Source organism: Enterobacter sp. HMSC16D10 (genome assembly GCF_001807145.1).
Lineage (GTDB): Bacteria > Pseudomonadota > Gammaproteobacteria > Enterobacterales > Enterobacteriaceae > Enterobacter > Enterobacter roggenkampii.
The window spans coordinates 102,384-152,008 of record NZ_KV787892.1 but is presented as its reverse complement, the minus strand read 5'-3'; the positions used below and the strand labels follow the sequence as shown (position 1 = coordinate 152,008).

The 49,625-nt window shown below is 55.5% G+C and carries 51 protein-coding genes and 1 tRNA gene (1 of these 52 only partly in view); 23 read left to right on the top strand and 29 right to left on the bottom strand.

Translation table 11 applies throughout. From position 1 onward, the window contains the following. A partial coding sequence (locus tag HMPREF3143_RS26115) for a hypothetical protein (RefSeq protein WP_217628555.1) occupies positions 1-251 on the bottom strand: 251 nt, incomplete at its 3' end. A gap of 160 nt (positions 252-411) precedes the next feature. On the opposite strand from HMPREF3143_RS26115, the gene HMPREF3143_RS15905 reads away from it, so the two are divergent. Beyond that, the gene (locus tag HMPREF3143_RS15905) at positions 412-987 is read left to right on the top strand and encodes a recombinase family protein (RefSeq protein WP_045334781.1); all 576 of its coding nucleotides are present in this window, start codon (positions 412-414) and stop codon (positions 985-987) included. Here the strand turns inward: HMPREF3143_RS15905 and HMPREF3143_RS26480 are convergent. Further along, positions 984-1,091: a YnaM/YnfT family protein gene (locus tag HMPREF3143_RS26480; protein WP_350223618.1), complete on the bottom strand. Its 108-nt coding sequence runs from the start codon at positions 1,089-1,091 to the stop codon at positions 984-986. The two genes, HMPREF3143_RS15905 and HMPREF3143_RS26480, sit on opposite strands and share 4 nt — an antisense overlap. 226 nt (positions 1,092-1,317) lie before the next feature. On the opposite strand from HMPREF3143_RS26480, the gene HMPREF3143_RS15900 reads away from it, so the two are divergent. After that, entirely contained in the window at positions 1,318-1,743 is a 426-nt protein-coding gene (locus HMPREF3143_RS15900; protein WP_139145872.1) for a site-specific integrase, read from the top strand. Positions 1,744-1,829: 86 nt separating this feature from the next. Here the strand turns inward: HMPREF3143_RS15900 and HMPREF3143_RS15895 are convergent, their stop codons facing one another. Then, positions 1,830-2,069, bottom strand: coding sequence for a DinI family protein (locus tag HMPREF3143_RS15895; protein WP_070533605.1), 240 nt, complete (start codon positions 2,067-2,069; stop codon positions 1,830-1,832). A gap of 424 nt (positions 2,070-2,493) precedes the next feature. Between HMPREF3143_RS15895 and pepN the strand changes: the two genes are divergently transcribed. Beyond that, positions 2,494-5,106 (top strand): aminopeptidase N, encoded by a 2,613-nt coding sequence (gene pepN / locus HMPREF3143_RS15890; protein WP_032651183.1) that lies wholly within the window; start codon positions 2,494-2,496, stop codon positions 5,104-5,106. A 50-nt stretch (positions 5,107-5,156) separates the two neighbouring features. Here pepN and ssuB read toward each other — a convergent pair whose 3' ends face one another. From ssuB to ssuE, 5 genes are read right to left on the bottom strand one after another with little or no spacing between them, the layout of a single operon-like run. Then, a complete protein-coding gene (gene ssuB / locus HMPREF3143_RS15885) occupies positions 5,157-5,927 on the bottom strand; it encodes an aliphatic sulfonates ABC transporter ATP-binding protein (RefSeq protein ID WP_045334779.1) in 771 nt (256 codons plus the stop codon). Continuing rightward, a complete protein-coding gene (gene ssuC, locus HMPREF3143_RS15880; protein ID WP_008499943.1) occupies positions 5,924-6,715 on the bottom strand; it encodes an aliphatic sulfonate ABC transporter permease SsuC in 792 nt (263 codons plus the stop codon). Before ssuC ends, ssuB begins: the two co-directional genes overlap by 4 nt. 9 nt (positions 6,716-6,724) lie before the next feature. Beyond that, positions 6,725-7,870: an FMNH2-dependent alkanesulfonate monooxygenase gene (gene ssuD, locus HMPREF3143_RS15875; RefSeq protein WP_023327036.1), complete on the bottom strand. Its 1,146-nt coding sequence runs from the start codon at positions 7,868-7,870 to the stop codon at positions 6,725-6,727. Next, the gene (locus tag HMPREF3143_RS15870; RefSeq protein ID WP_070533597.1) at positions 7,867-8,829 is read right to left on the bottom strand and encodes a sulfonate ABC transporter substrate-binding protein; all 963 of its coding nucleotides are present in this window, start codon (positions 8,827-8,829) and stop codon (positions 7,867-7,869) included. Before HMPREF3143_RS15870 ends, ssuD begins: the two co-directional genes overlap by 4 nt. Continuing rightward, complete coding sequence (gene ssuE, locus HMPREF3143_RS15865; RefSeq protein WP_045406753.1) at positions 8,822-9,397, bottom strand: NADPH-dependent FMN reductase; 576 nt, start codon at positions 9,395-9,397, stop codon at positions 8,822-8,824. The genes HMPREF3143_RS15870 and ssuE overlap by 8 nt, the downstream gene beginning before the upstream one ends. Positions 9,398-9,645: 248 nt before the next feature. On the opposite strand from ssuE, the gene pyrD reads away from it, so the two are divergent. Together pyrD and zapC are read left to right on the top strand one after the other, a co-directional pair. Continuing rightward, a complete protein-coding gene (pyrD, locus tag HMPREF3143_RS15860) occupies positions 9,646-10,656 on the top strand; it encodes a quinone-dependent dihydroorotate dehydrogenase (protein ID WP_008499939.1) in 1,011 nt (336 codons plus the stop codon). Positions 10,657-10,823: 167 nt separating this feature from the next. Beyond that, complete coding sequence (gene zapC / locus HMPREF3143_RS15855; protein ID WP_021240861.1) at positions 10,824-11,366, top strand: cell division protein ZapC; 543 nt, start codon at positions 10,824-10,826, stop codon at positions 11,364-11,366. Here the strand turns inward: zapC and HMPREF3143_RS15850 are convergent. Then, a complete protein-coding gene (locus HMPREF3143_RS15850) occupies positions 11,363-12,472 on the bottom strand; it encodes a YcbX family protein (protein ID WP_021240860.1) in 1,110 nt (369 codons plus the stop codon). The genes zapC and HMPREF3143_RS15850 overlap by 4 nt on opposite strands. A gap of 98 nt (positions 12,473-12,570) precedes the next feature. Between HMPREF3143_RS15850 and rlmKL the strand changes: the two genes are divergently transcribed. The 6 genes from rlmKL (at position 12,571) to rmf (ending at position 20,497) form a co-directional block, all read left to right on the top strand. Next, positions 12,571-14,679: a bifunctional 23S rRNA (guanine(2069)-N(7))-methyltransferase RlmK/23S rRNA (guanine(2445)-N(2))-methyltransferase RlmL gene (gene rlmKL / locus HMPREF3143_RS15845; protein ID WP_070533595.1), complete on the top strand. Its 2,109-nt coding sequence runs from the start codon at positions 12,571-12,573 to the stop codon at positions 14,677-14,679. A 12-nt stretch (positions 14,680-14,691) separates the two neighbouring features. Then, positions 14,692-16,599, top strand: a complete 1,908-nt coding sequence (locus tag HMPREF3143_RS15840) for an ABC transporter ATP-binding protein (RefSeq protein WP_008499935.1) — start codon at positions 14,692-14,694, stop codon at positions 16,597-16,599. A 13-nt stretch (positions 16,600-16,612) separates the two neighbouring features. Next, complete coding sequence (gene pqiA / locus HMPREF3143_RS15835; protein WP_008499934.1) at positions 16,613-17,866, top strand: membrane integrity-associated transporter subunit PqiA; 1,254 nt, start codon at positions 16,613-16,615, stop codon at positions 17,864-17,866. 4 nt (positions 17,867-17,870) lie between these two features. Then, positions 17,871-19,511 (top strand): intermembrane transport protein PqiB, encoded by a 1,641-nt coding sequence (pqiB, locus tag HMPREF3143_RS15830; protein WP_008499933.1) that lies wholly within the window; start codon positions 17,871-17,873, stop codon positions 19,509-19,511. Then, the gene (pqiC, locus tag HMPREF3143_RS15825; RefSeq protein WP_008499932.1) at positions 19,508-20,074 is read left to right on the top strand and encodes a membrane integrity-associated transporter subunit PqiC; all 567 of its coding nucleotides are present in this window, start codon (positions 19,508-19,510) and stop codon (positions 20,072-20,074) included. Before pqiB ends, pqiC begins: the two co-directional genes overlap by 4 nt. 255 nt (positions 20,075-20,329) lie before the next feature. After that, a complete protein-coding gene (gene rmf, locus HMPREF3143_RS15820) occupies positions 20,330-20,497 on the top strand; it encodes a ribosome modulation factor (RefSeq protein WP_013097261.1) in 168 nt (55 codons plus the stop codon). Between the two features lie 70 nt (positions 20,498-20,567). Here rmf and fabA read toward each other — a convergent pair whose 3' ends face one another. Together fabA and HMPREF3143_RS15810 are read right to left on the bottom strand one after the other, a co-directional pair. Next, positions 20,568-21,086, bottom strand: a complete 519-nt coding sequence (gene fabA, locus HMPREF3143_RS15815) for a 3-hydroxyacyl-[acyl-carrier-protein] dehydratase FabA (protein WP_070533593.1) — start codon at positions 21,084-21,086, stop codon at positions 20,568-20,570. 68 nt (positions 21,087-21,154) lie between these two features. After that, positions 21,155-22,915, bottom strand: coding sequence for an AAA family ATPase (locus HMPREF3143_RS15810; protein WP_070533591.1), 1,761 nt, complete (start codon positions 22,913-22,915; stop codon positions 21,155-21,157). A gap of 186 nt (positions 22,916-23,101) precedes the next feature. Here HMPREF3143_RS15810 and matP point away from each other — a divergent pair, with 186 nt between their 5' ends. Then, positions 23,102-23,554 (top strand): macrodomain Ter protein MatP, encoded by a 453-nt coding sequence (matP, locus tag HMPREF3143_RS15805; protein ID WP_070533589.1) that lies wholly within the window; start codon positions 23,102-23,104, stop codon positions 23,552-23,554. Between the two features lie 65 nt (positions 23,555-23,619). On the opposite strand, the gene ompA is transcribed toward matP, so the two are convergent. Both ompA and sulA read right to left on the bottom strand, forming a co-directional pair. Next, a complete protein-coding gene (gene ompA / locus HMPREF3143_RS15800) occupies positions 23,620-24,675 on the bottom strand; it encodes a porin OmpA (RefSeq protein ID WP_139145871.1) in 1,056 nt (351 codons plus the stop codon). A 354-nt stretch (positions 24,676-25,029) separates the two neighbouring features. Beyond that, entirely contained in the window at positions 25,030-25,539 is a 510-nt protein-coding gene (gene sulA, locus HMPREF3143_RS15795) for an SOS-induced cell division inhibitor SulA (RefSeq protein WP_070533585.1), read from the bottom strand. A gap of 217 nt (positions 25,540-25,756) precedes the next feature. Here sulA and HMPREF3143_RS15790 point away from each other — a divergent pair, with 217 nt between their 5' ends. Beyond that, the gene (locus HMPREF3143_RS15790) at positions 25,757-26,383 is read left to right on the top strand and encodes a TfoX/Sxy family DNA transformation protein (protein WP_008499926.1); all 627 of its coding nucleotides are present in this window, start codon (positions 25,757-25,759) and stop codon (positions 26,381-26,383) included. Here the strand turns inward: HMPREF3143_RS15790 and yccS are convergent. Together yccS and HMPREF3143_RS15780 are read right to left on the bottom strand one after the other, a co-directional pair. Then, complete coding sequence (gene yccS, locus HMPREF3143_RS15785; protein WP_023343700.1) at positions 26,340-28,502, bottom strand: YccS family putative transporter; 2,163 nt, start codon at positions 28,500-28,502, stop codon at positions 26,340-26,342. The genes HMPREF3143_RS15790 and yccS overlap by 44 nt on opposite strands. Before the next feature lie 19 nt (positions 28,503-28,521). Beyond that, on the bottom strand, positions 28,522-28,968 hold the full coding sequence (locus HMPREF3143_RS15780; RefSeq protein ID WP_008499924.1) for a YccF domain-containing protein: 447 nt from the start codon (positions 28,966-28,968) through the stop codon (positions 28,522-28,524). A 123-nt stretch (positions 28,969-29,091) separates the two neighbouring features. On the opposite strand from HMPREF3143_RS15780, the gene helD reads away from it, so the two are divergent. Then, positions 29,092-31,146: a DNA helicase IV gene (gene helD, locus HMPREF3143_RS15775; protein WP_070533583.1), complete on the top strand. Its 2,055-nt coding sequence runs from the start codon at positions 29,092-29,094 to the stop codon at positions 31,144-31,146. A 59-nt stretch (positions 31,147-31,205) separates the two neighbouring features. On the opposite strand, the gene mgsA is transcribed toward helD, so the two are convergent. Together mgsA and HMPREF3143_RS15765 are read right to left on the bottom strand one after the other, a co-directional pair. Continuing rightward, positions 31,206-31,664, bottom strand: coding sequence for a methylglyoxal synthase (mgsA, locus tag HMPREF3143_RS15770; RefSeq protein ID WP_008499922.1), 459 nt, complete (start codon positions 31,662-31,664; stop codon positions 31,206-31,208). Positions 31,665-31,744: 80 nt separating this feature from the next. Further along, positions 31,745-32,407, bottom strand: a complete 663-nt coding sequence (locus tag HMPREF3143_RS15765; RefSeq protein ID WP_008499921.1) for a curli synthesis inhibitor — start codon at positions 32,405-32,407, stop codon at positions 31,745-31,747. Positions 32,408-32,580: 173 nt separating this feature from the next. On the opposite strand from HMPREF3143_RS15765, the gene HMPREF3143_RS15760 reads away from it, so the two are divergent. Then, complete coding sequence (locus tag HMPREF3143_RS15760; protein WP_008499920.1) at positions 32,581-32,994, top strand: CoA-binding protein; 414 nt, start codon at positions 32,581-32,583, stop codon at positions 32,992-32,994. A 37-nt stretch (positions 32,995-33,031) separates the two neighbouring features. Here HMPREF3143_RS15760 and hspQ read toward each other — a convergent pair whose 3' ends face one another. Both hspQ and rlmI read right to left on the bottom strand, forming a co-directional pair. After that, complete coding sequence (hspQ, locus tag HMPREF3143_RS15755; protein WP_008499919.1) at positions 33,032-33,349, bottom strand: heat shock protein HspQ; 318 nt, start codon at positions 33,347-33,349, stop codon at positions 33,032-33,034. Between the two features lie 60 nt (positions 33,350-33,409). Next, positions 33,410-34,600 carry a 23S rRNA (cytosine(1962)-C(5))-methyltransferase RlmI gene (gene rlmI / locus HMPREF3143_RS15750; protein WP_070533581.1) on the bottom strand — a complete coding sequence of 397 codons (1,191 nt, stop codon included), beginning with the start codon at positions 34,598-34,600 and terminating at the stop codon, positions 33,410-33,412. 174 nt (positions 34,601-34,774) lie between these two features. Between rlmI and HMPREF3143_RS15745 the strand changes: the two genes are divergently transcribed. The 3 genes from HMPREF3143_RS15745 to yccX are packed head-to-tail and all read left to right on the top strand — an operon-like array spanning position 34,775 to position 36,424. Continuing rightward, positions 34,775-35,332 carry a kinase inhibitor gene (locus HMPREF3143_RS15745; RefSeq protein WP_070533579.1) on the top strand — a complete coding sequence of 186 codons (558 nt, stop codon included), beginning with the start codon at positions 34,775-34,777 and terminating at the stop codon, positions 35,330-35,332. Positions 35,333-35,342: 10 nt separating this feature from the next. Further along, positions 35,343-36,131, top strand: a complete 789-nt coding sequence (locus HMPREF3143_RS15740) for an AraC family transcriptional regulator (RefSeq protein WP_008499915.1) — start codon at positions 35,343-35,345, stop codon at positions 36,129-36,131. 11 nt (positions 36,132-36,142) lie between these two features. Next, on the top strand, positions 36,143-36,424 hold the full coding sequence (gene yccX / locus HMPREF3143_RS15735) for an acylphosphatase (RefSeq protein ID WP_023617863.1): 282 nt from the start codon (positions 36,143-36,145) through the stop codon (positions 36,422-36,424). Here the strand turns inward: yccX and tusE are convergent. The 6 genes from tusE to HMPREF3143_RS15705 form a co-directional block, all read right to left on the bottom strand. Further along, on the bottom strand, positions 36,421-36,750 hold the full coding sequence (tusE, locus tag HMPREF3143_RS15730; RefSeq protein WP_008499913.1) for a sulfurtransferase TusE: 330 nt from the start codon (positions 36,748-36,750) through the stop codon (positions 36,421-36,423). The two genes, yccX and tusE, sit on opposite strands and share 4 nt — an antisense overlap. Positions 36,751-36,818: 68 nt before the next feature. Beyond that, a complete protein-coding gene (locus HMPREF3143_RS15725; protein ID WP_008499912.1) occupies positions 36,819-37,370 on the bottom strand; it encodes a LuxR C-terminal-related transcriptional regulator in 552 nt (183 codons plus the stop codon). 10 nt (positions 37,371-37,380) lie between these two features. Next, the gene (locus HMPREF3143_RS15720) at positions 37,381-38,538 is read right to left on the bottom strand and encodes a CfaE/CblD family pilus tip adhesin (protein WP_048962072.1); all 1,158 of its coding nucleotides are present in this window, start codon (positions 38,536-38,538) and stop codon (positions 37,381-37,383) included. Position 38,539: 1 nt separating this feature from the next. Then, complete coding sequence (locus HMPREF3143_RS15715) at positions 38,540-41,257, bottom strand: TcfC E-set like domain-containing protein (RefSeq protein WP_070533577.1); 2,718 nt, start codon at positions 41,255-41,257, stop codon at positions 38,540-38,542. A gap of 72 nt (positions 41,258-41,329) precedes the next feature. Beyond that, positions 41,330-41,836 carry a CS1 type fimbrial major subunit gene (locus HMPREF3143_RS15710; protein WP_021240847.1) on the bottom strand — a complete coding sequence of 169 codons (507 nt, stop codon included), beginning with the start codon at positions 41,834-41,836 and terminating at the stop codon, positions 41,330-41,332. A gap of 75 nt (positions 41,837-41,911) precedes the next feature. Next, positions 41,912-42,655: a fimbrial protein gene (locus HMPREF3143_RS15705; protein ID WP_070533575.1), complete on the bottom strand. Its 744-nt coding sequence runs from the start codon at positions 42,653-42,655 to the stop codon at positions 41,912-41,914. A 308-nt stretch (positions 42,656-42,963) separates the two neighbouring features. Between HMPREF3143_RS15705 and HMPREF3143_RS15700 the strand changes: the two genes are divergently transcribed. Together HMPREF3143_RS15700 and HMPREF3143_RS15695 are read left to right on the top strand one after the other, a co-directional pair. Beyond that, positions 42,964-43,716 carry a winged helix-turn-helix domain-containing protein gene (locus tag HMPREF3143_RS15700; RefSeq protein WP_008499907.1) on the top strand — a complete coding sequence of 251 codons (753 nt, stop codon included), beginning with the start codon at positions 42,964-42,966 and terminating at the stop codon, positions 43,714-43,716. Then, positions 43,713-44,189 carry a hypothetical protein gene (locus HMPREF3143_RS15695; RefSeq protein WP_008499906.1) on the top strand — a complete coding sequence of 159 codons (477 nt, stop codon included), beginning with the start codon at positions 43,713-43,715 and terminating at the stop codon, positions 44,187-44,189. The genes HMPREF3143_RS15700 and HMPREF3143_RS15695 overlap by 4 nt, the downstream gene beginning before the upstream one ends. Before the next feature lie 56 nt (positions 44,190-44,245). Here the strand turns inward: HMPREF3143_RS15695 and yccA are convergent, their stop codons facing one another. After that, positions 44,246-44,905, bottom strand: coding sequence for an FtsH protease modulator YccA (yccA, locus tag HMPREF3143_RS15690; protein ID WP_008499905.1), 660 nt, complete (start codon positions 44,903-44,905; stop codon positions 44,246-44,248). Positions 44,906-45,175: 270 nt separating this feature from the next. Between yccA and HMPREF3143_RS15680 the strand changes: the two genes are divergently transcribed. The 3 genes from HMPREF3143_RS15680 (at position 45,176) to HMPREF3143_RS15670 (ending at position 47,570) form a co-directional block, all read left to right on the top strand. Next, positions 45,176-46,804, top strand: a complete 1,629-nt coding sequence (locus HMPREF3143_RS15680) for an ABC transporter substrate-binding protein (RefSeq protein WP_008499904.1) — start codon at positions 45,176-45,178, stop codon at positions 46,802-46,804. 130 nt (positions 46,805-46,934) lie between these two features. After that, positions 46,935-47,022, top strand: a tRNA-Ser gene (locus HMPREF3143_RS15675). 290 nt (positions 47,023-47,312) lie between these two features. After that, a complete protein-coding gene (locus HMPREF3143_RS15670) occupies positions 47,313-47,570 on the top strand; it encodes a YjhX family toxin (RefSeq protein WP_008499869.1) in 258 nt (85 codons plus the stop codon). A 101-nt stretch (positions 47,571-47,671) separates the two neighbouring features. On the opposite strand, the gene HMPREF3143_RS15665 is transcribed toward HMPREF3143_RS15670, so the two are convergent. From HMPREF3143_RS15665 to HMPREF3143_RS15655, 3 genes are all read right to left on the bottom strand, one after another. Next, a complete protein-coding gene (locus HMPREF3143_RS15665) occupies positions 47,672-48,508 on the bottom strand; it encodes an alpha/beta fold hydrolase (protein WP_008499868.1) in 837 nt (278 codons plus the stop codon). A 155-nt stretch (positions 48,509-48,663) separates the two neighbouring features. Then, positions 48,664-48,882, bottom strand: coding sequence for an acyl carrier protein (locus HMPREF3143_RS15660; protein ID WP_008499867.1), 219 nt, complete (start codon positions 48,880-48,882; stop codon positions 48,664-48,666). Between the two features lie 17 nt (positions 48,883-48,899). Further along, positions 48,900-49,625, bottom strand: partial view of an AMP-binding protein gene (locus HMPREF3143_RS15655; RefSeq protein WP_008499866.1) — the 3' portion only. 708 nt of this gene lie beyond the right edge of the window; 726 of the gene's 1,434 nt are visible here — the last part of the coding sequence; its start codon lies off the right edge, out of view; its stop codon occupies positions 48,900-48,902.

Sequence of the window (49,625 nt, the reverse complement as noted above, 5' to 3'; positions counted from 1 at the left end):
CTCACATAGTTGCCAGAGCCGTCTAAAAGAGCTACGTCAAGCTGACCATATCCGTTTGATTCACCCCATTTGTATCTACCTGACAATCCTGTAAGAACCCGTGTAACACCGTTAACTATATAATTTGATGAGAACGCACTACCTGACACTTCAGTGCCTGAGGCTGGATCTGAGGCCGATTTATTAATTGCATAAACATTTCCAGACACTGAAATCTGAGTGGAAATATCACCACCAGTTTTGCCATTCACAGTGACAAATCTCGAATCATCTCCGGCGGCTACCGTGCTGGCAGTCGTTCCAACATTTCTGGTTGCGCTGTTTCCCAGACCGAGGTTTTATAGATTGCTCTTGAGCGGCCTGGCCGATAACTTCACCTGATTTTTTTGCAGAAATAACTGGGTGAAAAATATGCAAATTGGCTACGTAAGGGTGTCAACAAATGACCAAAATACGGATCTTCAGCGACAAGCGCTCGAACGCGCAGGATGTGAGCAGATTTTCGAAGAAAAAATGAGCGGAACAGTGGCGAACCGGCCAGCGTTGAAAAAGCTTCTTAAGGCGCTGAATGAGGGGGATACGCTGGTAGTCTGGAAGCTGGATCGCCTTGGGCGTAGCATGCGGAATCTGGTGCTGCTGGTGGACGAACTCCGGCAGCGCGGCATCCACTTTAAAAGCCTCACTGACAGCATCGACACATCAAGCCCGATGGGCCGCTTCATCTTTCATATCATGTCAGCGCTGGCAGAAATGGAGAGGGAGTTGATAGTGGAGCGCACCCAGGCAGGGTTGGCCGCAGCTCGTGAGAAAGGGCGAATCGGTGGGAGGCGGCCAAAATTGACACCTGAGCAATGGGCTCAGGCTGGCAGGTTGATCGCAAACGGAGTGGATCGGAAGCAGGTGGCGATCATTTACGATGTGGCCGTTTGTACTCTATATAAAAAATTCCCAGTAAATAAAGACGTTACACGAACTTCAACACATTAAAATTCATCCGGGTTATTCGATGTGCTTATGCCAATTTTGATCAGGCTCAATACTATCAAGCCAAGAGCAACAACTACGGTACTTGCGATTATAAACGTTGCCATGTTGAACCTTTTTTATGAACTTTTCATTTAGACAATACGGAACTGCAAACGTTCAGAACAAAAAATTCTTAGTATGAGAGCAGGATGTTTGATGTTTCGGACAGCCATATGTAAAAATGAGCTACGGTTGCTGGGCACTGTTCGGTAATTCGAATATTGAATGTTACAACCATGAAGATTCTGTTTGTACATAAGCTTCATGTAACAAGAGGATCTACTGAAAGGAATGATGAGAGATGTGTGGGGGCTTACCGTAGTTGAATTTATTGCTATCAAGCGGAATCTTGAGAATATTTCTGATACATGGTCAGATCTCTGGGCAATGTTGTATCTGAGTCAGGCTAAGCCCGGACAGCTTCTTGGGGCAAAGTTTGATGATGTGAGCCATGATATTCTTGTTCTTTCAGCCACAAAAGGACTGAGGGAAAGATGCATTGCTCTTAAGCCAGGAGTTAAAAGAATTCTCCACTCCCGCAGGGAGAAGTATCCTGAAGATGTGTTTTTGTTTCAGAGCCATTCACATCGTACCAAGACAACTCCAAGACCGGTAACGTTAGTTGCATTTAATGCGGCACTGAAAAGGGCATCTATTGGAATGACCGCAAAAACAGTGAGTAGTAAAAGTGCTTATTATTTAACGCCACTAAGATGAAGTGCCGTTCAATATCGGAAAAGTACGATGGGTAGTGGTGCATGTCTGCGTAGTTGAAGGTATGCACGAAGCGAACACGGGCTTTGCTAATCATTCACCAGCCACATATTTGCGTCTTCAAACATCTCCTCCAGCATGCGGTTCAGCTTTTCCCGATCGCTTTTGCTTGCATCGCTATTCAAGCCGTTTGCCTGCATTGGCTTCACCTTCACTTCGGCATTAGGGAAAATCTGGTGCACCCGCTTCGTCAGCTCGGCCAGAATGATCTCTCTGGCCCCTTCGAGCCCCTCAACATTTCGCTTGTCATAAACCAGTTCTACGAACATACGTGCTCCGCTAATCACTGTTTGAATATACAGTATTTTTGCTTTGAAGGTTTTGTCTGTCAAGGCATGAACCACTTGTTTTTTAATTTTGGGGAACATACTGCTGGCTTGTTTGTTATCGATTTGCCCTACAGGGCTGATGTGGTCTGGCGCTGACTAGAATTATGCGTGGGGCATGGATGGGGCAAAAGTGGTCTGTGAAGTTCGTAAAAGTTCGTTAATCAAGCTTTATCTCGATCTCGCTCATCCCTTGTTTAAAGCGCTCCTGGACGATCTTTATCGATTTTAAAAACTATGAGTTCATATTATACAAATGTAGCAAAAAAAGGTGTTGACCCTGAAAAGATGAACATTCTGCATAGCGCGTTTTGCGCAACAGGAATATATTGAAACGTTACTCGACAAACGATGCATAAGGTTTTCTATGACACAACAGCCACAAGCCAAATACCGCCACGACTACCGTGCGCCGGATTATCTGATTAGCGAAATCGATCTGACTTTTGACCTGGATGCCACTAAAACCGTTGTCACGGCGGTGAGTCAGGTGACGCGCCACAGCGCAACTGCTGTGCCGCTGCGTCTGGATGGCGAAGACCTGACGCTGGTCTCCCTGCATATTAATGATGAAGCCTGGTCAGACTATAAAGAAGAAAACAACCAGCTGGTCATCGACAACCTGCCGGAACAGTTTACGCTGCGCATCGTGAATGAAATCAGCCCGGCCGCCAACACCGCGCTGGAAGGGCTTTACCAGTCAGGCGTGGCGCTGTGTACCCAGTGTGAAGCGGAAGGGTTCCGCCACATTACCTGGTATCTCGACCGCCCGGACGTCCTCGCGCGCTTCACCACCAAAATCATCGCCGATAAAACCCTGTATCCCTTCCTGCTCTCCAACGGCAACCGCGTAGGCGAAGGCGAGCTGGAGAATGGCCGTCACTGGGTTCAGTGGCAGGATCCGTTCCCGAAACCGTGTTACCTGTTTGCGCTGGTGGCGGGGGACTTCGACGTGCTGCGCGATACCTTCAAAACGCGCTCAGGCCGCGAAGTGGCGCTGGAGCTGTTTGTTGACCGTGGTAACCTGGACCGCGCGCCGTGGGCGATGACCTCGCTCATCAACTCCATGAAGTGGGACGAAGAGCGCTTTGGCCTCGAATATGACCTCGACATCTATATGATCGTTGCCGTTGATTTCTTCAACATGGGCGCAATGGAGAACAAAGGCCTGAACGTCTTTAACTCCAAATACGTGCTGGCGCGCACCGATACCGCCACCGATAAAGATTATCTCGATATCGAACGCGTCATCGGCCACGAATATTTCCACAACTGGACCGGTAACCGCGTCACCTGCCGCGACTGGTTCCAGCTGAGCCTGAAAGAGGGCCTGACCGTCTTCCGTGACCAGGAGTTCAGCTCCGATCTGGGTTCACGCGCGGTGAACCGCATCAACAACGTGCGAACCATGCGCGGCCTGCAGTTTGCGGAAGATGCCAGCCCAATGGCGCACCCGATCCGTCCGGATAAAGTCATCGAAATGAATAACTTCTACACCCTGACGGTGTATGAGAAAGGCGCTGAAATTATCCGCATGATCCACACCCTGCTGGGGGAAGAGAACTTCCAGAAAGGGATGCAGCTGTACTTCGAGCGTCATGACGGCAGCGCGGCCACCTGCGACGATTTTGTGCAGGCGATGGAAGATGCTTCTAATGTCGATCTTTCCCACTTCCGCCGCTGGTACAGCCAGGCCGGTACGCCAGTTGTTACCGTCAAAGACGACTACAATCCGGAAACCGAGCAGTACACGCTGACCATCAGCCAGCGCACGCCGCCGACGGCAGAGCAGGAAGAGAAATACCCGCTGCATATTCCGTTCAGCATCGAGCTGTACGATAACGAGGGCAAAGTCATTCCATTGCAGAAGGGCGGCCACCCGGTACACCACGTGCTGAACGTGACCCAGGCCGAGCAGACCTTTATCTTCGATAACGTCTACTTCCAGCCGGTGCCTGCGCTGCTGTGTGAATTCTCCGCGCCGGTGAAGCTGGAGTACAAGTGGAGCGATCAGCAGCTGACGTTCCTGATGCGTCACGCCCGCAACGACTTCTCCCGCTGGGATGCGGCGCAAAGCCTGCTGGCGACCTACATCAAGATCAACGTAAACCGTCACCAGCAGGGTCAGCCGCTGTCGCTGCCTGTTCACGTGGCTGACGCGTTCCGCGCGATCCTGCTGGATGAGAAGATTGACCCGGCGCTGGCCGCTGAAATTCTGACCCTGCCGTCAGCAACGGAAATCGCGGAGTTGTTCGAGATTATCGATCCGATCGCGATCGTGGCGGTGCGTGAAGCGCTGACCCGTACGCTGGCTGCTGAACTGGCGGACGAGTTCCTCGCCATTTATAACGCCAACAAGCTTGACGCTTATCGCGTTGAGCACGCGGACATTGGTAAACGTTCTCTGCGTAACACTTGCCTGCGCTATCTGGCGTTTGGTGAAACCGAGCTGGCGAACACCCTGGTGAGCAAGCAGTATCACGAGGCGGATAACATGACCGACGCGCTGGCCGCGCTGGGCGCAAGCGTTGCCGCCGAACTGCCGTGCCGCGATGCGCTGATGCAGGAGTATGACGACAAGTGGCATCAGGATGGTCTGGTAATGGATAAGTGGTTCATCCTGCAGGCGACTAGCCCGGCGGCCGATGCGCTCAGCAAGGTGCGCAGCCTGCTGAAGCATCGTTCCTTTACCCTGAGCAACCCAAACCGCGTGCGCTCGCTGATTGGCGCGTTTGCCAGCAGCAACCCGGCCGCATTCCACGCCGAAGACGGCAGCGGTTATCAGTTCATGGTGGAAATGCTGACCGAGCTGAACAGCCGTAACCCGCAGGTGGCGTCGCGTCTGATAGAGCCGCTGATCCGTCTGAAACGCTACGATGAGAAGCGTCAGGCGAAGATGCGTGCCGCGCTTGAGCAGCTGAAAGGGCTGGAAAACCTGTCTGGCGATCTGTACGAGAAGATTGCTAAAGCGTTAGCGTAATAAAAGTTTACCCTCCCTCTCCCTGTGGGAGAGGGCCGGGGGTGAGGGCATCAGGCATTAGCCTTAGCTCGCTGTAACTCCGTGCTCCCGCGTTTCATCACCCGATCCAGCACTTCTGCCTCCAGCTCCGCCAGTCTTGCCGAGCCCACGCGACGAGGCCGTGGAAGATCCACCGTCAAATCCAGACCGATTTTTCCTTCCTCTATTAACAGCACCCGGTCGGCCATTGCGACGGCTTCGCTCACGTCATGCGTCACCAGCAGTACCGTAAAGCCGTGCGTCTGCCAGAGGGAACCAATCAAATCCTGCATTTCGATTCGCGTCAGGGCGTCGAGCGCGCCCAGTGGTTCATCGAGCAACAGCAGGCCCGGACGGTGAATCAACGCCCGCGCCAGCGCCACGCGCTGCTTCTGTCCACCCGAGAGTGCGGCAGGCCATTCATCGGCGCGATTTTCCAGCCCAACGGCGGCCAGCGCCTGGCGGGCTTCATCCCGCCAGTTACCCTTAAGACCGAGCCCGACATTGTCGATAACCGATTTCCACGGCAGCAGGCGTGCATCCTGGAACATCATGCGGGTATCGTCCTGAATATTCGAAAGCGGCGTCGTTCCTGCCAGAATGTCGCCGCCGTTGGGGGCTTCCAGTCCGGCCAGCAGCCGTAGCAGCGTACTCTTGCCGCCGCCGCTGCGCCCGACTACGGCCACAAACTGTCCGGCGGGAATATGCAGATCCAGCCCGTTAAGAATGGTGTTATCGCCGTAGCGTTTGGTGACACCGTTCAGCAGTAACGGGGTCCCCTGATTCAGTCGTGCAGTATTCATGCTTTCGCCTCCTGAAGGGTATAGGCCGGATTCCAGCGCAGCCAGCTGCGCTCCAGCCACTGGGCGCTGACGTCGGCGAGTTTGCCGAGCAGGGCGTAAAGGATAATGGCAACTACCACCACGTCCGTTTGCAGGAATTCGCGGGCGTTCATTGCCAGATAACCAATCCCGGAGTTGGCTGAGATGGTTTCCGCCACAATCAGCGTCAGCCACATCAGGCCGAGCGCGAAACGCACCCCGACCATAATGGAGGGTAGGGCGCCCGGCAGAATCACGTGAACAAAGAGGGAAAAACCCGATAAGCCGTAGCTGCGCGCCATCTCCACCAGACCACGATCGATATTGCGGATGCCGTGCCAGGTGTTGATGTAAATCGGGAACAGCGTGCCCAGCGCCACGAGGAAGATCTTGGCGCTCTCATCAATCCCAAACCACAGAATGACCAGCGGGATCAGCGCCAGATGCGGCACGTTGCGCAGCATCTGGATGGAGGTATCGAGCAGCCGCTCGCCCCAGCGTGAAAGGCCGCTCACCAGACCCAGAACCAGCCCGATACTGCCGCCGATGGAAAACCCGATCGCGGCGCGCCAGGAGCTGATCGCCAGATGCTGCCACAGCTCTCCGCTGACGCTCAGCGACCAGAACGCTTCAACAACGCCCTCCGGAGAGGGCAGAATGCGGCTCGACAGCCAGCCGGTGGACGATGCGAGCTGCCAGAGCGCCACGATGCCGACGGGTAAAAACCACGGCGCGGCGCGCAGCAGCCATTTTTGTGAGGTGGCAGACATGGTCCCTCCTTAGCTCTGTGCGGCTTTGCGTGGAATAAATTCGTTTGCCACGGCTTCGCCCTGCAGCTGGAGCTGCTGCGGCTGCGGAACCTCCGGAATGGCGACATCAAGATGCGGGAACAGCAGCTCGCCGACCTTGTACGCCTCTTCCAGGTGCGGATAACCGGAGAGAATAAAGCTGTCGATACCCAGTTCGGCGTATTCATTAATGCGCGCGGCCACGGTCGGGCCGTCGCCGACCAGCGCCGTACCCGCACCGCCGCGCACCAGACCGACGCCCGCCCACAGGTTCGGGCTGATCTCCAGATTCTCGCGCTTGCCGTTGTGCAGGGACGCCATCCGGTGCTGCCCGACGGAGTCGGTTTTGGCAAACGCGGCCTGCGCTTTGGCGATGGTCTCGTCGTCCAGATGAGAAATCAGACGGTCCGCCGCCCGCCAGGCCTCATCATTGGTTTCACGCACAATCACGTGCAGGCGAATACCGAAGCGCACCTTGCGGCCATGGGCGGCCGCTTTCGCGCGAACCTGAGCGATTTTTTCTTTCACCAGCTCAGGCGGTTCGCCCCAGGTCAGATAGAGGTCGACCTGCTCCGCCGCCAGATCCTGGGCCACATCCGACGACCCGCCAAAATAGAGCGGCGGGCGCGGCTGCTGCACCGGCGGGAAGTAGAGTTTCGCATCGCGAACGTGAATATGTTTGCCTTCAAAGGTGACGGTTTCTCCTTCCAGCAGACGTCGCCAGACGCGGGTGAACTCGGCGGAGGCTTCATAGCGCTCGGTATGGTCGAGGAACACGCCGTCGCCCGCCAGCTCCTGCGGATCGCTGCCCGTCACCAGGTTAAACAGGGCGCGGCCGTTGGACAGCCTGTCCAGCGTGGCCGCCTGACGTGCCGCCACGGTAGGGGAGACGACGCTCGGGCGTAACGCGACAAGGAACTTCAGACGCTGGGTGACCGGGATCATCGACGCGGCGACCAGCCAGGCATCTTCACATGATCGTCCGGTCGGGATCAGCACCCCGGTGAAACCGATTCGGTCCGCCGCCTGTGCAATCTGCTGCAGGTAGCCATGGTCAACCGGGCGTGAACCCTCTTCTGTACCAAGATAGTGTCCATCACCGTGGGTGGGTAAAAACCAGAAAAGATTCAGACTCATGATTTAGCTCCTTCTTTGCCTGCGGGTTGCCAGATGCGTTCGCGAATAGTGACCTGTTTTGGAACCAGGCGGTTTTGATAGAAGAGGTCAGCCGTTTGTTGCTGAAGTGCGGCGACGTGTGCGTCCACCGGCGTAATGGTGGTCGGCGGACGGTGGTTGAGATAGCTCGCGATCACCGGCTCAGGTAAGCCCATGGTTTTCGCCAGCAGGGCAATGCTCTCCTGACGCTGGCTCTGGGTCAAAGCATCGGCCTGGGTAAAGGTATCCAGCACGCCCTGAAGAAACGCGCCGTTCTTTTCAGCGTAAGGGCGCGCGGCCAGGTAGAACGAACCGGTCTGCTTCAGCGTGGTACCGTCTTTCAGCACGCGAACGCCACCCTGCAGCAATGCGGCGGAGTAGTACGGGTCCCAGATGGCCCAGGCATCAACGTTCTTCTGCTGAAACGCGGCGCGCGCGTCGGCAGGCGTCAGGTAGACGGGCTGAATGTCGGTGAACTTAAGCCCGGCCTCTTGCAGAGCGCGTAGCAAAAGGTTGTGTGAGCTGGAACCTTTCTGGAAAGCGACCTTATGGCCTTTAAGATCGGCGACGCTTTTAATGTCGCTGTTTTCAGGCACCAGAATGACTTCGGCCTTCGGTTTGGGCGGCTCAACGCCAACGTAGACGAGGTCCGCTCCCGCCGCCTGGGCAAATATTGGCGGAATATCGCCCGTGCTGCCGAGATCGATACTGCCCACGTTAAGGGCCTCCAGCATCTGCGGGCCGGCAGGGAACTCCACCCAGGAGAATTTGGTGTCCGGGAAGCGTTTTTCCAGAAGCTGGTGGCTTTTTGCCAGCACCATGCTGACGCTGCCTTTCTGATAGCCGATACGTAAGCTTTCCGGAGCCGTTTCTGCGGCATGGGCCAGCGAGGTAAATGCCATCAAACCGGCCAGTCCGATGCGGGTTAAGATTTTAAACATGGGCGACTCCTTGAGGCCGACTAAACGCCGGGGCCTGGATATCCCGGCGATGCAGGGCATGCCAGAACGTTTCCAGAGCGTTATCGAGGCGGGTTTGCAGGTTGGGCGTAAAGTGGGGTTTGTGTTGATAGTCGATGACCTGCGAGTCATCGGCGAAAACGCCGTGGAGGATCTCCTGCGCTTTCAACGCGTTCAGCACCGGCTTCAGGGCATAATCCACGGCCAGTAAATGGGCAACCGTACCGCCCGTTGCCAGCGGCAGCACCACCTTGCCGTCCAGCGCGCGTTCCGGAAGCAGATCGAGCAGGGTTTTCAGGGCCCCGGAAAAGGAGGCCTTATAGATGGGCGTTGCTACGATCAGGCCGTCCGCGCCGTTAAGTTGCTCAATGAGGGTTTTCAGCGCGGGGCTGTCGAAACGGGCGTAGAGCAAATCTTCAGGTTCGAAGTTATGCAGGTTCCAGTGGCACACTTCCACATCCAGAGCATTCAGTTTTTCACGGGCATATTCCAGCAGGGCGCTGGAGCGCGAAGGGAATCGTGGACTTCCGGCCAGGGTAATGACGCGCATACTTCCTCCTTATAACTAATTGTTTGCTTTTATCTAACATTCATAACAATTTTAAGGAGTGTGACACCGCGCGTTTATTCCACTAAATGATTTATCTGCAATTAAAATGCAAAAAAGTGCATAAGAAATGGACGGGGAGGTAAACGATTGCGTTTTACGCGGGTTTTTTGCCGCAGGTCAATTCCCTTTCGCGACGGGATCGCCCATAATCCCCTCCCGGTTTGCACACCGGGAATCCAGGAGAGTTCATGTACTACCCCTTCGTTCGTAAAGCCCTTTTCCAGCTCGACCCTGAGCGCGCTCATGAATTTACATTCCAGCAATTACGTCGTATTACCGGCACGCCTCTGGCCGCGCTGGTGCGCCAGCATGTGCCGGTAAAACCTGTGCAGTGCATGGGGCTGACTTTTAAAAATCCGCTGGGTCTGGCGGCCGGTCTGGACAAAAATGGCGAGTGCATTGATGCCCTGGGCGCGATGGGCTTTGGCTCCATTGAAATCGGTACCGTCACCCCGCGCCCGCAGCCGGGAAATGACAAACCGCGCCTGTTCCGACTGGTGGAAGCCGAAGGGCTGATCAACCGCATGGGCTTCAACAACCACGGTGTTGATCACCTGGTCGAGAACGTAAAAAAAGCCCACTTTGACGGAATACTGGGCATCAATATCGGCAAAAATAAAGACACGCCGGTCGAGCAGGGTAAAGATGACTATCTGATTTGTATGGAAAAAGTCTACGCCTATGCCGGTTATATTGCGGTGAATATTTCGTCACCCAATACCCCGGGCCTGCGATCCTTACAATATGGTGAAGCGCTGGACGATCTTCTGAGTGCCATTAAAAATAAGCAAAATGAACTCCAGGCGATCCACCACAAATATGTTCCGGTCGCGGTTAAGATCGCCCCGGATCTTTCTGCCGAAGAATTGATCCAGGTTGCCGACAGTTTGGTTCGCCATAATATTGATGGTGTAATTGCGACCAATACCACGCTCGATCGTTCCCTCGTGCAGGGAATGAAAAACTGTGACGAAGCGGGTGGGTTAAGTGGCCGTCCGGTGCAATTAAAAAGCACCGAAATTATTCGCGCCCTGTCTGCGGAATTAAATGGCCGCCTGCCGATTATTGGCGTCGGCGGCATTGACTCCGTGATTGCTGCGCGTGAGAAGATGGCGGCGGGTGCGTCACTGGTGCAAATCTATTCCGGCTTTATTTTTAAAGGACCGCCGCTGATTAAAGAAATCGTTACGCATATCTAATCTTTTCTCGTAATCAGACAACCGGGGCTTTATTTCCAGCCCTGGTTGTTTTATATTCCGTCACTGTTGCTTATTTAGACATTATAGTCTTTTATTAATGGTGTTATAAACGAAGCGGCAAACAGGACATTTTTAGTACAGGACGTTTTCGGGGACGGGAGAGAAACATGCGAATTAAACCTGACGATAACTGGCGCTGGTATTTTTGCGACGAGCATGACCGAATGATGCTCGACTTAGCCAATGGCATGTTGTTTCGCTCTCGTTTTGCCCGCCGAATGTTAACCCCGGACGCTTTTTCCCCGTCAGGCTTTTGCGTTGATGACGCTGCGCTTTATTTCTCCTTTGAGGAAAAATGTCGCGATCTGATGCTCTCGAAAGAGCAGCGCGCCGAGCTGGTATTAAATGCGCTGGTGGCTATCCGTTTCCTGAAGCCGCAAATGCCAAAGAGCTGGCATTTCCTGCCGCACGGCATGAACTGGACCCCGGCAACGGGCGATGCGGCCAGCGTCAACCTGAGCGATACCGCAGAAGAGGTGAGCCTGCTGGTGGTGGAGCCAGGCGAAAATGCCGCGCTCTGCCTGCTGGCCCAACCTGGCGTGACGATTGCCGGGCGGACGATGCAGCTCGGGGATGCCATTAAGGTCATGAACGACAGGCTGAAGCCCCAGCTTCGCGTGGATGCCTTCAGCCTCGAGCAGGCGGTTTAAGCTTCCAGCTGTACCGACGTTTTCGGGACGCAGCTACAGCACAGTATTGTGCCGTCATTTCCAATTGCCGACTTTTTCAACGCACTCACTTCGCCATCCACCAGTCTGATACGACAGCATCCGCAAATGCCCGCGCGGCAGGAATAGGGTATGCGGATCCCCGCTTGTTCCAGCTGCTCAAGCAGTACCTGCTGGTTGTTACCCCGGATGACGTTGCCCTGCCAGTGAATATCTACCGCAGAGGCGACGTTCGTCTCAACGTCGACAAACTCCTCCTCCTGACCCGAGCCGTACACTCTCGCTGGCCCACGAGCAAGAATTTCGACCTCATCGCCGACGCGGATCGCACCGCTGGAGCGTGGGATCAGGTTCTGGCCGAAATCGACATCGCCATTATCCTGCGCGGTGCGGAATGATTGCAGGGTTTTCAACGGTTCGCCGGAAGGATGCTTCTGGCCTTTCTCCGGGCTCACCGTGGTGAAAATGCAGCGGCTGCAGGGCTTCACCACGTCAAAAATGACGCTGCCAATGCGGATCACTTTCCAGGTATCTTCGTCCCAGGCCTCGGCACCCGTCACCACCAGGTTCGGACGGAACTGTTCCATCTGAACGCTGGCTTTGCAGCGGCCTTGTAGATCACGCAGCGAGGCTTCGTTGGTCAGCAGGAACGGGAAGCCATCGGCGAAGGAGAGGGGAACGGCGTCGTGTCGCTTCACGCGACGCGTCAGTTCAGGTCCAACCCACCGCAGCTGCACGTCACGGGAGAAGAAGCCGCTTAACCAGCGGTTAATCTCATCCGGGGCGATGCGCGCGGTAAAATGGTTTCCCCACACTTCCGTTGGCGCATCGACGGGCGCAAAATCCGCAAACCGAATCACCGCGCTGGAACCGTCCGGCGCGGTAAGGTGCAAACCGTCGTGAAGCGGGGAAGGGGTAAAGCGAACCATCTGAGGGAACTGGCGTGCGGTAATAAACGTACCGTCAGGCTCGGTGACCATAAAAATGCGATCGAAGGCGAATCCGCTCATGTCGGCCAGCGCGTGAGAGACGCCGATGCCGCGCATGGATTTCACCGGATGAATAAAAAGCCTGGATAACGTCGCCACTGCACACTCCCTCGAATGAAAATAAGCCTTCAACTTTATGACATACACGCCATATTAGCTATAATGCGCGACAATTTTCTAAGAGTAAAAGTGACGATATGAATTCTCTGTTTGCCAGTACGGCCCGTGGGCTGGAAGAGCTGTTAAAAACTGAACTGGAAAGCCTGGGCGCACAAGAGTGTCAGGTGGTTCAGGGTGGTGTCCATTTTGAGGGCGACACGCGGCTTATTTACCAGAGCCTGATGTGGAGCCGCCTGGCGTCGCGCATCATGCTGCCGATGAAGGAATGCAAGGTTTATAGCGACCTTGACCTCTACACCGGCGTACAGATGATCGACTGGACAGAGATCTTCACCCCGAATGCCACCTTTGCGGTGCATTTCAACGGCGTGAACGACGAGATCCGCAACAGCCAGTACGGTGCCCTGCGCGTAAAAGACGCCATTGTGGACTGCTTTACGCGTAAAAATAAGGAACGTCCGAACGTCGATCGTGAAAACCCGGATCTGCGTATTAACGTCTGGCTGAACGGCGACACGGCGAGTATCTCTCTCGATCTGAGCGGCGCGGGCCTGCACCTGCGCGGCTACCGCGATCGTACCGGCATGGCACCCATCAAAGAGACCCTGGCGGCCGCCATTGTGACGCGCTCCGGCTGGCAGCCGGGCACGCCGCTGCTCGACCCGATGTGTGGTTCCGGTACCCTGCTGATTGAAGCGGCCATGCTGGCCACCGACCGCGCCCCGGGACTGCACCGCGGCCAGTGGGGCTTCAAAGGCTGGGCGCAGCACGATGAAGCGCTTTGGAAAGAGGTCAAAGACGACGCGCAGACCCGCGCACGTAAGGGGCTGGCGGAATATACCTCTCATTTCTACGGCTCCGATAGCGACCCTCGCGTCATTGAGCGCGCGCGCAGCAACGCCCGCCGTGCCGGTATCGGCGAGCTGGTCACCTTCGAAGTAAAAGACGTGGCAAACCTGACCAACCCGCTGCCAAAAGGCCCGTACGGTACCGTGATCAGCAACCCGCCATACGGCGAACGTCTCGACAGCGAACCGGCGCTGATTGCCCTGCACAGCCTGCTTGGCCGCAACATGAAGGACCACTTCGGCGGCTGGAACCTGTCTCTGTTCAGCGCCTCGCCGGAACTGCTGAGCTGCCTGCAGCTGCGTGCCGACCGCCAGTTTAAGGCGAAAAACGGCCCGCTGGACTGCGTGCAGAAAAACTACCATCTGGCGGAGAAGGCGGCCGACAGCAAGCCGTCCGGCGTGGCGGAAGATTACGCTAACCGTCTGCGCAAGAACCTGAAGAAATTTGAGAAGTGGGCGAAGCAGGAGGGCATTGAATGCTACCGCCTGTATGATGCCGACCTGCCGGAGTACAACGTGGCGGTTGACCGCTACGCGGATTGGGTGGTGATTCAGGAATATGCGCCGCCGAAAACCATTGATGCGCAAAAAGCGCGTCAGCGCATGCTGGACGTTATTGCCGCCACCATCGCCGTGCTGGGTATTGCGCCAAACAAGCTGGTGCTGAAAACCCGCGAGCGTCAGAAAGGGAAAAATCAGTACCAGAAGATGGGCGAGAAGGGCGACTTTATCGAAGTGGGCGAATATAACGCCCGCCTGTGGGTCAACCTGACCGACTATCTGGATACCGGCCTGTTCCTCGACCACCGTATCGCCCGCCGCATGCTGGGCCAGATGAGCAAGGGCAAGGACTTCCTGAATCTCTTCTCCTATACCGGCAGCGCCAGCGTGCATGCGGGTCTGGGCGGCGCGCGCAGCACCACCACGGTGGATATGTCCCGCACCTATCTGGAGTGGGCGGAGCGAAACCTGCGTCTTAACGGCTTAACCGGGCGTCAGCATCGTCTGATGCAGGCTGACGTGCTGGGCTGGCTGCGCGACACCGACGAGCAGTTTGACCTGATCTTTATCGATCCGCCGACCTTCTCCAACTCCAAGCGCATGGAAGATAGCTTTGACGTTCAACGCGATCACCTGCGCCTGATGACCGACCTGAAGCGCCTGCTGCGTAAAGGCGGCACCATTATGTTCTCGAACAACAAACGCGGCTTCCGTATGGATCATGACGGCTTAGCAGCCCTGGGACTGAAAGCACAAGAAATCAGCCAAAAAACGCTGTCTCAGGACTTTGCCCGTAACCGTCAAATCCATAACTGCTGGTTGATTACCGCGGTCTGAAAGGAAAAATAAATGTCTTTAATTAGTATGCACGGCGCGTGGCTCTCTTTCAGCGACTCACCGCTTCTCGACAATGCAGAGCTGCACATCGAAGATAACGAGCGCGTCTGTCTGGTGGGCCGTAACGGCGCGGGTAAATCCACGCTGATGAAAATCCTTAACCGCGAACAGGGCCTGGATGACGGGCGCATTGTTTACGAACAGGATCTGATTGTCTCCCGCCTGCAGCAGGATCCACCGCGTCACGTGACCGGCAGCGTGTACGATTTCGTGGCGGAAGGGATCTCCGAGCAGGCTGAATACCTGAAGCGCTATCACGAGATTTCGCATCTGGTGATGACCGATCCGAGCGACAAAAACCTCAACGAACTGGCAAAAGTGCAGGAGATGCTCGATCACCACGGTCTGTGGCAGCTTGAAAACCGCATTAATGAAGTGCTGGCGCAGCTCGGGCTGGAACCCGACATGGAGCTGTCGGCGCTCTCCGGCGGCTGGCTGCGTAAAGCCGCCCTGGGTCGTGCGCTGGTCAGCGGGCCGAAGGTGCTGCTGCTGGACGAACCGACGAACCACTTGGATATCGAAGCGATCGACTGGCTGGAAGGCTTCCTGAAAACCTTCAGCGGCACCATCATCTTTATCTCGCACGATCGTTCGTTTATTCGCAATATGGCGACGCGCATTGTCGATCTCGACCGCGGCAAGCTCGTGACCTATCCTGGCGATTACGATACGTATCTGCTGGAGAAAGAAGAAAACCTGCGCGTGGAAGAGTTGCAGAATGCGGAGTTTGACCGCAAGCTGGCGCAGGAAGAGGTCTGGATCCGCCAGGGCATCAAAGCCCGCCGTACCCGTAACGAAGGCCGCGTGCGCGCCCTGAAGGCGATGCGTCGCGAGCGCAGCGAACGCCGTGAAGTGATGGGCAGCGCCAAAATGCAGGTGGAAGAGGCGTCCCGTTCCGGCAAGATTGTCTTTGAAATGGAAAACGTTAACTATCAGGTTGACGGTAAAGTGCTGGTGAAAGACTTCTCGGCACAGGTTCAGCGCGGCGACAAAATCGCCCTGATTGGCCCGAACGGCTGCGGTAAAACCACGCTGCTGAAACTGATGCTCGGCCAGCTGCAGGCCGACAGCGGCCGCATTCACTGCGGGACCAAGCTGGAGGTCGCCTACTTCGACCAGCACCGCGCGGAGCTGGATCCGGACCGTACGGTGATGGACAACCTCGCCGAAGGCAAGCAGGAAGTGATGGTGAACGGCAAGCCGCGCCACGTGCTGGGCTACCTGCAGGACTTTCTGTTCCATCCGAAGCGTGCCATGACGCCGGTGCGCGCGCTGTCAGGCGGTGAGCGCAACCGTCTTCTGCTGGCGCGCCTGTTCCTGAAGCCAAGCAACCTGCTGATCCTCGATGAACCGACCAACGATCTGGATGTCGAAACGCTGGAACTGCTGGAAGAACTGATTGACGGTTATCAGGGCACCGTGATGCTGGTCAGCCACGATCGTCAGTTCGTTGACAACACCGTGACCGAGTGCTGGATCTTCGAAGGTGAAGGGCGAATTGGTCAATATGTCGGCGGTTATCACGATGCAAAAGGGCAGCAGGCACAGTCGCTGGCGACGAAACAGTCAAAGTCCAAAATAAGTTCTGAACCTGCTGTAACAAAAGCAGAAACTGTCAAGAAAACCTCGGCTAAACTAAGCTATAACCTGCAGCGCGAACTGGAGGGGCTGCCGCAGCGTCTTGAAGAGCTGGAGGCTGCGCTTGAGGATCTGCAAAAACAGGTTGCTGATGCGTCATTCTTTACCCAATCGCATGACTATACTCAGAAAGTATTGGCTGAAATGTCCGCGGCTGAAAAAGCCCTGGAAGACGCCTTTGAGCGCTGGGAGTACCTTGAGTCTCTGAAAAACGGCGCATAAACAGGGATAACATATGTGTGACCAGCACCATGCCGACAGGCATATTTTATGCTCGCAATGCGATATGCTCGTGGCGTTGCCAGAGCTTGGTCACGGACATAAAGCCCTGTGTCCACGCTGTGGCGCGACGTTGACAACCGAGTGGGACGCGCCGCGGCAGCGTCCCACTGCTTACGCGCTGGCAGCACTGTTCATGCTGCTGCTCTCTAATCTCTTCCCCTTCATCTATATGAAGGTGGGGGGGATCACCAGTCAGGTGGATCTGCTTGAAATCCCGGGCGTGATGTTCTCGGAAGATTACGCCAGCCTGGGGACCTTCTTTCTCCTGTTTGTCCAGATAGTCCCGGCTTTTTGCCTGGTCGTCATCCTTTTGCTGGTGAACCGCGTCAGGATGCCGGCACCGCTGAAAATCCGACTTGCGCGTATTCTGTTTCAGCTCAAAAGCTGGGGGATGGCGGAGATCTTTCTGGCGGGGATCCTGGTCAGTTTCGTGAAGCTGATGGCGTACGGCGACGTGGGGATTGGCAGCAGCTTTATTCCCTGGTGTCTGTACTGCGTCCTGCAGCTGCGCGCTTTCCAGTGCGTGGACAGACGCTGGGCGTGGGATGATATCGCCCCGGCACCGACGCTTGCGCAGACGGTGAAGGTCGGCGTGCCCGGCATTCGCCAGGGGCTTCGCTCGTGCCCGTGCTGTACCGCCGTGCTGCCCGCCGATCTCGACGTTTGTCCGCGCTGCGAAACGAAAGGGCACGTGCGCCGTAAAAATAGCCTGCAGTGGACGATGGCGCTGCTGGTCACGTCCGTCATGCTGTATCTGCCAGCCAATATTCTGCCAATCATGATCACCGATTTGCTCGGCGACAAAATGCCCTCGACGATCCTGGCCGGGGTGATACTGCTCTGGGGCGAAGGTTCCTATCCGGTCGCTGGCGTCATCTTTATCGCCAGTATTATGGTGCCCACCTTAAAAATGATCGCCATCGCCTGGCTCTGTTGGGATGCGAAAGGTCATGGGAAACGCGACAGCGAACGCATGCACCTGATTTATGAAGTGGTCGAGTTTGTCGGACGCTGGTCAATGATTGACGTGTTTGTCATCGCCGTTCTCTCTGCGCTGGTGCGGATGGGCGGTTTGATGAGTATTTATCCTGCGATGGGGGCTTTAATGTTTGCACTGGTCGTGATCATGACCATGTTTGCGGCCATGACCTTCGACCCTCGTTTATCGTGGGATCGTGAGCCTGAATCAAGCCATGAGGAAGAGTAAGAGCATGGAAAATAAGAGTGGAGAGGCGAAAGTGCAGAAGGTCAAAAACTGGTCTCCGGTGTGGATTTTTCCCATCGTGACTGCGCTGATCGGTGCCTGGATCCTGTTTTATCATTACAGCCATCAGGGGCCGGAAGTGACGCTGATAACCACCAATGCCGAGGGGATTGAGGGCGGTAAAACGACCATCAAAAGCCGTAGCGTGGATGTGGGCGTGGTGGAAAGCGCAACCCTGACCGACGATTTAACCCATGTGGAAATTAAGGCGCGCCTGAATGCCGGCATGGAAAAACTGCTGCACGGCGATTCCGTTTTCTGGGTCGTTAAGCCGCAGGTGGGGCGTGAAGGGATCAGCGGCCTGGGGACGCTGCTCTCGGGTGCCTACATTGAACTGCAGCCGGGGGCTAAGGGTAACCAGCCAGCCCAATACCAGCTTCTGGATTCACCGCCGCTTGCACCGCCTGATGCCAAGGGCATCCGCGTGATCCTCGACAGTAAAAAAGCGGGTCAGCTCACGGCGGGCGACCCGGTTCTGTTCCGCGGCTACCGCGTCGGTTCGGTTGAGAAAAGCACGTTTGATCCGCAGAAACGCGCGATCAGCTATCAGCTCTTCATTAATGCGCCAAACGATCGCCTGGTTACCAGCAACGTCCGCTTCTGGAAAGACAGCGGGATCGCGGTGGATCTGACTTCGGCTGGCATGCGCGTTGAAATGGGTTCGCTGACCACGCTGTTTGGTGGCGGCGTGAGTTTTGACGTGCCGGAGGGCCTGGATTTAGGGCAGCCGGTCGCAGAGAACACCGCTTTCCGTCTCTTTGACGATCAAAAAAGCATTCAGGATGCGCTCTATACCGATCACGTTGACTTCCTGATGTTCTTTAAAGACTCCGTTCGCGGCCTGCAGCCGGGGGCGCCTGTTGAATTCCGAGGCATTCGTCTCGGTACGGTTGGGCAAGTGCCGTTCTTCGTCCCGGGCCTTCAGCAGGTGCTGGATGATGATTACCGCATTCCGGTACTGATCCGCATTGAACCGGAGCGTCTGCTTAATCAGATTGGTGAAAATCAGGATATCGCGACTCATATCACCCAGCTGATGGAACGCGGTCTGCGCGGGTCGCTGAAAACCGGCAACCTGGTAACCGGTGCGCTGTATGTGGATATGGACTTCTACCCGAAAGCACCGCCGATTACCGGTATCCGTGAATTCGGTGGCTACAAGATCATCCCAACGGTGAGCAGCGGTCTGGCGCAGATCCAGCAGCGTCTGATGGAGACGCTGGATAAGATCAACAATCTGCCACTGAATCCGATGATTGAAGCGGCAACAAACTCGCTGAGCGAAAGCCAGGCAACGATGCGCCGTCTGCAAACCACGCTGGATAACATCAACAAGATTACGGCGAGCCAGAGCATGCAGCAGCTGCCGCAGGACATGCAGAAAACGCTGCGTGAGCTGAACCGCAGTATGCAGGGCTTCCAGCCGGGATCAGCGGCCTATAACAAGATGGTGGCAGATATGCAGCGTCTTGATCAGGTCCTGCGTGAACTGCAGCCGGTTCTGAAAACGCTCAACGAGAAGAGCAATGCGCTGGTGTTCGAAGCGAAAGATAAAAAGGATCCTGAGCCGAAGAGGGCAAAAGAATGAAAAAATGGCTATTGATGGTTGGCGCTCTGCTGTTAACGGCGTGCAGTTCAGGGGGAGATAATAAAAGCTATTATCAGCTGCCTGTGGCAACCCACAGCGGTGGGCAAAGCACGGCCAGTCAGGGAAACCGCCAGCTGTGGGTTGAGCAGGTCGCCGTGCCGGATTATCTGGCAGGAAACGGCGTGGTCTATCAGACCAGCGACGTGAAATACGTGATTGCGACCAACAACCTGTGGGCCAGCCCGCTGGATCAGCAGCTGCGCAACACGCTGGTGGCCAATCTGGGCAGCCAGCTTCCGGGGTGGGTAGTCGCGTCGCAGCCGCTGGGTAACGATCAGGATACGCTGAACGTCACCGTAACGGGCTTCCACGGCCGTTATGACGGTGCGGTGGTGATCAGCGGGGAGTGGTTGCTGAACCATCAGGGGCAGCTGATTAAGCGTCCTTTCCATCTGGAGCTGAAGCAGCAGAAAGATGGCTATGACGAAATGGTGAAAGTCCTGGCTCAGGGATGGGCGCAGGAGTCGGCCAGTATCGCGAGAGAGATTTCCCGACTGCCATAAGTAAAATTCATCATCAGAAACCGCAATCGGTCTGTCGCTGATTGCGGTTTTTTTTCGTTTTCAACTCAGGTTGTTACTTGTGCCACGTCACAATTTTTGTACAAATGAACTTCCAGCTAGCTCACAAATATGACACCCGTATGAATTTTGAACATTGACGATGCGACTAATTCGGGGTATTCGTTATCTGTGCCTGTGCAGATAGTGCAGACACTGTTTTCTTTCCACCAGACAAAAGAATGAGGGAAACGAGGCATGAAGAGACAGAAACGAGATCGCCTGGAACGGGCTCATCAACGTGGTTATCAGGCCGGCATCGCTGGACGTTCTAAAGAAATGTGTCCTTATCAGACGATAAATCAAAGGTCACAATGGCTTGGAGGCTGGCGAGAAGCCATCGGCGACAGGGCACTCATAGCCTGATAACGTCTCTTTCAAAAAAGAAACCTCCGCAATGCGGAGGTTTCGCCTTTCTGGAGGTGCGAAAGCACGATCAGAACGCGGACGTGTCCTGGAACAGGCCAACCTTCAGGTCGCTTGCGCTATAGATCAGACGACCGTCTACCAGCACTTCGCCATCTGCCAGGCCCATAATCAGGCGGCGGTTAACGATGCGCTTGAAGTGAATACGATAGGTCACTTTCTTCGCCGTAGGCAGAACCTGGCCGGTGAATTTTACTTCGCCTACGCCCAGCGCGCGGCCTTTACCTTCACCACCCAGCCAGCCCAGATAGAAGCCAACCAGCTGCCACATTGCATCCAGACCCAGACAGCCAGGCATTACCGGATCGCCAATAAAGTGGCAACCGAAGAACCACAGGTCCGGGCTGATATCGAGTTCTGCTTCTACGTAACCCTTATCGAAGTTGCCGCCGGTTTCGGTCATTTTCACGACACGGTCCATCATCAGCATGTTCGGGGCCGGTAACTGTGGGCCTTTCGCGCCAAACAGTTCACCGCGACCAGAGGCAAGAAGATCTTCTTTTGTATAGGATTCGCGTTTATCTACCATGTTCTCAGTAAGCCTTATTTTAGTGAAGGACGCAGGATAGCTAACACGTGTACGCTGAACAAGTCCGATCAGTTCGAACCAAACCAGCCCAGCCAGCGTAACGGCCATGGATAACGGTGACGAGCATCCTGCTGTGTCGCCTGAGCAATGCGCTCCTGGATAGTCTGCATCAGGGTGGTTTGCCCTTCGCCGTCCCATACCAGGTTTGTCAGTAAGGGTAGTGCATCCTCAATCCCTTCGATGGCCCAGATAGCGAACTGCTCTTGTTCAACCGCATCCAGAATCTCCTGACTGAGGCTTAAATGGCGTGCGTTGGGTGCCGGAATAATGACACCCTGCTTGCCGTTTAAACCGCGCTGCTGGCAGATAGAGAAGAAGCCTTCAATTTTTTCGTTGAGGCCACCCACAGGCTGCGCCCGACCGAATTGATCCACCGAACCGGTGATCGCGATGTTCTGGTTGATGGGCACTTCCGCCAGGGCGCTGATTAAGGCGCACAGTTCAGCCATAGAGGCGCTATCGCCATCCACTTCGCTGTAGGACTGCTCAAACGTCAGCGAGGCGGAGAAGGGGATCTGTTGCTCAAGCTGCAGCTCAGACATCAAAAACGCCTGCATGATCATCATGCCTTTCGCGTGAATGTTTCCGCCCAGCTCGGCTTTCCGTTCGATATCGGTAAATTCGCCATCGCCAATGTGCACAACGCAGCTGATACGGGACGGCTCCCCGAACGCGCGCGGATGGCCAGGGAATTCAATCACCGACAGAGCGTTGATCTGCCCGACGCGTTCGCCTTCGGTTTCCACCAGGATTTGGTCCAGCAGAATTTCATCCTGCATACGGTCAGCAAGATAGCCTTCCCGCCACTCTCGCTGTGCCAGCATCTGGGTGAGCTGCTCTCCGGTGAACGCACCGTTACCGCTGATCGTGCCCACTTCACGCAGCTGTTTGCCGATCCAGAGCGGGCAAAGGGGGAGCGTTTCCTGGTCACCGGTATAGCGCACCGCTTCGCGGATCAGGCCTGGCCATGCGTCAGCCGCAGGCGTTGGCAGTGCAAAACGTTCAGCAACGGCCATCACCCACTGGCACCACTGCGCCATATCGTCGGCATCGGCAATCTGGATATTGTCTTCGTATTCGCTATACACCGCCTGTTCAGCCAGTTCAGGCTCCATTTCCTGGAAGTCTGCCAGCGATTCACGGTCGCCCGTTAGCACGACGGTTAATGACAGCGGCATAGACGGAACCGAGACAGGCAGAGGACGAGACTCATCGTAGCCGACCCAGTCGAAACGCTGCTGATGCACGATGGTTTTCAGACGCATCCACAGCAGCGGCTGCGAGAGCAGGGTACGCAGCGAGATGATCAGGACACCGCCATTTGCGCGATGTACCAGCCCAGGCTGCAGCGAAAGCTCGCCGTTAAACTGGCGCAGACAACCAAAGAGTTGTTCAGCCTCGACCCAGTTCGCGGTAATCACCTCGCCCTTAGCGGCAAAAAGGCCGTCAGCCTGCGCCGCCGGTTCGAAAGTAACATCATGTCCAGCGATACGATACTGGCCGCCAAAAACGGCGTTCGCTTCCGGCTTTAGCTGACGCACGGCATCCCCGAACAACGTCAGGTATTCCGCTTCTTCCGGGGCTTTGAGCAGCATGAAAGGCGCAGTTGCCCAAGGGCTTAATACCTGCTCCAGCGCATAATGCAAACGGGGCTGCGTATCGCTAAGGATGAATTCGTGTTCTTTTGCGAGATCTGGCTGTGCAAACAGTTCCTGATAACTTTCGGTATCCGGAACAAGGTCACGCCATGCAAGTTTCGTAATGGTCAAAGTTGATGTTTTTTAGTCAGATGTAAAAGCGTGGAGTATACCGTAAGCGGGGGGCTGTACCCAAGCAGGATTGGGGATTTCGACAGGGTGATTGGCTGCATTCACTCACAGGATATGATTTCTTTTCAGCAGATTGCTAAAAAACTGATATTCTGAACAGAGTTACGTGGTAACACTGAGATCGCAATGAAATATCAACAACTGGAAAATCTCGAAAGCGGCTGGAAATGGAAGTACCTGGTCAAAAAGCACCGTGAAGGGGAGCTGATCACCTGCTACATCGAAGCCAGCGCTGCGCAAGAAGCCGTGGATATTTTGCTGACCCTCGAAAACGAACCGGTACAGGTCAACGGCTGGATTGAGAAACACATTAATCCTGCGTTGTTAAACCGGATGAAGCAAACTATCCGCGCGCGACGCAAACGGCATTTTAATGCTGAGCACCAGCACACTCGCAAAAAATCAATCGACCTGGAATTTGTTGTCTGGCAGCGCCTGGCCGGGCTGGCACAACGACGGGGTAAAACGCTGTCGGAAACCATCGTGCAGTTGATTGAGGATGCAGAACATAAAGAGCAGTACGCCAACCAGATGTCGACACTGAAGAATGATCTTCAGGCGCTGTTGGGTAAAAAGTAGTTTTTTTACTTTTCTTCAGACAATAAAAAACCCCGCATTGCGGGGTTTTTTTATAAGACGATAACTTATGCCGCTGGCTGAGTTACAACGTCTTTGATGCCTTTAACTTCGATCTCTACGCGACGATCTGGAGCCAGGCAGTCGATCAGTGCAGCGCGAGCTTTCACGTTGTCACAGGTGTTGCCAGTAACTGGGTTAGATTCGCCCATACCACGTGGGGAGATCTTGTTAGCTGGGATACCTTTAGAGATCAGGTAATCAACAACAGACTGAGCACGTTTCTCAGACAGTTTCTGGTTGTAAGCGTCAGAACCGATACGGTCGGTGAAGCCCAGAACCACTACAGAACCGTCTTTAGGATCCAGGTTGCTCAGCTGGGTGTACAGCTGATCCAGTGCCTGCTGGCCTTCTGGTTTCAGAGTCGCTTTGTTGAAGTTGAACAGAACGTCAGACTTCAGAGTGAAGTGCTTGGTCTGTACTTCTGGAGCTGGAGCCGGCGCTGGAGCAACAACTGGAGCTGCTTCTTCCTGCTGGCCGAAACGGTAGGAAACACCAACGCTCAGCATGCCGTTGTCTGGACGAACACCAACGGTGTTGCCGTCGCCGATGTTGTTAACCCACTGGTATTCCAGACGGGTAGCGATGTCACGGGTCATAGCCCACTCAACGCCACCAGCGAATACTGGGGAAACACCGGTGTCATGGTCGTCGCCAGCGATGCTGTTGCTGGAGTCAGCGCGCCATACCATGCCGCCCAGACGGGTGTACACGTCCAGATCGTCAGTTACTGGGTAACCCAGTTTAGCGGTCAGCTGAACGCCCTGTGCTTTGAAAGCGCCGTTTACGGTGTCGCCTTTGTATGGCATACGACCTAACCAGTCGTAACCCATTTCAAAACCAACATACGGGTTAACCTGATAGCCACCGAACGCACCTGCACCAAGCTGGCTCTCGTGAGTTGGGCCATCGTTGTTCAGGTCTTTGTTGTACCAGCCGGTGTCGTGGAACTGAGACCAGCCCAGTTTACCACCTGCATACCAGGTATTATCTTTCGGAGCGGCCTGCGCTACGGTAGCGAAGCCAGCCAGTGCCACTGCAATCGCGATAGCTGTCTTTTTCATTTTTTGCGCCTCGTTATCATCCAAAATTCGCCATGAAAGTCTCAAGAGAGAATCACGGTTAAATCCTTCACCGGGGGGCGTGGTCAAATATAAATCTACCGATATCTTCGGCTTAGGCCGAGCACCCCTGGCGATGTAAAGTCTACAACGTAGCTGAAAACTTACAAGTGTGAAGTCCGTCAGGCATATGAAAAAAAAAGTTCCGTATACCGATTATTTAACATTTTTCGAACGAATTTTGTGCAATAAAATTAAGGAGAACCGCACCAGACAAGCCTTGCCGCAATTTTAAGGCCGGGAACTAAAATCCCATCTTGCGGTCAAAAAAAACTCCAGGAAAAATCTCAAATTCACTCAATGATACAAATTTGAGTGAATTTTTAGCCCAGAAAGTTGTCCTCTGCGGTAAGAATCCGATCGAACCGGACGCATAATGAACCCGATCGCATTCCCTTCTTCAGCGGCTTCAGTCAGTCGGAAATGTTCCTCTTCCGTCAATTCTTCCGGTAACCAACCAATCACCACGCTGTAATTTCCTGTGCGTAACGCGCGGATCATCGACTCAACGGTATCGCAAGGCGAAAGTTGATTAATCTGCATGACCTTGGTCAGCGGAAGGCCTGCGGATTGAACCCACTCGCGACTCAGCTTTTGCTGAGGCGTGAGCCAAAGCTGCCAGCGTGATTGCTGACCGAGCTGTTGTAATAATGGCAGTAAAAGAAGTTGCGTTAACAAGGGCTGGTCTTCACGATAAACCACTTCACTGATAAGCCCTGTGGAAACACGCTCGACGGAATTCTGCGCGACATTGCCTGCGGCAGAAGAGATAGAGGTTGCGCGATTTGCATAGCCTGAAGTGTGCATATTCATTCCAGCCCTGTGGTTACTGTATGGATATACAGTAACTCCTGTATGCCCAAAGATCAACCTCATTTTCGGAAAGCGACTCGCAAAATTCATTCAATCTTGATGCCCCTCGAAAAATCATCTTGCTCAACGACGATAAGTTGCCTATTTTCCTGCTAACGGATCCGCTAGTAAGAAATTTCGTTGTTAGCCTATGATTTTGAAGGGAAATATCATGAAAAAGATATCTTATGAACGGATTTATAAATCCCAGGAATACCTCTCTCCGTTGGGCGAGATTCATCATCGCGCGCTGTTTGGCGGTTACACCCTGGCGGTCGATGATGCGGTCTTTGCCATGGTGTCCGATGGCGAACTTTACCTTCGCGCGTGTGAAGAGAGTGCAAAATACTGTGTAAAAAATGCTTCCTCCTTCTTGACGTTGATGAAGCGAGGCCGCCCGGTGCTGCTCAACTATTATCGTGTGGATGACGGATTATGGCAGGACAGGGAGCGGTTGCTTCAGCTCTCCTCGTTTGCACTCAGTGCGGCAAGGAAAGAGCGCTACCAGCGTCATCAACGAACCCGTCTTAAGGATCTGCCGAACCTGACCTTTCAGCTTGAAGTCTTGCTCTTTGAAGCCGGTATCACCAATGAAGAAACGCTGCGGGCGCTGGGCGCCAGAGCGAGCTGGCTGAAGATGCGGGCAAAGAATAAGGCACTCAGTATAAAAGTGCTCTTTGCGCTGGAAGGGGCTATCGAAGGGCTGCATGAGGCGGCACTCCCGGCAGGTATCCGCCGGGAGCTGACGGAGTGGTTTAATGCGCTGCCTGAGCCGCAGGAGAGTCGTTCCTCCAGGTAGCGATGTGCTGTTGCAGCCGGCAAATTTCAGGCAGCAGAGCGATAAGCAGGCCTATCTGCTGAAGAACCAGCGGCGCTTTGCTGTCGTTTCCCGGGTCAAGATGCGCAATGCGTTGAGCCAGTTCATCCAGAGCCTGTCGAACGCGCGGTTCATCGGCCGGGCGGTGATGAAGCGCATCATCGACATAGCAGACGGCGTCATCGAGGAGGTTGAGAACCGCCGGGTTAGTGAGCTTCTCGCGGTGGGCCCCCAGCGTCGAAATATAGCTGGTAAAGGTATGGTTCAGGCAGAGCAGGCGGAACGCTGTCTCACGAATCTCAGCCGTGGCGCGCGGCTCCGTTGACATGTTAGAGACAACGGAGGCCAGTTCAGCATCACTGTTGTGCGCGTCGCGACGTGCTATCCGGTAAGCCAGACGGTTATCGCGGCCCTGGTGGTACTGCTCCAGAATTGCGTCAAGGTAACGACAGTTGGCATTCATCGCCCTGTCTACTACGCGCGGCAAATTGCGAAAACGCCAGTCCGGCCAGATAAAGCTGACCGCGGCCCAGGCAATCGCGCAGCCAATCAGCGTATCAATCACGCGGGGCAGGGCGACTTCAAACCCTTCACCCAGCAGATTAAAGCAGAGCAGCACCAGCAGCGTGATGAACATGGTGGCATGGGCGTACTGCACGTTGCGAAACGCGAAAAACAGCACGCCGGTGATCACGATCAGAATTAGCTGCCCTTCGACGGAAGGCACGAAATAAAGCACCGGCAGGCCGATTGCGACCCCGACCAGCGTGCCGATAATGCGCAGCGCAAGACGGTGTCGGGTGGCGTTATAGTTCGGCTGGCAGACGAACAGGCTGGTCAGCAGGATCCAGTAGCCATGATGCAGCCCGGTTATCTGGATAAAGGCATAACCCACGCACAGCACCAGCGACATTCTCACCGCGTGGCGGAAGAGAGCCGACTCCGGGGTAAAGTTGCGGCTCAGGCGTAGCCACATATCGCTAACACTGTGCACGCTGTCATCAGCAAGCTGATTGTCGACCTCACTGCCCGGAAGCGCCATCGCCTGCTCGGACTCGATGGTCGCCAGCTGTGCGTCAATCGCCCGCAGGTTGTTCAGCAGAAAGCCCAGCGCTTTGATGTGTTCCGGCGACGTTCCGCTGGCCTGAACGCGGTCGAGCGCTGCGTCAAGATGGCTAAATACGCGTTCAAAACGTGGGTCATGCTGATAGGGCGTGCGCAGCAGAATGGAGCGCGAGAGCTGCTGGCACGCCTGGGACTGCATGGAGAGCAGGCGCTGGAAGCGGAACATCACGTCGCTGTAGCGGAACTTCTCGCGCAGGGCGGCATACTGGACGTGCGAGGAGCTGGCGCGTTCATGAATGTCCTGGGCGGCAAAATAGTAGTGTAAGGTTCTTCGCGTTCCGCGCTGACCGCGATCGCCGCGCAGACGGGTCAGCAGAGAGGCTTTTGTCTGGTTAAGGGTGGCGACCAGTTGACCATTTGCCAGCGCCAGATCGTAGAGCGGCGCCTGGCTTTCTTCCTCGATATCCGGGTCGAACAGCCGGGATTTCAGTTCCAGATAGTGGGCTAGCTGCTCAAAGCTGCGGGCAAGGTTGTCCTGCAGAGGACGAACAGGGAAGATCAGATGACCGGTTAAGGTCAGCAGGTTATACCAGATGGCGCCGAGCAACAGCAGAACCGGCTGCTGGTACCACTGGTCGTAGAGGGATGCGCCCAGCATGGTATAGATGGCGATCAGCAGGGCGCCAAACGCGATAGTGGCATAGCGCTGCCCGAGGCCGCCCAGTAAAATAAACCCGCTGGTTGAGAGCGTCAGACCCAGGGCAAACAGCCAGGGCCAGGGGAAAAGTAACTCAACGGACGCTGACGCAATAAAAAAGCAGACGAGCGTGATGACCAGGTTGCGTAAACGCCCGGCCAGACGATCGTCCAGGTCCGCCAGCGCCCCGGCCACGACGCCCAGCGTGAGCGGGATGGTGAGCTTGACGTCATTCAGCCACCAGGGCAGGGCAACCGTGCCGCAAAGTGCGATAAATATCCTGACGTTATAAAGCCAGGTGCTGTTCCAGGTATAACGGCGAAGCAGTGGGCTTAGCATAAACGCGGCCAGTCCTTAGTTACTGAAAACGACGACGCGCATTGGCTTCACGCGCCGCCTGGGCCACTTCGACCGGAACAACCCTGCGCCCGACGGGCCAAAGAGCGATAGCGGCGATCTTAAAGTTCGCGATCCCCACCGGAATACCAATAATCGTGATGCACTGCGCAATACCCGCAAAAATATGCATGATGCAGAGCCACCAGCCGAAGAAAATCAGCCACAGAATGTTAAGCAGGGTACCCCCCGTATTCATCAGGGCGTTTTTGCTCTCCGGATTCAGCTCGTCAACGTGGATGGCTTCATTCCCGTAGGGGACGAAGGAGAGTTTTGTGATTTCCCAGCAGGAGCGAGTCAGGGGGAGCGTGAAAATCAGGACGATGCTCACCAGCGTGGCAAAAAGCCAGGAAAGGGTGGTGGCAAAACCGCCCAGCACAAAATTCAACACATTCAGAACGGTACGCATAAACCCTCACTTCCTTTCGATAAAATTAACGCCCAATGATTGTAACGTTTTTTTAGGCTGGAGCACCTTAAAACTGGCAGTTACACTGTCAGGTAAATTATCTCTTCGTGGATTTGGCGGAACATGGAACTGAAAGCAACGTCGTTAGGCAAACGTCTGGCGCAACACCCTTACGACCGGGTGGTTCTCCTTAATGCCGGGGTAAAAGTCTCTGGAGAACGCCACGAATACCTTATTCCGTTTAATCAGCTTCTGGCTATCCACTGCAAACGCGGGCTGGTGTGGGGCGAACTCGAGTTCGTACTGCCTGACGATAAAGTCGTGCGTCTTCACGGCACCGAGTGGGCAGAAACCCAGCGTTTCCATCATCACCTGAACGCGCTCTGGCAGCAGTGGAGTCAGGATATGAGCGTGATTGCCGCCGGAGTGCTTCAAAAGGTGTTGGACGATATCGCGCAAAGCAACGCGCAGCATTCGTGGCTCACCCGTCAGCAGACCGCCGGGTTGCAGCAAAAGATCCGGCAGGCGCTCTCGGCGCTGCCGTTATCCGTGGCGCGTCTTGAGGAGTTTGACAATTGTCGCGACGCCTGGCGCCAGTGCCAGGCCTGGCTGAATGATAAGGATAAAAGCCGACTCGCCCATAATCAGGCCTGGACGGACGCCATGCTCAACCAATACGCCGACTTTTTCAGTACGGTGGAGTCTTCTCCGCTTAATCCGGCTCAGGCGCGCGCGGTGGTCAACGGCGAGCAGTCGCTGCTGGTGCTGGCGGGCGCCGGTAGCGGTAAAACGTCGGTGCTGGTTGCGCGTGCCGGCTGGCTGCTGACGACCGGGGAAGCGGTCGCCGATCAAATTCTGCTTCTGGCCTTTGGCCGCAAGGCGGCCCAGGAGATGGACGAACGGATCCAGGAACGTCTGCATACCCGGGATATCACGGCCAGAACCTTCCATGCCCTTGCCCTGCATATTATTCAGCAGGGCAGTAAAAAAGTGCCTGCTATCAGTAAGCTGGAAAACGACGCGCAGGCGCGCCTGGCGCTGTTTATCAAAACGTGGCGCCAGCAGTGCAGTGAGAAAAAGGCGCAGGCGAAAGGGTGGCGCCAGTGGCTCGAGGAGGAGCTCAACTGGGACGTGCCGGAGGGCAGCTTCTGGCAGGATGACAAACTGGCGCGTCGGCTGGGTTCACGGCTTGACCGCTGGGTCAGCCTGATGCGAATGCACGGCGGAACGCAGGCAGAGATGATTGAAAGCGCGCCGGAGGCGATCCGCGATCTGTTTTCGAAGCGGGTCAAGCTGATGGCGCCGCTGCTGAAGGCCTGGAAAACCGCGCTGAAAGCGGAAAATGCCGTCGATTTTTCCGGCCTAATCCACCAGGCCATCATCATTCTGGAGAAGGGGCGCTTTGTCAGCCCGTGGAAACATATTCTGGTGGATGAGTTCCAGGACATCTCTCCGCAGCGCGCAGCCCTGCTTTCGGCGCTACGGGCGCAAAATAAGCATACTTCGCTGTTTGCGGTGGGTGACGACTGGCAGGCCATCTATCGCTTCAGCGGGGCGCAGCTTTCGCTGACGACCGCATTCCATCACTATTTTGGCGAAGGCGATCGCAGCGATCTGGACACCACCTACCGCTTCAATTCACGAATTGGTGAAATCGCCAACCGCTTTATCCAGCAGAACCCGCATCAGCTGGCAAAGCCGCTCAATAGCCTGCGGGCAGGGGATAAAAAAGCTGTGACCCTGCTGGCGGAAGACCAGCTGGAACCGCTGCTGGACAAGCTCAGCGGCTACGCGAAGCCTGATGAACGTATCCTGGTGCTGGCGCGATACCATCACCTCAAACCCGAGGCGCTGGAAAAGGCGGCCACCCGCTGGCCGAAGCTGCAGCTTGAATTTATGACGATTCACGCCAGCAAAGGGCAGCAGGCCGACTATGTGATTGTTATGGGGCTGAAAGAGGGGAGCGACGGTTTCCCGGCCCCGGCCCGCGAGTCGGTCATGGAGCAGGCCCTGCTGCCGGTGCCGGAAGACTTTCCGGATGCCGAAGAGCGGCGTTTGCTGTATGTGGCCATGACCCGCGCGCGTCATCGCGTCTGGCTGCTGTTCAATAAAGAGGAGCCATCCGTGTTTGTCGATATTTTGAAGAGTATTGATGTGCCGGTGGCGCGGAAGCCATAACGCCGCTGGGCAAGGATGCGTAGGCCGGGTAAGGCGTAGCCGCCACCCGGCAAAAAAAGCTACTTCAATCTCTCTGAAAGATAACGCTGATAGTCCGGAATAAGGATATCTACCGGCGAGTTAAACTGCGGCGATTCGATGATGAAATCCGCCGTCGAGAGGTTTGTCGCCACCGGAATATTCCACACCGTCGCCAGGCGCAGCAGGGCCTTGACGTCCGGGTCGTGCGGAACCGCGTTTAGCGGGTCCCAGAAGAAGATCAGCACATCAATCTTCCCTTCGGAAATCTGTGCGCCGACCTGCTGATCGCCGCCCATCGGGCCGCTCAGCATGGCGTTTACCTCCAGACCCGTTTCGCGCTGGATCAGGTTACCGGTGGTGCCGGTCGCCGACAGGGCGTGCTTTTCCAGCAAAGACTGATGGCGGCGAACCCAGTTAAGCAGCATTTGTTTACAGTGATCGTGCGCTACCAGAGCAATGTGTTTGCGTTCCGGGAGCGTGCGTGTTGTCAGTTCCATAATCATATCCATCAGGTTAACTGCCTACACGATGACGGGAACCGTCTGATGCTGCAAGAGAAAGGCGTAAAAAATGTGGCTTATGATGAAGGTTGTTGTTTTGCCCATTGTAAAAACCGGGCCCGCGTGTCGGCATCGGCCTGCTGGAACCAGAATTTAAGGCGCTGTTCCGTCAGGGCCTGGGACTGGGGAGGAATGACGTCCAGTTCAGAGACGCCGGAAAGCAGCGTACTGTCGTCAGCCATCATGGTGGCAAACTGAGGAAGCGACGCGCGTTTACCGGCTTTGTTATAGGTCTGCGTCGCGGCCTCGTAGTCCGGACCTTTCGGTGAAGTCGTCAGCGCCAGAATATCCAGCTTCGCCGGAATCGGCATCGCATCCCCGTCCAGCAGTTCAATGCGGGGAGACGCGTCGAAGGCCGCTGATTCCTTCTCCGTTTCAAGGCGTGGCAGGGTAATATTCACCTGACTGATTTGTCGGGTATTAAAGCTGACGATCAGCGGCGGGGAGATGTACATCCGTTGCTCGTGATTGGCCAGACCGATCGATTTTTCTACGCGGAATACCAGCTGATGCGGTCCGTTATCCAGCTCGATACTGTCCGCACCGCGCAATAACGAACTGGAGACCTTTTTTCCGTCCAGTACCAGGAGATCAATATCGGTAGAGAGCCGGAGCGTGGTAGCAAAAACGCAGACCGGCATCACTAATGCAATCAGAGCAGTGGCAATACCGGTTTTCATAGAAGGCTCCCGTCAGAAATCCTGTCGCCGCATTAATGTATCTAAATTTTTCGATAATCATGTTTACTAACATATAGACATATTTGGCCGTTTTGCCCTCATGCATCGGTATGGGATGGATGGTTGAGATGTGCGGTTTGGCGTACACTTTTAAAAAAGCCAGGAGAAAAACCATGAAAGAGAACGATATTGCCGAGATTCTGACATCCACGCGTACCATTGCGCTGGTGGGCGCGAGCGATAAACCCGATCGTCCCAGCTATCGGGTGATGAAATACCTTCTCGATCAGGGTTATCACGTCATCCCGGTCTCGCCAAAAGTGGCGGGGAAAACCTTACTGGGCCAGCAGGGTTATGCCACGCTCGCTGACGTGCCGGAAAAAATTGATATGGTCGATGTCTTCCGTAATTCCGAGGCGGCGTGGGAAGTGGCGCAGGACGCTATCGCCGTCGGGGCGAAAACGCTGTGGATGCAGCTGGGCGTGATTAACGAGCAGGCTGCCGTGCTGGCGCGGGATGCGGGGCTGAACGTCGTCATGGATCGCTGTCCGGCGATCGACATCCCCCGTCTGGGGCTGGCGAAGTAATAAAAAAAAGCCCGTTCATCGGGCTTTTTTTACACGCTTAGTTCCGCAGGCGCGGAGCCTGTAACTGTTTGCGGATAGTCTGAGCAAGTTCATCCATAGTGGGTTGCTCCGGATGCTCTTCCTGCAGCTCGCTGCTTAGCTGCGCTTCGGCAAGGTAGGTGTGGACGGGTTGCCCGTCGTCACCTTCCATCACCACATGGTACCAGGGTGCAGCGCGAAGCTCTGCGTTCACCGCCAGCTCGTCTGCTGACGGCTCATCAAGGGAATACTCCGGGTCGATATCCACGACCACACCCAAATACCCGAGCAAAGTGTGGCGGACCTGCTGGCCGATACCGAATTTGCTGGCAATCATAGTCACCTCCCGGGAAATACGACTTACACGTTATGTGCGGGCAATATTTCTCTTTTCAAGTTACATGACGCGACAGGCAAACCCTTTCAGATACAGTCCTTCCGGGTAGGTAGCAATCACGGGGTGATCGGCTGCCTGACGGAACTGCTCTATAAATTGTACATCACGGCCAGCATCTATTGCGGCATCAGCGATGATTTTCTGAAATAAATCTGTGGTCATCAGGCCGGAGCAGGAGAAGGTGAGCAAAACCCCGCCCGGGTTCAGCAGCTGGATAGCCAGCATGTTGATATCTTTATATCCGCGGCAGGCGCCCATCAGCTGGCTTTTGTTCTCCACAAACTTTGGCGGATCCATCACGATGACGTCGAACTTCTCGCCCTGGTCGCGATATTTACGCAGCAGCTTGAAGACGTCGTCGCGTATAAATTCGGCTTTGCTCAAGTCCAGTTTGTTCAGCTCGACGTTCTGTTTTGCCACGTCCAGCGCTTCCTGCGAGGTATCCACGCTAACCACCTGGGCACAGCCGCCCATCAGCGCCGAAACGGCAAACCCACCGGTGTAGGAGAAGCAGTTGAGCACGCGTTTGTCGGCAACGTACTGACGCGTCGCGAGGCGGCTGTCGCGCTGGTCAAGGTAGTAACCCGTTTTGTGCCCGCCCTGAATATCCACCAGCAGCTTCATGCCGTGCTCTTCAATTGGCAGCAGGGCAGGCGGCAGTTCACCCGTGACCGGCCCCTGAGTCAGCTCCATGCCTTCTTTTTTGCGCACCGCCACATCGCTGCGGTCGTAAATGGCGCACTGCGGGAACAGCGTTTGCAGGGCGCTAATCAGCGCAGCGCGCTGGTATTCCGCCCCGGCGCTCAGGAGCTGCAGCACCAGGAAGTTACCGAAGCGATCGATGGTCACGCCCGGCAGGCCGTCAGATTCACCGGCAATCAGGCGGTAGCTGTCCAGCCCGTCGCGTTTAGCCAGCCAGTCGCGCCACTGCTGCGCCTGCTGCAGACGACGCACGAAGAAGTCGATGTCGATGGTTTCGTTTTTATCGAAGGTCCAGACGCGCGCGCGGATCTGGGAGGCTGGCGAGTAGGCGCCTCGCGCTAACCATTTCCCCTGATGGTCAACGATATCAATGGTTTCACCGAGGCTGGCTTTGCCTTCCATACGGGCAACCGCGCCGGAAAAGACCCAGGGATGACGGCGCAGTAAGGATTTCTCGCGCCCTTTGGCTAACACTAAACGTACACTCATAATTTGCTGTTCTGTCGATTTCAGGGAAATGGCGCGTAGAGTAGCACATTCAGCAAGGCGCAATCATCTGCGGATGCCGTTGAGCGTTTCGGCACAAAATCAAATCGCTTAAGCACATTACGGCACTGCGGCGGGATATACAGTGGGATTCCGGTTCAGCAAAGGAAACCCCCCATGAAAAAGCGCAGTGTCATCACAATAGCCGCTCTGACGGCAATGAGTTTTCAGGTTTTAGCCGCAACGCCTTTCAGCATGACCAGCCGGGATATTTCCGGCGACCGGCGGTTAGCGCCACAGCAGGTGTTTGAGGGATTCGGCTGCCACGGCGGTAACCAGTCCCCGCAGCTGGCGTGGAAAAGCCCGCCCGCCGGTACGCAAAGTTTTGCTGTTACGGTATATGACCCGGATGCGCCTACCGGCAGCGGCTGGTGGCACTGGACAGTAGCCAACATTCCCGTGAAGACAATGACGCTGCCCGCTGATGCCGGTAACCCAAATGGCGAAAAATTACCTGCTGGCGCTGTGCAGGGGCGTAATGATTTCGGTTATTCTGGATTCGGCGGCGCATGTCCGCCCGCAGGCGATAAGCCTCACCGCTATCAGATGACCGTCTGGGCGCTGGACGTGGATACCCTTCCCATCGACAACAATGCGAGCGGCGCGCTGGTCGGCTTTATGCTCAATAGTCACGTTCTGGCAAAGGCTCAGTTAACCGCAACCTACAGCAGATAAGGATGAACCGGTGCAGGAGTTCCATTTTCGACATAAACATCTCACGGCGGGTGAAGTGAGTGCCAGCAAAATGCATCGCCTGCATCAGGTTAAGCTCTTTTTCCCGGCGATTTGCCATATCACTCACGGCAGTAAGGTGATTGTGCAGGACGATAACCGCCTGGTGGCCACCCGGGATGAACTCATCATTATCCCTGCCAATACGGCAATGGAGATCATCAATCAGCCTGCAAACGGTCTGTTTCACTCGGACTTGCTGATGTTATCGCCGGAAATCGTTGCCGAGTTTAAAGCGCATTACCTGAAATCCTGGCCGCGCACGACGCTGCATTCGCTCTGCGCTCCGCTGAGCGAGGGGCTGGCGTTTATGTGGGATAACCTGCTGCACGCCGTGCGTCAGGATTTACCGGAGGCGCTGCAAAAACATCAGGCCTTCGGTCTGTTGCTGGCATTGCTGCATGACGGCGTGGCAGGTCCGCTGCTTATCGAGCGAAGCAATAACCTGACTGAGCAGGTGCGACAGTTCATTATGCTGTCGCCCGCCAGAGCCTGGACCGCGCAGGACGTCGCCAGCCGTCTGGCCCTGAGCGTGCCGACGCTGCGCAGACGGTTACGCGAGGAGTCACAGAGTTTTCGTCAGATTGTCGAGGAGGTGAGGATGGCCGTGGCTTTGTCACAGCTACAGTCAACCCGATTACCGATTGGCGAAATCGCATTACAATGTGGGTATCTGTCCAGCTCTCGTTTCACCGCCCGTTTTCGGCAACACTACGGCTGTTTGCCGAAAACGCTACGTTAAGGAGAAGAAGAATGTCTAAAGTCTGTACTATTGCCTGGGTTCACGGCGTCGTTCAGGGCGTCGGGTTCCGCTACAGCACCCAGCGCGAGGCCGTTCAGCTTGGGCTAACGGGATACGCGCGCAACATGGATGACGGCAGCGTTGAAGTGGTCGCCTGCGGCGAAGCGGAGCAGGTCGACAAGCTGGTGGCGTGGCTGAAAGCGGGCGGGCCGCGCAGCGCGCGGGTTGATAAAGTGCTAACGGAACCGCATCAACCCGGCCGGGAGTACGTTAACTTCGGTATTCGCTACTAAATGCACTTCACCGGTTTTGGCAGGCCGGCAATTTTGGTGGCCTGTTTTGCCGGGCCTTTCGGGAACAGACGATAGAGATAGCGGCTGTTGCCTTTCTCTTCACCGAACTTATTGGCCATCGCCTTGACCAGCATGCGGATGGCCGGAGAGGTGTTGAATTCAAGGTAGAACTCGCGCACAAAACGCACCACTTCCCAGTGTTCGGGGGAAAGAGTAATCCCTTCGTTTTCCGCAATTTTCTCCGCCAGCGGTTCGCTCCAGAGCGTTGTATCTTTCAGATAGCCTTCGCTATCGGTCTCAATTTCCTGGCCTGCAAAAATGAACATAATCTTCTGTCGTAGGTGAAAAATCGGCGACAGTGTAGCAAAAAAGCGGGCTCAGGATAAACCGTGACCTACAGGAGCAACTGAAGCAGGTTGTTGGCATTGAGCTTCTTCAGCGCGTTGCATTTATGGGTTGAAACCTGTTTCTCCGACATGTGCGTCACGATGGCAATGTGGCGGACCGGCAACCCGGTCAGCATCAGATCGAGCACGTTGAATTCAGGAACGGTCAGGCAGCAGTCCAGGCTTCGAACGCGGCGTGGCTCTTTTGCCAGCAAATACGCCGCATCGGCAACGGCGATCCGGTCGTCGATGATATAAAGCGTTAGCGTACTGAAACGCTTGCGTAAATGCGTCGCCAGCGCCCACCCCTTTTCGTTGCAGACCAGATAAAGACTGCCTTTCCAGCGGGCGGCTTCCAGCCTGAGCAAAATATTGATCAGCGCCTGATGCGTCGCCGCCACGGAAAAACGGCAGCGGACGACAATCACGCGGCGGGTAAGCAGCGTTGGCTGCCATTGTACGGTATCGCTCTGGACCTCTAACTGAACGCCCCGACGCAGCAGCGCATAGCGCAGTCCTTCGGCGTAAAATCGATTATTGTCGAGAATGGCGTAACTCACGGTGACCTCGTTATAACGTGCTGGGCGTATAGATGACGCGCAGCGTGCCGGTATAGTCGCCCGCGTTTTTGCTACTGGCGGCGAACGCGGGGGTTTTCAGGATAATTGGCGCAGGAATGCACAGTACGCTCTCGCGTCCGCCGGGCAGCACGACCTGACGCAGATACTGCGGATCGTTAGTGCCTTGCCAGACTACGGTTTTACCGTTCGCGACGGTTTCGGTTGCGCCTGTGACGGGATGGGTAACGGAGACCTGATAGTCGAGACGGTCCCGCGCATCCGTCTGGCTTCCACCGCGCCGCCGGATAGAAAACGCGCCTTCGGCACGTCCCGCAGAGGGAAGCCCGTCATCTTCAAAACGAAGATAGGCGCGGGTGCTGGTGCTGTTTTTGCCGTCGTACAGGCACATATCCAGCGTGTTTTCCCCCTTGATCTCGCTGCCCCCGGGGCGCCCCGGGAAGTTGGTCAGGTTGAGGTTAACGATGGGCGTGGAGTGCGGAAAGGCTGGCAGGTAAATCTGCTGGTTTCCCGGGTCGACCACCTCAATGCGAATATTTGCCTGCCATTTGGCGATGGTGAGATAGCCAGGACAGCCGACATTCACGTCATTGAAGTTGCCGCCGCAGTCGGCGCTTCCCCACTGGCGCAGGTTCTGCTTCAGCGTGGCGGTCCAGATCCCCGGCAGGGCGAGCTTATCCAGTTCGCTTTTCACGATATAGAAATCGAAGTAGGGCTCTCTGTTCCAGTTAGCAATTTCCGTCGTCCCTCCCGTGACAAAGCTGGCAAAGGTGAACACTTTATTGTTGATAAACATGTAGTGATCGCCATACACCTTGATATTCACCGTCTTGCCGGTAAGGGAATGGGTAAACGCTAAATTGATGGCATAAGGCGCGGCCGGGTTCGCCGAGAACCAGACCGGTGAGTTCATGCAGGCGCCGTTCGTGGTATCGGTACGGGACTGACAGGTCAGGGTATTGCGTCCCCACTTTTGCGGATCGGCGGCGTCAAAGCCACCCGATTCATGAAACCAGATGTCAAAACGGGCGGGCGGCGCGGTGCGATCGAAGCTGATCCCTACGCTGGTATTTCGTCCCGCGGGAGAGCCTGCCAGCGTCTGGCTGGCCCACAGGCTTAAGAACAGTAAAATAAAGAGGCACTTAATCACATCATTTCCCTTTAGTGAGGCTATCGGTGTTCATGGCAGTCGGTCCAGCAGGGACCGACCGTCCGGCCAGCATCAGCTGTGCCTGCTGCTGGACGGCATCCGGCAGGGCGGAGAAGGTTAACTCCTTACAGGGGATCGACCCGACATAACGCACCACGTCGCGCATACTCTTCACGTTCAGCGCGCACTGATAAAACTGCTGCTGACGCACCAGGTAGAGGTTATGCAGCAGGGCGTCGCTTTGGGCGCTAAACCCGCCGTTGCCAAGGTCGCTCCAGCCGTTCACGTTCAGCGGCACGCCGCCGATAAACGGCGAGTGACGCTCGTCGGTTAACTGGCCGAGCCAGGTGTAGCTTGCGGTGGTTTGCACGTCCCGGCGCAGCAGTTTGCCAGGCACCATAAACAGCGTTCTGCTGCCCGATCCTTGCGTGATTTCACTGCTGGCTCCTCGTGAGACATCCAGCGATTCGTTAACCGTCAACGTTGTCTGCTGATAGCCCGGCACCGCGAAGAGGGCGCGGCTATTGCCTGGAATATCGGCACTGCCGCCGTTATCCAGCGACACGGCGACGCGCGGATCCTGAGCATCTTCCGGCGTGGTCACGTTCACCGCGACGGCGGAAGCAGGGCGACCGTCGCTCCAGCGGCCCAGCCAAAGGCCAGAGCGGGACAGCGCAAACGTCGAGCTGTAGTTGCCGCTGCTGCTCAGCGTATGGCGACGATCCTGACGATCCCAGGCGTCGCTGACGGTCAGACTCCCGTTGCCATATCGTCCTCCCTGGCGCGTATAGGCTGAGGTATTCAGCGAGTCGCTGTTAATGCCCGACGCGCTGAGGCCGTACTCATTTTCGCCGCGGGCATCGGCATACCAGTTATGCGCCACGTTGTAGCTCAGCTGGTTTTTTTCACGTTGCTGGTGCTGCCATGTCGCGCCCAGAGAGGTGTAGCTTGACGCATCGCCCTGGCGGTTATGCGCCATGGACAGGCTCACGCTCAGGTAGCCGCCTTTATCCCTGCCTTCGCGGGCGTCATCGTTACGCATGAACAGGTTAATGCTGCTGTTAATGTTCAGGCCATGAGTGCTGAAGGCATTGCTCAGGCCAGCCTGCCAGGCCCGCGTGCACGAGCGGGTCATATAGACCGATTCCCACGGCAAACCCGCATCGTGGCGATCGTCACTGTCCGGCAGCTCCCGGCGTGAAACGTACCGGCCTTCGTTGCGGTTATCCGAATACCCCAGGCTCGCATACCAGGCGCCGACCGGGACGGAGAACATCACCGAGAGGGTGCGATAACAGCCGTTCACGGCGTCAAATCCCGCGTTTTGGGTGTTGCAGTTTTCAGCGGATAACGCGTTGCGATAGACGCTCAAAGAAAAACCGTCGTTGTAGCTGATTTGCTGAATATTGCCGCGCTGGCCTTCGCTGCCGTAGAGGTAGCTAAATCGGGTACTCAGCACGCCATCGATCGGGCCCGCGTTGAAGCCCCGGCTCCAGTCGAGCGCGTTCTCCAGGAAACGCTGATTTTTCTTGAACGTTGCGCCGCTGGTCAGCGCCAGCGTCGGGGTGACGGGCAAACGAACGCCCGCCTGCGCAACCGCGCGGCGCTCTTCGTTTTGATCGCTATTATCGGTTTCGCCCGCCTGCAGGAACCACTCGACGCGGTCAAATGGCGTAATGCCGGTTCGGGTAAACGGCACCTGCTCGGTGCGCGTCAGCCGATTATTTTCATAGATGGAGAGCGTCACGGTGTAGCTCCCGTCCGGGAACGATCGCGTGTCCAGGGTTTGCGCTCCGGCATTCAGATAGAAGCTCGCCAGCAGCTGGTTGCCCCGGCGGGCGTCGATACGCGCGTCATGGGAAAGCAGCACGGTAACAGGGGTTCCCTTCGACTGCTGAACCGGGTTCATCCACGCCCGTGTTGAACCCGTGCGCAGGCCGCGAATTTTGCCCAGCGGCAGCTGGCTGAGGGTGATATTTCCGCCGGCATTGCTGAACAGATCGCGGGTATCCATCTCGCCTGCCTGGACGTAGTACTGACGCAGGATATCCTGGCGGAACCAGGCGTTGTTGACGGTGACCTCCTGCTGCTGCTGGTGCCGTGAACGCTGCCCCAGCCAGGTCCAGTCGAGATTCACATAGCCGTCCTGGGTGAGCGCCAGCGCGCCGTTGCCCTGCACGGTGGCCGACTGATAATCCCTGTCGGCAACGAAGTTAATGTTTTGTTGATGGATCAGCGCATTTTCGGTGCCGTGCGTGGGCTGATACCATGCATTCTCTGCCGTCTGCTTAGGCAGAAATTTCTTGTCCAGGAACAGGTTAATGCGGGCGTTATTCTCGTCATAAATAATGGCCGCGCGATCGGTATCGATGTAATCGCAGCCCGCTGCGGAGCCGTTGCTGCTGCAGGCCAGGCTGCCGTTACGGGCAAGCGGAACGGCCAGCGCGGCAGAGACGGTGGCAACGAGGGATGGGGCGTCATTAAACCGGCGTTTGATGGCCTCTACCACGGTCTCAGGTGCGACAAAGCTCACCGTTTCAAGCGTGATATCCGTTTCAAAAAGGCCCAGCGATTCGCCGTAGAGGTTCACCTCTGTCCACAGGCGCTGCGTCTTTGCCAGATCTTCAAAACCTGGTGGGACGGCCAGCCCGGCGCAGGCGAGTTGGATGGAAGCGGGTAACAAAGCAACAAAGAGGAGAGTATTTCTGTGAAACGCCATGAACGAGCCTCGACATCATCCTGACGTCAGAGGGTGGGCACCCTCTGACGTTATTCCTTAGGTGCTGTGGTGTTACGCACCGCCTTCCGTGGTCGTCGCCTGCGTCAGCATCAGGCTGACAACGCCGCTGTACTGACCGGTTTTCAGAATGCCTTTGGTGGTCTGGGAAATGGTCAGCGGCAGTACCGCAGAACCGTTTTCAATGCTCCCCGGGAACAGTTCGGTACCGGTGTATTCAACATCTGCGGTAGAGAGGGTTTTATCGCCCAGCTTCACCGTCATAGGGATGGTTTCAGCACCGTCGGCATTCGCCAGCTTCGCGGCGCTCACCAGACGGACTTTCACATTGCTGGTGGCGGAGTTAGACCACACCTTGGTATTCAGACGGTAGCTTTCCAGACCGCGGCCAGGCAGGTACTGCATATCGATGCTTGCCGGCAGCGGCGTGTTATCGGCCTGAGTCATATCCAGCTGTGAATCAACGCTGGCGTTGACGGTAATATCTTTTTGAATCGCCAGCGCGCTAACGGACGTGGTCATCGCGGCAACAATCATCAGAGGTTTAAAGTACTTACGCATTGATATCTCCATATTTACAAATGAGCACCCTGGCTCTTTAAACAAACCCTGTGGGGTTTTTACGGTGGCGTCGTGTTATTGCACGACGGGTAAATCAGCTTCTTCAGCGCTTTTATTCAGCCAGTTGAAGTAGCGGAATTTATATTTCTGGCCTTGTACCTTCGTGAGCGTTTTTAATTTCCGTTCGGTGTCCGGATAAATCGTCGCGTCTTCTTTAATCCATCTACACGATGAATCCGCATCACAAACACCGATCTCCCTGAGCGGCACGCGCAACGTGCCGTTGTTTTTTAACGTTCCCCTGAGAGGGTCAATCGTCAGTGAAACCACGCTTTTTTCCGGTGCGAGATGGATCAGGGCGCCCCAGATCACATTGACGCCCAGTCTTGCCGTCGCCGCAGGGCTTTCTGCTTTGCCCGGAATAATGCTTTCAGGCTGCTTTACGCCTTCAAAATAGACGCGCCAGGTCGTCTCTTTTTCCGGTGGTGCAAGCGATACCAGGCGAACCACGCGCATTGCGCCTGCCGCAAGGGCGAATTTTTCCGGTGTGACAACAACGCCACCTTCTTTCCACGAGGCCACATCAATCTCTTTTTCCTGGGGCGTGCCGGGATTAAGAATTTTCTTTTGCCTCACCCGAATGAACTGAATATCATCCGTTTTTGACGCCACCTTAATTTGCGCCGCACCGGACTTATCCACGTTAAGTTCCATGGGATACACGCTCATATTGGCCAGTGCCATTTCTGAGAAAAATGGCAATGACAGCGCGGCGATATAAAAGGCAGTTGTCTTATTCACACTTTTTTTCTGTTTCACTTTCTGTCCGCCTGCGTTGAGTTCATTCCCGGCGCATTCACAACGGGACACCCTCTGCTAACGTATTGCTTCAGGGCAGGGAAACTTTAACCAGAACAGCGGTTTGTGAAAATTTGTATTAATTAACTCGTTATATACAGTTTTTTATCCTGCTTTCCTGGCTTTAAGGTTGTATAGTTAAGCGAAAATACCGCGATCCGGGATGGGGAGAAAACTCCTTCTGATGAAAAAACAATCAGTTCAGGAGGCGATTTTCTTGTCGTTGTATCAGGGATTAAAAAGCATGCGGTAACAGCCGAGAATAAAAGATGTTTTTTATATGCAATAATTCGTTGTTATTCGATCCTGAAGCACATGCAATAAGTATTGTTGGGCAACCCGAGTCTGTATTAACGCTTTCGGCTCCGGCCGTTCGTCTTTTACAGGAGTTTATTCGTCATAAAGGGCGCGACCTGAGCCGGGAAGAGTTGATCACTCGCGTGTGGGAGGAGTTCGGCTTTACACCGTCGGGAAATAACCTCAATAAGGCGGTAAGTGAATTACGCAAAAGCTTCCACGCCCTGGGCGACAGCCACGACTATATCGTGACCGTGCCCCGGTTTGGATTCCGCTTTGACGCCGACGTTATTTTTAAGCCCGCAGAGAGCGTTACGCCCGAAGTATCTCAGCCGTCCGTTGAGCAGCCGTCAGGATATAAGCGTTTATCCAAAAAGTGGTGGTTGGTTTTAGCGGTATTAACGACGTCAGTCGTGGGGTTTAGCCTGTTTTTTAGCCGACAGCTTGAGATAACCGTACCCGCAACACTCAAACCCGTTAAGGAAAAAATAGCTGGCTGTCGGCTCTGGGTGATCAACGATCATGGCCGACCGCTGGTGTTATCAAAATTGGCCGAGCTGCTGAAGAAAAATAACGTCGCGTGCGAGCGCGAGGAGTACAACATTTATTATTTCAGCGCCCGCTTTTCGCTTGCCGCCGCCGATGAGGTTTTCATCGGCGCCTGCCCGGTGAGTGAAGCCAGCCTGTGTAAAACTATTCGCTATAAAAGCGGGGCGGAAGAATGAAAAACAGACTTCTGTTCGGACTGGGTGGCGCAGTCGTTGGCGGGGCGTTTGCGCTCTTTATCTACACCGGCGGAGCCTATAAGCGCGATGCGCTGGCCTGCAGCACCGAGTTTAATTTTACGCGCAATCAAGGAAAGGCAAATGAAGTGAAGGTCAATGCCGTTGCCCAGTTCTATTTTCATCGTAACGGCACCGGCCTGACCACCTACAAAGGCGCTGCAAAGGCTGAAGGTAAGAGCCTGATCGTTGACAGGGACGTGGATTTTACGTGGGAGCGACGGGACGATGATAAGGTAATTGTCCTGAGCTACACCAAGACCTGGCGTCGACACAATGACAACACCCCTGATGCCCAGTGGGGAAGCTTTGCCAGCCCGACCGCACGCTACTATCTCACGATCTCTGAACTCTCGCCTTCCGTATGGCTGATTCAGGACCGGCGTTACCCCACCTATATTTGCCGGGGTGATTAAGGCATAAAAAAAGGAGAATGCCGGGGGCATTCTCCTTTTTGTTTCAGCAGGTCAGCTTAATCGCGGCTGGCGAAGCCCAGGATGCTCAGCAGGCTGACGAAGATGTTGTACAGCGACACATACAGGCTCACGGTGGCGCGGATATAGTTCGTCTCACCGCCGCGAATGATGTTGCTGGTTTCAAACAGGATCGCGCCGGAAGAGATCAGAATAAATACGGCGCTGATCGCCAGGTGCAGAGCAGGCAGCTGCAGGAAGATGTTGGCCACCATACCCACCAGCACCACCACAACACCCGCCATCAGCATGCCGCCGAGGAAGGACATGTCCTTACGCGTGGTCAGCACGTAGGCCGAGCAGCAGAAGAACACCAGCGCGGTGCCGCCCAGCGCCATACCAATCACGTCACCCATTCCGGCGGACAGATACGCGTTCAGGATTGGCCCCAGGATGTAGCCCAGGAAGCCGGTGAAGGCAAACGCGGACAGAATACCGACCGGTTTGTCAGCGGTTTTGTAGGTCAGGAACATCAAACCATACATACCCACCAGGGTCAGGATCAGCCCCGGAGACGGCAGCATCAGCATGGTGCTGGCGGTGGCGGTGATCGCCGAAAACGCCAGCGTCAGGCTGAGCATGAAATAGGTATTGCGCAGCACCTTGTGGGTGCTGAGTAGCGATGTGCGGTCGCGTGAGGAAGTAATTATACGATCCATGAGTCACTCTCTTATGACAGATGTAATTAACGGAAAGAATAGGAAACGGCGCGTCACTCTCAAAGTGGTTTTACCCATCTTTACTCAGCAGGTTAGCGCGGGACCTGGTTTTTTCTTCTGCATAAATACGTTTCACCAGTATGAACAGCGGTTTGACGCGATTAATCAGATCAACCTCTTATAGGTTACTGAAAATTATTGCGTTATTACCATAAGGCCGCTAAGAGTTATTTCCGGATCGTCACAAAAACAGACAATAAGGCGAAGGACATGAAACCACAAACACGCACGCGCTTTACGCTCTCTTTACTTACCGCCGGGATCCTGTGCGCCAGCACGGCGACCTGGGCGGCTAACGTGCCGGCAGGAACCGCGCTGGCCGATAAACAGGAACTGGTCAGGAATAATGGCAGTGAACCGGCTTCGCTCGACCCGCATAAAGTCGAAAGCGACGTCGAATTCAATATTATCAGTGATTTATTCGAAGGTCTGGTGAGCGTTTCCCCGTCGGGTGACGTCCAGCCCCGGCTGGCGGAAAAATGGGAGAACAAGGACAACACCGTCTGGACGTTCCATCTGCGTCCGGGCATCACCTGGAGCGACGGCACGGCGATTACCGCAGAGGATGTGGTCTGGAGCTGGCAGCGCCTGATTGACCCGAAAACGGCGTCACCATACGCGAGCTATCCGGGCAACATGCATATCGCCAACGCGGCCGATATCGCTCAGGGGAAAAAATCCCCCGACACGCTGGGCGTGAAAGCCATTAACGACACCACGCTGGAAGTGACGCTCACCCAGCCAAACGCGGCGTTCCTCGCCATGCTGGCGCACCCGTCGCTTGTGCCGGTGGATAAAGTGCTGATTGGCCGTTTCGGCGAAAAGTGGACCAAGCCTGAGCACTTCGTCAGCAGCGGGGCGTATAAGCTGTCGCAGTGGGTGGTCAACGAACGCATTGTGGCGGAGCGCAACCCGCGCTACTGGGATAACGCGCACACCGTGATTAACAAGGTGACCTACCTGCCCATCACGTCCGAGGCCTCGGATGTGAACCGCTATAAAGCGGGCGAAATTGATATTGTCTACACGGTGCCGATCAACCAGTTTGCCCAGCTCAAGAAAACCCTGGGCAGCCAGCTGGATGTTTCTCCGCAGCTGGCGACCTATTACTACGAATTCAATACCACCCGGCCGCCGTTCAACGACGCCCGCGTGCGCAAGGCGCTGAACATGGCGCTCGATAAAGACATCATTGCCGGAAAAGTATTAGGGCAGGGGCAGCGCCCGGCGTGGCTCATCAGCCAGCCGGACATCGGCGGCGTAAAGCTCCAGAACCCGGATTACGCCAGCTGGCCGCTGGACAAGCGCATCGCCGAGGCGAAAAAACTGCTGAACGAGGCCGGATATAACGAAAGCCATCCCCTGAGCTTCAACCTGCTCTATAACACTTCTGAATCGCACCAGCGCATCGCGATTGCCGCCAGCTCTATGTGGAAGAAAAACCTCGGCGTGGACGCGAAGCTGCAAAATCAGGAGTGGAAAACCATGCTGGATACCATGCACACCCACAACTTTGACGCGGTGCGTTACGCCTGGATTGCCGACTACGACGACGCGGCGACGTTCCTGAACAACTTCCGCACCGGCGACAGCGAAAACACCAGCCAGTACAGCAATCCGGAATACGACCAGGCGCTGGTGAATGCCGCAAAAGCCAAAACAACGGAAGAGCGAGGTAAGTTCTACCAGCAGGCGGAAGATCTGCTGGGACGCGATGTGCCGGCCATTCCGGTGTATCACTACGTCCGTACGCACCTGGTGAAACCGTGGGTGGGCGGATTTACGCCGGATAAGCTGGGGTACTATTACACGAAAGACATGTACATCAAAAAACACTAGGCCTGTGCTGATAAAATCGTCGATGTGTTGTCAGTTCAACCGATTAAACACGTTTTGACTATTTTTACAGCGAACGATTGCTGGCACTCTTTACAGCACGCGGTGAGGTGTTTATAGTTCGCCTCACTCAGGAAGTGTGGCCGAGCGGTTGAAGGCACCGGTCTTGAAAACCGGCGACCCGAAAGGGTTCCAGAGTTCGAATCTCTGCGCTTCCGCCAGATATAAACCCCAGGTTACTTGTGAACCTGGGGTTTTTCTTTTGGATTAGCCGATCCGCCTCACATTTTTAAGACCCGGTTATTTCCCTGTAAAACCCCGGCGTTATCATTCACCCCGTAAATACCTTTTCATCGCTTACCGAGGCTTTGATGCTGGAGAATGTTGTCATCAGATAATCAGCTTCCCGCCCTTTTCAGGACGGACTGGTTATCGCTGCGCTTAAACCTTACGCACGCACCTGCGGGTGTGGGCTCGTTTTTACGCATGATGATTACACAGGTTTTCCAGTATGAATTTATCCCGTCAGGAACAACGTACCTTACACGTTCTCGCCAAAGGTGGACGTATTGTGCACGTCCGCGACAGTTCTGGCCGCGTCACGTCCGTTGAGTGCTACACCCGTGAAGGGCTGGTGCTGAGCGACTGCACGCTGAACGTCTTCAAAAAACTCCGCGCCAAAAAGCTGATCCGATCCGTGAACGGGCAGCCTTACCGCATCAACACCACCGGGCTGAACAACGTTCGCGCCCAGCTGGATAATCGCTAAGCGGAATAAACAACGCCACCCTCGGGTGGCGTTCATGCATTGAGCGGGATATCGTGGCGTAGGCCGGGTAAGCGCAGCGCCACCCGGCAATAAAAGCGGCGTTATGAGCGAATAAAGGCCAGTATGTCCGCGTTGATAGTATCCGCATGGGTGGTATGCATCCCGTGCGGGAAGCCCGGATAAATTTTCAGCACGCTGTTCGCCAGCAGCTTGTCCTGGAGAAGGGCGGCATTTTTATACGGCACAACCTGATCGTCATCGCCCTGCAGCACCAGAACGGGAACGGTGATGGTTTTCAAATCTTCCGTCTGGTCGGTCTCTGAAAACGCCTTAATCCCCTCATAGTGGGCTTTGGCGCTTCCGATCATACCCTGACGCCACCAGTTCTGGATCGTACCCTGCGAAACGTCGGCACCATCGCGATTAAAACCGTAGAAAGGACCGCTGGCAACGTCGAGATAAAACTGGGCGCGGTTAGTCGCCAGCGCTTTGCGGAAGCCGTCGAAAACCTCGATCGGCGTTCCGCCGGGATTCGTCTCCGTTTTGACCATCAGAGGCGGGACGGCGCTGACGAGCACCGCTTTGGCGACGCGCCCCTGTGGTTGTCCATACCGCGCAACATAGCGGGCGACCTGTCCGCCGCCGGTGGAGTGACCGACGTGCACGGCATTGTGCAGATCAAGGCTTTCAACCACGGCTGACGCATCGGCCGCATAATGATCCATATCGTGGCCTTCACTCACCTGGTCCGATCGTCCATGTCCGCGGCGATCGATAGCGATAACGCGATAGCCTTCTGCCAGGAAGAAGAGCATCTGGTTATCCCAGTCATCGGCACTCAACGGCCAGCCGTGGTGGAAGACAATGGGCTGAGCCTCTTTCGGACCCCAGTCTTTGTAGTAAATGTTGACGCCGTCTTTCGTGGTTACGAATGCCATACCGCAGACTCCTCTGTTAAGAACAACACGACCCCTAAAGTGTAGGAGAAATCACAAAAGCGGTTGGTTTAATTCCGGTGAAGGATATTCATTTTGCGTCTGGGCTCTGGCGCGATGCGCCAGAGCCTTCAGGGCAGGATTAACAGCAGGGGCGTTTAGCGGTTTTCTTCAATATAGCGGGCCAGGTCCGCCGGGGTTTTCAGCACCGTCGCCACGTCTGTCGGCGGGATCATGCAGCCGTAAACGTCCTGCACTTCCAGCACCATATCGACCGCCAGGATGGAGTCGAGAATGTCGGATTCAATCAGCTCATCGTGAAAGCCCACCTTACGGGATAACACTTTTTCGAACAGGGCGAGAATTTCTTGTTCCATAATTTTTCCTGGAGTCATTAATTTGTGCGGGCGTAAGCGTCCAGCAGCTTGCGGTCAATTTTGCCGTTAGGATTCAGCGGCAAAGCGTCTTTTACGATAATTTGTGACGGCACCATGTAGTGGGGGACTACCTTCGAGAGCGAGGTTTTGATGGTATCCGGCGCCAGCTCCGTCACGCAGAACGCGGCAATGCGCAGCACGCTGCCGCAGGGTTTCATCAGTGGCATTACCACCGCTTCGTTAATCCCGGACATCGCCAGCAGGCGGTTTTCAATTTCGTTGATTTCAATACGGTAGCCATTCAGTTTGACCTGGCTGTCGTTGCGTCCCTGGCAGTAGATAAGCCCCGCTTCATAGCCCAGATCGCCGGTCCGGTAGCCGCGAAACGCCTCGTTTTCCCGATGAAGTAATTTTTCTGCGTTCTCCTGCGGCAGGCCGAGGTAGCCGCGCATGACGTTTTTACCCCAGATAATCAGCTCGCCCTCGGCGGAAATTTCCATTTTGCTCTCAGGCATCATGACCCCCACCGGCAGCACGGCGCTGTCGCTGTTCATGATCGCATCCGTGATCTCGACCACGGTGGTCGCGATGGTCGCTTCCGTTGGGCCATAGGAGTTGATGATTTTGGCCTGCGGGAAGCGGCGGCGAAGCTGTTTAACCAGCGCTTTATTCAACACTTCACCAATGAAGATAAAGACGTTGAGTTCAGGTAAATACTCGCTGTTGAACTGCGGGGAAAGCAG

Coding starts and splice junctions, on each gene's coding strand:
- HMPREF3143_RS15905 (WP_045334781.1), top strand. CDS start 412: ATGCAAATTGGCTACGTAAGGGTGTCAACAAATGACCAAAATACGGAT.
- HMPREF3143_RS26480 (WP_350223618.1), bottom strand. CDS start 1,091: ATGGCAACGTTTATAATCGCAAGTACCGTAGTTGTTGCTCTTGGCTTG.
- HMPREF3143_RS15900 (WP_139145872.1), top strand. CDS start 1,318: ATGATGAGAGATGTGTGGGGGCTTACCGTAGTTGAATTTATTGCTATC.
- HMPREF3143_RS15895 (WP_070533605.1), bottom strand. CDS start 2,069: ATGTTCGTAGAACTGGTTTATGACAAGCGAAATGTTGAGGGGCTCGAA.
- pepN (WP_032651183.1), top strand. CDS start 2,494: ATGACACAACAGCCACAAGCCAAATACCGCCACGACTACCGTGCGCCG.
- ssuB (WP_045334779.1), bottom strand. CDS start 5,927: ATGAATACTGCACGACTGAATCAGGGGACCCCGTTACTGCTGAACGGT.
- ssuC (WP_008499943.1), bottom strand. CDS start 6,715: ATGTCTGCCACCTCACAAAAATGGCTGCTGCGCGCCGCGCCGTGGTTT.
- ssuD (WP_023327036.1), bottom strand. CDS start 7,870: ATGAGTCTGAATCTTTTCTGGTTTTTACCCACCCACGGTGATGGACAC.
- HMPREF3143_RS15870 (WP_070533597.1), bottom strand. CDS start 8,829: ATGTTTAAAATCTTAACCCGCATCGGACTGGCCGGTTTGATGGCATTT.
- ssuE (WP_045406753.1), bottom strand. CDS start 9,397: ATGCGCGTCATTACCCTGGCCGGAAGTCCACGATTCCCTTCGCGCTCC.
- pyrD (WP_008499939.1), top strand. CDS start 9,646: ATGTACTACCCCTTCGTTCGTAAAGCCCTTTTCCAGCTCGACCCTGAG.
- zapC (WP_021240861.1), top strand. CDS start 10,824: ATGCGAATTAAACCTGACGATAACTGGCGCTGGTATTTTTGCGACGAG.
- rlmKL (WP_070533595.1), top strand. CDS start 12,571: ATGAATTCTCTGTTTGCCAGTACGGCCCGTGGGCTGGAAGAGCTGTTA.
- HMPREF3143_RS15840 (WP_008499935.1), top strand. CDS start 14,692: ATGTCTTTAATTAGTATGCACGGCGCGTGGCTCTCTTTCAGCGACTCA.
- pqiA (WP_008499934.1), top strand. CDS start 16,613: ATGTGTGACCAGCACCATGCCGACAGGCATATTTTATGCTCGCAATGC.
- pqiB (WP_008499933.1), top strand. CDS start 17,871: ATGGAAAATAAGAGTGGAGAGGCGAAAGTGCAGAAGGTCAAAAACTGG.
- pqiC (WP_008499932.1), top strand. CDS start 19,508: ATGAAAAAATGGCTATTGATGGTTGGCGCTCTGCTGTTAACGGCGTGC.
- rmf (WP_013097261.1), top strand. CDS start 20,330: ATGAAGAGACAGAAACGAGATCGCCTGGAACGGGCTCATCAACGTGGT.
- fabA (WP_070533593.1), bottom strand. CDS start 21,086: ATGGTAGATAAACGCGAATCCTATACAAAAGAAGATCTTCTTGCCTCT.
- matP (WP_070533589.1), top strand. CDS start 23,102: ATGAAATATCAACAACTGGAAAATCTCGAAAGCGGCTGGAAATGGAAG.
- ompA (WP_139145871.1), bottom strand. CDS start 24,675: ATGAAAAAGACAGCTATCGCGATTGCAGTGGCACTGGCTGGCTTCGCT.
- sulA (WP_070533585.1), bottom strand. CDS start 25,539: ATGCACACTTCAGGCTATGCAAATCGCGCAACCTCTATCTCTTCTGCC.
- HMPREF3143_RS15790 (WP_008499926.1), top strand. CDS start 25,757: ATGAAAAAGATATCTTATGAACGGATTTATAAATCCCAGGAATACCTC.
- yccS (WP_023343700.1), bottom strand. CDS start 28,502: ATGCTAAGCCCACTGCTTCGCCGTTATACCTGGAACAGCACCTGGCTT.
- HMPREF3143_RS15780 (WP_008499924.1), bottom strand. CDS start 28,968: ATGCGTACCGTTCTGAATGTGTTGAATTTTGTGCTGGGCGGTTTTGCC.
- helD (WP_070533583.1), top strand. CDS start 29,092: ATGGAACTGAAAGCAACGTCGTTAGGCAAACGTCTGGCGCAACACCCT.
- mgsA (WP_008499922.1), bottom strand. CDS start 31,664: ATGGAACTGACAACACGCACGCTCCCGGAACGCAAACACATTGCTCTG.
- HMPREF3143_RS15765 (WP_008499921.1), bottom strand. CDS start 32,407: ATGAAAACCGGTATTGCCACTGCTCTGATTGCATTAGTGATGCCGGTC.
- HMPREF3143_RS15760 (WP_008499920.1), top strand. CDS start 32,581: ATGAAAGAGAACGATATTGCCGAGATTCTGACATCCACGCGTACCATT.
- hspQ (WP_008499919.1), bottom strand. CDS start 33,349: ATGATTGCCAGCAAATTCGGTATCGGCCAGCAGGTCCGCCACACTTTG.
- rlmI (WP_070533581.1), bottom strand. CDS start 34,600: ATGAGTGTACGTTTAGTGTTAGCCAAAGGGCGCGAGAAATCCTTACTG.
- HMPREF3143_RS15745 (WP_070533579.1), top strand. CDS start 34,775: ATGAAAAAGCGCAGTGTCATCACAATAGCCGCTCTGACGGCAATGAGT.
- yccX (WP_023617863.1), top strand. CDS start 36,143: ATGTCTAAAGTCTGTACTATTGCCTGGGTTCACGGCGTCGTTCAGGGC.
- tusE (WP_008499913.1), bottom strand. CDS start 36,750: ATGTTCATTTTTGCAGGCCAGGAAATTGAGACCGATAGCGAAGGCTAT.
- HMPREF3143_RS15715 (WP_070533577.1), bottom strand. CDS start 41,257: ATGGCGTTTCACAGAAATACTCTCCTCTTTGTTGCTTTGTTACCCGCT.
- HMPREF3143_RS15710 (WP_021240847.1), bottom strand. CDS start 41,836: ATGCGTAAGTACTTTAAACCTCTGATGATTGTTGCCGCGATGACCACG.
- HMPREF3143_RS15700 (WP_008499907.1), top strand. CDS start 42,964: ATGTTTTTTATATGCAATAATTCGTTGTTATTCGATCCTGAAGCACAT.
- HMPREF3143_RS15695 (WP_008499906.1), top strand. CDS start 43,713: ATGAAAAACAGACTTCTGTTCGGACTGGGTGGCGCAGTCGTTGGCGGG.
- yccA (WP_008499905.1), bottom strand. CDS start 44,905: ATGGATCGTATAATTACTTCCTCACGCGACCGCACATCGCTACTCAGC.
- HMPREF3143_RS15680 (WP_008499904.1), top strand. CDS start 45,176: ATGAAACCACAAACACGCACGCGCTTTACGCTCTCTTTACTTACCGCC.
- HMPREF3143_RS15670 (WP_008499869.1), top strand. CDS start 47,313: ATGAATTTATCCCGTCAGGAACAACGTACCTTACACGTTCTCGCCAAA.
- HMPREF3143_RS15665 (WP_008499868.1), bottom strand. CDS start 48,508: ATGGCATTCGTAACCACGAAAGACGGCGTCAACATTTACTACAAAGAC.
- HMPREF3143_RS15660 (WP_008499867.1), bottom strand. CDS start 48,882: ATGGAACAAGAAATTCTCGCCCTGTTCGAAAAAGTGTTATCCCGTAAG.